We start from the raw sequence: 57,671 nt of genomic DNA, 5'->3' as shown, positions 1-57,671 counted from the left end.
CCAATAAACTGGTGACATTCTTCAAGTCGCTGTTTTTCAGTTCAGCACGCGCACTGTCAGCTAACAGATCCAATTGGCTAAATTCACTTGCCACCACAAATGGTGCTGGGATCTCAGATTCGAATTGAATTTGAGAAGGTAAAGTGAAGCCGCTGTCCATTGGTTCAATATTAGCGGTAAGGCTATGGTGAACGGTGAAAAACTCTTGTTCTGTCATGCGTTAGTTCCTTGAAGTGATCTATTGATTATCGCTATGTGGCCGCAGTAATCAAGGTCAGTTAATTGAAAGTCTCAAATAGTTGTTTGAAATTTGGCAATTTGACAAGGTTCTGTTTTTCAAGCCTAACTAATTGAGTTAATTCACTCTATATTTTCAATTAACCCCTACACAGTAACAGCAATACCCGTTACATTAACCCGCATCCCCTTTAGATGGTTCAAAGTATGTTTCATCCTATTTCGTTGTTTGTTGGCCTACGCTATTTGAAAGGCCGTTCAGGTGATCGCTTTAGCCGTTTTGTTTCTTATATGTCGACGGCAGGTATCACCATTGGTGTGCTGTCTTTGGTTACTGTTTTATCGGTAATGAATGGATTCGAAGCGCAGTTAAAAGACCGAATTCTTGGTGTTCTTCCTCAAGCGGTGGTTTATGAGCAAGGTGGCACTACCTCTCTTGCTGCCCAAGCGCCTAATTTTGCTGAGCAAATCTCGCTTAATGGTCACGTTGAACCGATTGTCCGCAGTGAGGCAGTGATTCAGAGTCCGGCTCAGTTATCTGCAGGGTTGTTAATCGGCATTGAACCTAATTCAGACGACCCTCTTCAGAACCACTTAATTGCGGGCAGATTGTCTTCACTTAAGGCGGGTCAATATCAGTTGTTCCTCGGTCATACTTTGGCGAGAAACTTGAAAGTGTCTATGGGTGACAAAGTTCGCCTGATGGTGACCAGCGCTAGCCAATACACCCCATTAGGTCGTATTCCAAGCCAACGAAATTTCACCGTTGCCGGTATTTTCAATACAGGTTCTGATATCGACGCTCAACTGATGGTGACAGACATCCAAGATGCAGGGCGTTTGATGCGTTATAAATCAGACACTATTTCAGGTTGGAGACTGTTTTTTGACGACCCGTTTGAAGTTGCAGAGTTATCGACTCAGCCATTACCGGAAGGTTGGTTGTGGAGCGACTGGCGAGACCAACGTGGTGAGCTATTCCAAGCCGTTCGTATGGAAAAAAACATGATGGGCTTAATGCTTGGGCTTATCATCGGTGTTGCTGCTTTCAATATTATCTCGGCGCTTATCATGGTAGTGATGGAGAAGCAATCTGAAGTCGCGATTCTTAAGACCCAAGGCATGACTGATGGTCAAGTCATGGGGATCTTCATGGTTCAAGGCGCAAGTAGTGGCGTGATTGGTGCGCTCTCTGGTGGTGTGTTAGGTGTTGCCCTAGCTATGAACCTTAATACTATTTTAGAGGCGATGGGCGTTGCTCTATTCTCATTTGGTGGCCAGCTACCAATTCTGATTAACCCGATTCAAATCGCTGTTGTTGTGGTTTTGGCTATTGCACTTAGCCTGATTGCCACTGTATTCCCTTCTTATCGAGCATCGTCTGTGAAACCTGCTGAGGCCCTTCGTTATGAGTAATTTTCTTCAATGTAATGACATCCGTAAAACGTACCGTGAAGGCTCGTTAGATACAGAGGTGCTCAAGGGAGTCAGCTTTGAAATCGAAAAGGGTGAGCTAGTAGCAATCATCGGTACCTCTGGGTCGGGCAAAAGTACCTTACTGCATATCTTAGGCGCATTAGACGATGCTTCTGCGGGCAGCGTAAGTTTTCTTGGTCAGGACTTAGCATCTTTGAGTTCGAATAAGCAGGCGAAGCTTCGCAACCAGCATCTTGGCTTTGTGTATCAGTTCCATCATCTTCTCTCGGACTTTTCAGCGTTAGAAAACGTAGCAATGCCGTTGCTGATTGGTGGTGAGAAGCCTGCGAAAGCAAAACAAGAAGCACAGTTGTTACTTGATAAAGTGGGGCTAAGTCATCGTGTTGATCATCGACCTTCAGAGCTTTCTGGTGGTGAAAGGCAACGTGTGGCGATTGCTCGAGCATTGGTGAATAAGCCTGCGCTAGTGTTGGCGGATGAACCAACCGGTAACCTTGACCATAACACCGCACTGTCTATTTATGACTTAATGCGTGAACTGAACCGTGAGTACGATACTGCCTTTTTGGTCGTGACTCACGATGGTGAACTTGCCGGTAAGATGGATCGCCAACTTCACATGCAAGATGGTTTACTGGTCAACGTAGAAAAAGAGGAGAGCTAAGTGTTTTCTTCTTTATCCCTATTGATAGGCGGCCGATTTAGCCGTGCGAAACAACGAGACAAGATGGTGTCGTTCATATCTTTGTCCTCGACGATTGGTATCGCTGTTGGTGTCGCGGTGATCATTATTGGCTTATCTGCGATGAATGGCTTTGAGCGAGAGCTTCAATCACGAGTACTTTCTGTCATTCCTCACGGTGAGTTTGAAGGCGTGAATGAGCCTGTGACTCGTTGGGAGCATGTGATTGAGGAGTCGGTTAAGCACGATAAAGTCGTTGCTGCTGCGCCTTATGTAAAAATTACTGCACTTGCTGAAAAGGGCAAAGAACTCAAAGCAATTGAAGTTCGCGGCGTTGACCCACAACTTGAGCAACAGGTATCAAGCCTGTCGAGTTTTATCGATACGCAAGCTTGGAGCGAGTTTAAAGCAGGGCAACAACAGATCATTTTGGGTTCTGGTGTAGCGAAAGTGCTGAGTGCGAAAGTCGGTGATTATCTGACTTTGATGATTCCAACGGTAAACGGTTCTGTGAAGGTTCAGGCGCCAAAGCGTGTTCGAGTGAAAGTGGTTGGCTTGTTGACGCTCAATGGTCAGATAGATCACAGCTTGGCTCTAATCCCGATTGGTGATGCTCAGGTCTACGCAAACTTAGGTGAGGCGGTGACTGGAGTCTCTTTAAAAGTGACCGATGTGCTGAACGCGAATTCTATTGTGCGTGAAGTGGGTAATCAGCTTGATGTGTATGTGTATCTGCGCAGCTGGCAGCAGAAGTTTGGCTTCTTGTATCGAGATATTCAACTCGTTCGTACCATCATGTATCTGGTGATGGTGCTGGTTATTGGTGTTGCTTGTTTCAACATCGTCTCGACCTTAATGATGGCGGTAAAAGACAGAGCATCAGAGATCGCGATTTTAAGAACCATGGGCGCATCAGACGGCCTTGTGAAGCGCATCTTTGTTTGGCAGGGCGTATTCTCAGGCGTGTTAGGCAGTTTGGTGGGCAGTGCAATAGGTGTGCTAGTCGCTCTTAATCTCACGACGCTAATCAAAGGACTTGAAAAGCTGGTCGATCACCAGTTCTTGTCCGGTGATATCTATTTTGTCGACTTCTTGCCGTCACAACTTGATATGACGGATGTTGTTGTGGTTTCCGGCACTGCGATTGTGCTGAGTTTACTGGCGACATGGTACCCAGCATCACGAGCAGCGAAGTTGAATCCAGCCTCAGTGCTGAGTTCTAAATAGCATTAGCTTAAATAACAAAGCAGTTCCGCGTCGATAAATACAAAAAAGGATCCCAATGGGATCCTTTTTTATTGAATTCAATTCGTGTTCTTTACGACTTTCGTTACATGCCAATCTTGCAGAGGCTAGTGGCTCATCTGATTTTAACTTGTGTGCGTTTTAAGTGAAGCACATACAAGGTTAGATTGAATAACAAGTGATGGCGTTCAGTGCCTTGCTTGTCGCTTTTTCCAACTTCTTACTACTGAGTAACGCCATAAACCGCGAATACCAAAGTAGCCAATCATTGCTGAAACCACACCACAAATCAGACAACCCAATAAGAACGGAGGCCCTATAGTGCTCATTTGCGCCAAGATGAAGTCCCAGGACAATTCGAAATGGAAGGCTTGAGGTGGCACATGCATAACAAACGCCCCGACTTTATAAGCAAAGTAGAAGAGAACAGGCATGGTAACCGGGTTACTGATCCAAACAAGTGCGACAGCTAAAGGCAGGTTAACGCCACATGCTACAGCAAGGCCTGCAGACATAATCATTTGACTTGGTAGAGGGACAAACGCCATGAATAACCCAACAGCAAACGCGCCGGCCGCAGAGCGACGATTAAGGCACCATAAGTTGGGGTTGTACAAAACATTGCCAAAAACTTTCAATGCTTTCTGACGCTTGATTAGATCATGGTCAGGCATAAATCGTTTGATAAACTTTCTTGGCATAGGAGGAAGCTACTCTCTTGTTTAACACTTGGTTCTTGATTTCATTTGCTGCGACAGTTGTGTCTGCCAGCTTCTGGCCTGTGATGCCACATTGGGTTTGGGCACCATTGATGCTGTTGTTACTGCTAGCACCAACAAAGTATAGCGTTTTCCGGAGTGCAAGAGGTCCAGTAACAGCATTGATACTGGTTATCTGCCTAGGGAATGCGATTGAAATACAAACGAGTCGCTTATTCCAATCAGGGCAGAATACTACCATAAATGCGTCGGTTGTTAGCCTTTTTAGTGAAAATAGCCACGGTTTTGAAAGCGTAATAGTAGCCAGATCAATTGGCGGCGAAAAATTAATCTTTCCTCAATTGATAAAATTGCGTTTGTTTACCCCTTTTAAATTAACACTTGGAGATGATGTCTATTTATCGGCCTCAATAAAGCCGATATGGGGCAAACTCAATGAAGCCAGCTTTGACCTAGAAAAGTACTTGTTTAGTGCTGGCGTGGTTGCCAATGCAACTTACAGAGCAGAGACCAAATATCGAATTCACTCTAGCAACAACTTACGCGCCCGATGGTTTGAAACCAGCCTTGAAAGGTTAAGTCTGCTGGCAAATCAAGATCTCATTATCGCTTTGAGTTTTGGATATCGAGACCTTATTCCCCCTCAGCGGTGGGATATGCTTAAAAGCAGTGGCTTGATTCACTTGATGGCTATCTCGGGGCTGCACATCGGGATTGCCTTTGGTATCGGCTATCAGATTGGCAAAATATTCAGGTTACTTTCCCCTTCATTTCTTTGGTTACCTACAATATTCGGGCTCGGCTTGGCGTATTTCTATAGTTGGTTTGCTGGGTTCACGCTGCCAACCTTGAGAGCTTTAGTAATGTGCTCCATCGCCAGTTATTTCTTGTGGCGTGGGCAAAATATCAGTTTGCTTCGGTATGTTGCTTTAAGTCTGTGCGTGGTTCTGCTGATTTGGCCGTTTTCAGCCTTGTCGAGCAGTTTTTGGTTGTCCTTTGGTGCATTAGGCGCTGTTCTCTATATCGCGTTAAATACACAGCGCTCAGCTTCAACCTTTACATTTATCGACCGCGCACTCCAACTGATTAAGATTCAACTGATGCTGACATTCCTGATCGCGCCTTTCTCGATGTTGTTTTTCAAAGGAGTCAGTTTAGTCTCTGTTTTCTACAACTTGTTCCTTTTGCCTTGGGTATCGATGGTGACGATCCCGCTGTTGTTTCTGGCAATGTTTCTAAGCTTAATATCGGAGTCAGTGTCTGGCGTGGTTGGTATAACAGCGCTAGACAATGGTTTGGTTAGTCAGCTGTGGAAGTTGGTCGACTTGTCGCTTGAGCCTCTCGTATTTAGTCTTCCTTTCTCTGAGCGATTTTGGATCCAAGTCGATAATCAGACGATTGCATTATCAGTATTCCTTATCTTGTTTTTGAGCTTTGTCAGTCGGTATTTCAAGCGAACATTATCGATATTAGTAACTGCAGTGTTTGTGCTGTGGTGGGAGTTCGGTAAACCTCAGCAAGACAAGCTAACCATAGACATCTTGGATGTTGGGCATGGGTTGTCTTTGGTCTTGGAAAAGAACAATCAGATTGTTGTTTATGATCTTGGCAATGCGTGGCCAGGAGGCTCGGTTGTTGAGTCTTTGTTGATTCCTACTTTGAATAAGCGGGGGATTTATGAATTAGAAGGCGTGATTGTGAGTCATTTCGATTCTGACCATGCTGGTGGTTATCCGGCATTACTTGAGAACTATACGCCAAAGTGGATAAGAACCAGTCAGAACATTATTCAAGAACGCCAATCTATCACTCAAGCCCCGTCTAATATTCAAACATGTACTATTGGAGAGGTTTGGAACTGGCAAGATGTTGTTTTTGAGGTGTTGTGGCCGCCTAAGCAAGTAAAGAGGGCGTATAACCCACATTCGTGTGTGGTCAAGATCTCAGATCATAGTGCTGATTTCTCAATGTTGCTCACTGGTGATATTGAACTGGTAAGTGAGTGGTTACTTGCTCGTGAAGGAGAACAGCTAAGGAGTGATGTTATGTTGGTTCCGCATCATGGCAGCGATTCGTCATCGATTAAGTCGTTTATTGAGGCTGTGTCTCCTCAGCTGGCGATAGCTTCTCTTGCCAAAGGCAACCAGTGGGGAATGCCGAGTGAGTCTGTTATTGAACGTTATCAGGAAGCGGGGAGTACTTGGCTAGATACAGGTGAAAGCGGACAAATAACCATCACTCTTAGCAAAGAAGGTTGGCAATATCATGCGATTAGAGAACAACAAGGCGGGCAGTGGTATAGGCAGATGCTCCGTAAGGGAGTAGAATAGATAGATTATTGTGAGAAAATTAAGCGATTCTATGTCAACACAAACAGATGAAACTACCTGGGTTACATTTAAAAGACTTTGGACTTATATTCGACTATATAAGGCCGGCCTAGGTGTTGCGGTAATTGCGCTTATTATAAATGCCGTTTCTGATACCTATATGATTTCCTTACTAAAGCCGTTACTTGATGAAGGCTTTGGTAATGCTGAATCTGACTTTTTACGCACGCTCCCTATTATTATCTTTGCCATGATGTTTATTCGTGGTGTCAGTGGCTTTGTTTCAACCTATTGTTTGAGCTGGGTCTCTGGCAATGTGGTGATGGAAATTCGTCGCAAAATATTCAGTCATTTCATGCATATGCCTGTTTCTTTCTTCGATAAAGAACAGACAGGCGCATTGCTATCTCGAATTACTTACGATTCAGAGCAAGTGTCTGCGGCAACCAGTAAAGCGTTAGTCAGTATTGTCCGTGAAGGTGCAAGTATTATTGGCTTGTTGACGCTGATGTTCTGGAATAGCTGGCAGTTGTCTTTAGTGTTATTTGCTGTCGCGCCTTTGGTTGCGTGGGCGATCAGTATCGTATCGAAGCGATTCAGAAAGATCTCTAAGAACATGCAAACCAGCATGGGTCACGTTGCTTCTTCAGCTGAACAAATGCTGAAAGGACATAAAGTTGTTCTAACTTACGGTGGTCAAGATCTAGAAAAACACCGCTTTGATAAAGTTAGTAACCAAATGCGCCAACAAAGCATGAAGCTAATCACTGCTCAAGCGGCCGCTAACCCGATTATTCAAATGATCGCATCAGTGGCGATTGTTGTTGTTCTATTCCTTGCTAGTGTCGATTCTATTAAAGCCGAACTTACTCCTGGTACGTTTACCGTTGTCTTCTCTGCAATGTTTGGTCTATTACGTCCGCTAAAGGCGTTAACTAACGTAACGTCTGAATTCCAACGTGGTATGGCTGCGAGTACGACTCTATTTGGCTTGATGGATCTAGATACCGAGCAAAACAAAGGAACGTTGAAACCTGAAACTGTAACGGGTGAAGTTGCAGTAAAAGATGTCACGTTTACTTATGACGGTGCAGAGAAACCAGCACTTGATAAGGTCAGCTTTAATATACCGAAAGGTAAAACGGTTGCGCTTGTTGGGCGATCGGGTTCGGGTAAGAGTACCATTGCCAACCTATTTACTCGTTTTTATGACGTAGACTCTGGTTCAATTGAGCTTGATGGCCACGACATTCGCGATTACGAATTGAGAAATCTGCGTGAGCACTTTGCTCTCGTTTCTCAAAATGTTCACTTGTTTAACGATACGGTGGCTAACAACATCGCTTACGCAGCAGAAGAACAGTATTCACGTGAACAGATCGAACACGCGGCTAAGCTTGCTCATGCAAGTGAGTTTATCGATGGCATGGAAAATGGCATTGATACGGTTGTGGGCGAGAATGGCGCGAGTCTTTCTGGTGGTCAAAGACAGCGTATTGCGATTGCACGAGCGCTATTGAGAGATGCACCGGTTTTGATTCTTGATGAGGCAACGTCTGCACTGGATACAGAGTCAGAGAGAGCGATTCAATCTGCATTAGAAGAACTGCAGAAAGACAAAACAGTATTAGTTATCGCACACCGACTCTCGACCATCGAGCAAGCTGATGAGATTCTAGTGGTTGATGATGGTCATATTGTAGAAAGGGGCGCACATGCTGAGCTAATCGCACATGATGGCGCCTATGCACAATTACACCGAATTCAGTTCAGCGGATAAGATTAGGTCTTGTTTTGATCGAAAAAATTTGGTTTAACAATCACCCGTTGAAATATCTTCTCTGGCCGCTATTGTGGCCACTGAGTCTGTTGTTCAACATGATCAGTAGTCAGCGTCGTGATGCTTACCTCTCGGGGAAGAAAGAGACCTACCGCCCGCCTTTACCTGTTATTGTTGTGGGCAATATTACTGCTGGTGGAAATGGTAAAACACCGGTTGTGATTTGGTTAGTTGAGATGCTTCAGGCTCACGGCTTTAAACCTGGGGTCGTGTCTCGTGGCTACGGTGCAAAAGCACCAAGCTATCCGTTGGTGTTGGATGAAAATACGCCAGCTGAGCATTCGGGTGATGAACCTCGCTTGATTCGTAAGCGAACTGGTGCGCCAGTCGCAGTCGACCCTGTGCGAGCTAACGCAGTGAAAGTATTGCTGAGCAAAGGCGTTGATGTGATTATCACTGACGATGGCCTTCAGCATTACGCGCTTGAACGCGATATTGAATTTGCGGTTATCGACGGCGCAAGACGCTTTGGTAGCGAGAGCTTGATTCCTTTAGGCCCATTACGAGAGCCGATTTCACGTTTAGAAGAGGTCGATTTTTTGGTGAACAATGGCGGTAAAGCGCACGGGCGAGAGTTCTCGATGTCTTTGCTTCCAAGCCAAGCGGTTAACCTTAAGACAGGCCAAAAAAGGTCTGTGGCAGAATTACAGAAGCTGGTGGCTTTTGCCGGTATTGGCCACCCACCGCGCTTTTTTAAAACATTGGAAGATCTTGATGGTGATGTGGTTTTCACACAGGGCTTCGCTGACCATCAAGATTTTGATAAAGATGAACTTCATGCCTTAGCTAAGAAAGGTATGAATCTGATTATGACAGAAAAAGACGCTGTAAAATGCGAAGAATATGCTCAAGATAACTGGTGGTATCTTCCAGTTTCTGCGCGGTTCGATGAAGATTCGCAACAGCAAATTTTAAAAAGAATAAAAGAGGTTATGGAATACTATGGATCACCGTCTACTTGAGATCGTTGCTTGCCCTGTATGTAAAGGTAAACTAACTTTTGACAAGGATAAGCAAGAGCTTGTTTGTAAAATTGATCGCCTTGCTTACCCAATTAAAGAGGGTATTCCTGTTCTTTTAGAACCTGAAGCTCGCACCGTTTCTATGGATGAGGGTAAGTAATGTCTTATACGGTTGTTATACCTGCAAGATACCAATCGAGCCGTTTACCAGGGAAGCCACTTGCTGACATTGGTGGAAAGCCGATGATTCAATGGGTATACGAACAGTCAATGAAAGCGGGTGCCGATAAAGTTATTATCGCTACCGATGACGCACGAGTTGAAAAAGCGGCTAAAGCATTTGGCGCGACCGTTTGTATGACATCACCTAATCATGAGTCAGGCACTGAACGCCTAGCTGAAGTGATTGAAGTTATGAAGATTCCTGATGATCATATTATCGTGAATGTTCAAGGTGATGAGCCACTTATCCCACCTTCGATCATTAATCAGGTTGCCAACAATCTTGCGAACAGTACAGCTCCGATGGCAACGTTAGGTGTGGAAATCACTCATGCAGATGAAGTGTTTAACCCTAACGCTGTTAAAGTTGTAACCGATAAAGATGGTTACGCTTTGTATTTTAGCCGAGCAACCATCCCTTGGGATCGCGATGCTTACGCGAACAACGGTACTGCAGCGGAATCTCCTTTGCTTCGTCATATTGGTATCTATGCTTACCGAGCGGGTTTTATCAATACCTACATTAATTGGGAACCAAGCACTCTTGAACGTATTGAGTGCCTAGAGCAATTACGAGTACTTTGGTACGGTGAAAAAATCCACGTAGACGTTGCGGCGGAAGCGCCGGCTGCCGGTGTTGATACGCCTGAAGACCTAGAAGCGGTTCGAGCTATTATTGGCTAAGCTTCTTTGAGCGAGTTCTTGTTTGCTCTACAAAATGAAAAATGATGAGCCTTGCCTATTGCGAGGCTTTTTTCTATTTACCGAAAAGCGCGCTATCGAAAAGCGCGTGTGTGTCTTATTGACCTAAGCAAACGGATATTGAGATAGTTGCATTGGTTTATGCATCATCAACACGGAATTATCTGAGATTTACCTCGCTCGAGTACCAATTTTTCTCTATAATATGCCGCCTATAAAGTAGTGGCGAATCGCTAGTACAGAATAAAACTTACGACAAAACGTGGAGTAAAAGATGCCTTCTCAAAGCCCAGTGATTACGGTTGATGGACCAAGTGGTGCAGGTAAAGGTACCCTGTGTATGTTGCTAGCAGATAAGCTAGGCTTTCATCTTCTAGACTCAGGCGCGATCTATCGCGTATTGGCTTTAGCGGCAATTCACCATGGTGTGGATACTGAATCAGAGGATGCTTTAGTACCGCTTGCTACACACTTAGACGTGCAGTTTATTGCTGAAGGCGACTTAGTTAAGGTTATCCTAGAAGGTGAAGATGTGTCTGGTGAACTTCGTAAAGAAGAGACTGGCATGGCGGCTTCAAAAGTTGCTGCTTTACCTCGCGTTCGCGAAGCACTGCTTCGTCGTCAACGTGCATTCAGCGCTGCGCCTGGTTTGGTTGCAGATGGTCGTGACATGGGAACGGTTGTGTTTCCTGAAGCTGAAGCGAAAATATTTTTAGATGCAAGTGCTGAAGAGCGTGCGAGTCGCCGCCTTAAACAGTTGCAACAGAAGGGGTTAGATGTTAAATTTGACGACCTTTTGAGCGAGATCCAAGAGCGAGACGATCGAGATCGTAATCGCCCAGTGGCGCCACTTCGCCCTGCAGAGGATGCTCTAGTGCTTGATTCCACCTCAATGAATATTGAGCAGGTAGTAGAAAAAGCACTACACTATATTGAATCGAAACTGGCTGGGTAATTTCGCCGAGCTAGTACGAACGTTGGTCGCAAGGATGATGACCGGCGAATTTATCAACCCCATGCGGTAGGATACCCATGGACGTTTAATTATTGAAGATTAAATAATGACTGAATCTTTTGCTCAACTCTTTGAAGAGTTTCTATCTGAAACTGAATTCCAACAAGGCAGCATCGTTAAAGGTACTGTAGTAGCTATCGAGAACGGTTTCGTTCTTGTAGACGCTGGTCTTAAGTCTGAATCTGCTATCCCTGCTGAACAATTCAAGAACGCTGCTGGCGAACTTGAAGTAGAAGTTGGTGCTGAAGTAGACGTAGCTCTAGACGCTGTTGAAGATGGTTTCGGTGAAACTCAACTTTCTCGTGAGAAAGCTAAGCGTCACGAAGCTTGGATCGTACTTGAGAAAGCTTGTGAAGAAGCTGAAACTGTTGTTGGTATCATCAACGGTAAAGTTAAAGGCGGTTTCACTGTTGAACTTAACGGTATCCGTGCTTTCCTTCCAGGTTCTCTAGTAGACGTACGTCCTATCCGTGACACTGCTCACCTAGAAAACAAAGAGCTAGAGTTCAAAGTAATCAAGCTAGACCAGAAGCGTAACAACGTTGTTGTTTCTCGTCGTGCTGTTATCGAATCTGAAAACAGTGTTGAGCGTGACGAACTTCTTGAAACTCTACAAGAAGGTACTGAAGTTAAAGGTATCGTTAAGAACCTTACTGACTACGGTGCATTCGTTGACCTTGGCGGTGTTGACGGTCTTCTACATATCACAGATATGGCTTGGAAGCGCGTTAAGCACCCATCAGAGATCGTTAACGTTGGTGACGAAATCCTAGTTAAAGTTCTTAAGTTCGATCGTGAGCGCACTCGTGTTTCACTAGGTCTTAAGCAACTAGGCGAAGATCCATGGGTAGCAATCGCTAAGCGTTACCCAGAAGGTCACAAGCTTTCTGGTCGTGTTACAAACCTAACTGACTACGGCTGCTTCGTTGAAATCGAAGAAGGCGTTGAAGGTCTAGTACACGTTTCTGAAATGGATTGGACTAACAAGAACATCCACCCTTCTAAAGTTGTTAATGTTGGCGACGAAGTTGAGGTTATGGTTCTTGATATCGACGAAGAACGTCGTCGTATCTCTCTAGGTCTGAAACAGTGTAAAGCTAACCCATGGCAGTCATTTGCAGAAATGCAAGCTAAGGGCGACAAAGTTACTGGTAAGATCAAGTCTATCACTGACTTTGGTATCTTCATCGGTCTAGAAGGCGGTATCGACGGTCTTGTACACCTATCTGACATTTCTTGGAACGCTGCCGGCGAAGAAGCTGTACGTGAATACAAGAAAGGCGACGAAATCTCTGCTGTTGTTCTAGCAGTAGATGCAGAGCGTGAGCGTATTTCTCTTGGCGTTAAGCAAATGGAAAACGACCCGTTCAACGCATACGTTGCTGACAACAAGAAAGGTGTTCTTGTAAACGGTACTGTTACTGCAGTTGACGCGAAAGGCGCTACTATCGAGCTAATCGAAGGCGTTGAAGGTTACATCCGCGCTTCTGAAGTTTCTCGCGACCGTATCGAAGATGCATCTCTAATCCTAAGCGTTGGCGACAGCGTTGAAGCGAAGTTCACTGGTGTAGACCGTAAGAACCGCGTAATCAACCTATCTATCAAAGCTAAAGATGAAGCTGATGAGCAAGAAGCAATGGCTTCACTGAACAAGTCTGAAGAAGGCGCGTTCGGTAACGCAATGGCAGACGCATTCAAAGCTGCTAAAGGCGAATAATAGCTTCTCATTAAGAGAATTATAGCTATCTAGCCAAGAAAGGAGCCGTAAGGCTCCTTTTTTTTTGCTTATTTTTCCGATAGGTCTATAATTTCTAAAAAGAAAACCAACGAGGGTAACTATGACTAAGTCTGAATTGATTGAAAGACTGTGCGCTGAGCAAACGCATCTTTCTGCAAAAGAAATTGAAGACGCTGTAAAAGACATTTTAGAGCATATGGCTTCAACACTAGAAAGTGGTGATCGAATCGAAATTCGCGGTTTTGGCAGCTTTTCTCTGCATTATCGTGAGCCTCGTGTTGGACGTAACCCAAAGACTGGTGACAAGGTAGAGTTAGAAGGTAAATACGTTCCTCACTTCAAACCAGGTAAAGAGCTGCGTGAACGAGTAAACTCAGGAATGTAGCCTACTTATCGGAATTAAGAAAAGCGGCATACTATAATGTATGCCGCTTTTTTATGACCATAATATGGTGGTCTGATTAGTAATTTTCCTGCATAATCGTACAGCTAACTAACCAATGAGTGATGAACTATGAAAATTATAAAAATAGTCGCCGTTATCGCACTTTTCCTAATTGCACTAGCTTTAGGCTCTCAAAACCAAACAACTGTGAATTTCAACTATCTGCTAGCGCAAGGTGACTTCCACCTCTCAAGTTTATTAGGTGTTGTATTCGTTTCAGGCTTCGCCCTTGCTTGGTTAGTCTTTGGTAATATGCACATGCGGTCTCAGCTAAAAATTCATCGCTTGAAGAAGCAACTCAATAAGCAATCAAAGCAGGTCGCTGCTGATACTAAAGCTTAAAGGCTATATTTGATGTTAGAGTTACTGTTCTTACTTTTGCCCATCGCAGCCGCTTATGGCTGGTATATGGGTAATCGTAATGCTCAGCAAGAAAAACAAAAGCAATCACACCAGATCTCCCGTCAATACGTGACGGGTTTGAACCTATTACTGTCAGATCAATCTGACAAAGCGGTTGATCACTTCATTGAGCTGCTTCAAGTAGACAATGAAACCATCGATACTCACTTGGCTTTGGGCAACTTGTTCCGCTCAAGAGGCGAAGTCGACCGCGCTATTCGCATTCACCAAAATCTCATCTCTCGTTCGGGGCTTACCCTCGATCAGAAGAACCTCGCACTGCAACAATTAGCCAAAGACTATATGGTCTCTGGTTTCCTTGATCGCGCTGAAAAAATCTTTGAACAACTTGTAGAAGAACCTGACCATAAAGAGGGCGCTTTACAGCAGTTGGTGGCTATTTATCAGCAGACCCGTGAGTGGAACAAGGCTATCCATTACGGAAATATCTTAGTTAAGCTCGGCAAGAAAAAAATGAAGATGCGTGCGACCGTTGCGCATTTCTGGTGTGAGCTTGCGATGCAAGAACAAGCCGATGGTAATCGTTCTAAAGCGCTTCAGCATTTTAAGAAGGCGCTTTCTGAAGACCCTAAATGTGTTCGCGCAAGTATCGCACTAGGGAAGTTCCACTTAGCGAACGAAGATTACCAAAAGACAATTGATTGTCTTGAATCGGTACTTGAACAAGATATCGATTTTATCAGTGAGGTGTTGCCAACCCTTGCTGAGTGTTACCACAAGCTTGGACAAGAAGCTCAATTGGTCGAGTTCCTCAAAGCGTGTATTCAGAAGAAAGCCGGTGTATCTGCCGAACTGATGCTGGCGCAATTGGTTGCTCACCATGAAGATGTAGGCTCTGCTCAAGAGTTACTGACAAAGCAGCTTGTTAAAAACCCAACCATGAAAGGTTTTTATCGATTAATCGATTACCACCTAGCGGAAGCAGAAGAAGGCCGAGCAAAAGACAGCTTAACCACACTTCAATCTATGGTTGGTGAACAGCTTAAGGTTAAGCCTCATTACCGTTGTCGTCAGTGTGGTTTCTCGACACACTCAATGTATTGGCACTGCCCTTCATGTAAAGGGTGGGGGACGATCAAGCCTATTCGTGGGCTTGATGGTGAATAGATTTGTGGTCATTTTAAGACCAAATTATTAATTGCAGCTTTCGGGCTGCATTTTTATGACTGTTATTTATCACCTGCTTAGGTGATTGAAAATTATTTAGAAAGTTAACTGCGTTAGGAGATGAAATGAACGACCAAAAAATCATTGTAGCCTTGGATTATGATAATCAAGCGGATGCGTTAGCCTTTGTCGATCGTATTGACCCAGCATCTTGCCGCCTAAAAGTGGGTAAAGAGATGTTTACCCTGTTTGGCCCTGAATTTGTTCGTGAATTACATAAGCGTGGTTTCTCAGTATTTTTAGACCTTAAATTCCACGACATCCCGAACACATGTTCAAAAGCAGTCCGTGCTGCCGCGGAACTGGGTGTTTGGATGGTGAACGTACACGCAAGTGGCGGTGAGCGCATGATGACAGCTTCTCGCGAAATCTTAGAGCCTTACGGCAAAGACCGTCCGCTGTTAATCGGTGTAACGGTACTAACAAGTATGGAGCAATCTGATTTAGCGGGTATCGGTCTGGATCTTGAACCACAACAACAAGTGATGCGCTTGGCTTCTCTGACGAAAAACTCAGGCTTAGACGGTGTTGTATGTTCTGCGCAAGAGGCATCTTTGCTTAAAGGTGCACTTGGTCAGGAGTTCAAGCTAGTTACTCCAGGTATTCGCCCTGTCGGCGCTGATGTTGGTGACCAGAAGCGTATCATGACGCCTTCTAAAGCGATTGAATCAGGCTCAGACTACCTTGTTATTGGCCGTCCGATTACGCAAGCGATAGACCCTGCTGCTGTGCTTGCGGAGATCAACGGTACGCTTGCTTAAATATACATTTAGATTGAGATACAAATAAAAAGAAGGCCAGCAAATTGCTGGCCTTAATTTTTTAGTCTGGATGGATTAGTCTAAACTGGACTGAATGCTCAGTGTGTAGCTTAAACCGGAGCACCACTATGGAATTTGAAGTCGCTGTCATCTGAAGTGATAAGATCAGCTTCTACTTGAGCAAAATGCGCAATACGCTCTGAAATATCTTTCCCTGCGATCTGCTCTGCTAGCTCAAGGTAATCTTGGTAGTGGCGAGCTTCCGAGCGAAGTAGAGACACGTAAAACTTCTCCATGTCTTCTTCCAAGAAAGGAGCCAATTTAGCGAATCGTTCACAAGAGCGAGCTTCAATAAATGCACCGATGATAAGCTTATCAACCAGAGCGTCAGGCTCGTAAGTCTTAACTTGTTTGATCAAGCCTTTAGCGTAACGACCCGCCTCAATTGGCTGGTAAGTCACGCCTTTCTTCTCCATCAACTCCATGACTTGGTAGAAGTGATGCAGCTCTTCTTTGATCAGCAGTACCATCTTATCGATCAGGTCAGCACCGTAATTACAGCCTTCTTTCGCGGTGATTTGCTTGGACACGTTGCTTTTACCACGTAGAGACTCTAAGTCTCCGATACGACGGTAAGCAAATTGCTCGTATGGCAAAATCCATTCATTCAGTTGCTTCGCGCTTTCTTTATCGACAGCGTACTTGCGAATAAGGAACAAAGCACTCTGTGCCGCCTTAAGTTCACACAGCATGTGATCGCGTAGAATGATGTGAAGATTTTCAGGCTTTTTGGCTTCATCTATCCATGAATCTGGCGTTTCGGCTTTAAGAAAAGAGTGGATTGGAGCGAGTAATTCTTGATACATGGTCAGGGAAAGTTTGTTGATAATACGGGGATTTTATCACAGCTCAAGAGATCTCCCTATACAGAGAAAGGAAATTCAACCGCTACAAAAAAGGCCGCCTATTTTAATGTAAATAAGGCGGCCTTTAAGTGTTGGATTAGACTGTTACCATTTCTTCTTCTGACCGAAGAGGGCATCCATATCATCTTCTCGCTCTTTAGATTCCATCTGCTGCAAATCTTGAGCGTTTTTGTCTTGGCGTTTCTGGTCAAGCTCGTTGAGCATCTGTTGAAGCTTTTCTTTGGCTTGATTAGAGTACGAGTCGTTCTTAGTCGCTAAAGCATCAATGCCTTTGCGTAATAGCTGAATCGCTGTTCCCGGTTGTCCGCGAGAAATCGAATCGTTTGCACGTTTAATAACATTTTCAATGTTAATACGGATTTGAATCGTTTCTAGGCGAGCATTTTCAACCACATAAGCTTGAGTCTCGAAACGGCCTTTATTGTGCTCGTTGCGCACCGTATCACGCAGGCGTTTAACTAACTTAAGCATCATGATTGCTTGCTTGTCACTACTTGGTACGCGGAAAGCGGTACTCTCGCCACCTTTGTAGTTCTCTTTAAGCTGAGTGATTTGTTGTTTTACGCTTTCAATGCGTTGGGCAAGCTGCTTATTTTTTGGATCGAGTTGATACATGTTTTCTAATGCATCAAGAATTCGATTGTTTAAGCATACAAGAAGATCTTGGCTAAACGGCATGTGATGAGCATTGCCAATCAGTTCTTCTGTACCGTCAATAATGGTTAGATAACGAGAAGCTTCCTGTTTCTTCGCTGTTTCTACCTTAACTTTATATTGAAGCATGATGTTGTAGCCTAAAACTAACACCAAAAGAACGGCTACTAAGGCGATTATTAAACCAATATTCATATATTTGAGTCTGCTTATTATTTTCTATAGCTAACTGGAGAGGATACACGATTCCATTGTGTATCGGCACTCGTAAATTGCAATTTCTGATTATCTCTTGTTGAGCGAAATCGGCAATCAAAACTTACCAACTAATGTATGAGAATGAGGGTTGGGTTGCAAAGCGTTAGTGATGTTTTTGTTTGTTAAGCTAGAAAAACTCATTTTTCCTGTCATTTTTGTGTTCGAAGCGTTATAACTATTAATTATATTACACGCGACTATAACGCTCTCTTTGCAAATAAGTTAGCACAGAAATGAGTAAAGGATTACGAGGTTAGATATGAAGTTACAGCAACTGAAGTACATTGTTGAGGTTGTAAACCATAACCTAAATGTTTCAGCTACAGCAGAGAGTTTGTACACATCTCAGCCTGGCATTAGTAAGCAAGTTAGATTACTTGAAGACGAACTAGGCATTCAGATTTTTGAGCGTAGCGGCAAGCATTTAACGCAGGTTACCCAAGCGGGTGAGGATATCATTCGTATCTCTCAAGAGATTTTGGCGCGCGTTGAAAGTATTAAAGCGGTAGCGGGTGAGCACACTCATCCAGAGATGGGTACATTGAATATTTCAACGACTCATACTCAAGCTCGTTATGCACTGCCTGATGTAATTAAAGGTTTCACAGCGCGCTATCCAAAAGTATCGCTTCACATGCACCAAGGCACGCCAAGCCAAATGTCAGAAGCCGTCGCTAAGGGTACAGCGAATTTTGCGATTGCAACGGAAGCGCTACACCTTTACCAAGACGCGATTATGCTGCCTTGTTACCACTGGAACCGTTCGATCGTCGTGACCAAAGATCATCCTCTGGCACAGAAACGTAATATCACGATCGAAGATCTTGCGGCTTATTCCCTAGTGACCTACGTGTTTGGTTTTACTGGTCGTTCTGAGCTTGATACGGCGTTCAACAAAGTAGGGTTAACACCGCGTGTTGTGTTTACCGCGACCGATGCGGACGTAATCAAAACCTATGTTCGTATGGGCATTGGTGTTGGTGTAATCGCAAGTATGGCGATTGACCACGAGCAAGATACTGATTTGGTTGCGATTGATGCGAGCCATTTATTTGGTGCGAGCACAACCAGTATTGGCTTTAGAAAAGGTACCTTCCTGCGTTCTTACATGTTTGACTTTATGGAGCGTTTTGCACCGCACTTGACTCGCCCTGTGGTTGAGCAAGCTATTTCTTTGAAATCGAATGAAGAGATCGAAGAGATGTTTAAAGATATCGAGCTGCCAGTTCGTTAATCTCGTCGTGTAAATCTAGATTCTTATTCGGCCTGTATTTGCAGGCCGTTTCTCTTTTGGGCTTTTAGCTTTCGTTTTCTTTATCGATCCTTTCCATTTCGACCTCTTACCCTTACAATCCACGCATCATAGGGGGAAGCATGCATTCACGATTTAAAATACTCGATTCATTTTTGCTAGAGCACCAGATTTACTGGCGTTCAGAGCCTTTCCACCTATGCCAAACTCAACAGCAGCCGTGGAAAGAGGTCAATCGTCCACTCGTTGATTGGTTACAAAGCTTAGATAATGAAAGCATTCAAACCTTAAAAGAGCAGCCTCAGCTTTTGATTGAGGAACTGACTCGTTTCCTACCTGAATTAGATACTGCTAGCCAAAACATCCAGTTCAATAACACAGCTTTGGTTGGTTTAGACCTCCCACGTGGTACTGCTGATGGTATTCCTGGCCGAAAGCTACATCAAATTGTCGCAATGGGTGAGGCTGTATTAGAGCATCACCATGGAAAAGAGTGGCTCGAGTGGTGTTCTGGTAAAGGCTTTCTTGGTCGAATCCTATCTCAGCAATCGGATCAAAAAGTCACGAGCTTTGAATGGCAGCAATCGTTATGCGAAAGCGGACAAAAGATTGCGGATGACCAGAAGTTAGCGATGAATTTTGTTCAAGGTGATGCTTTTTCTGAAAGCGCTGATGAAGTGTTTAACTCAAGCCAACATGCCGTAGCCCTTCATGCTTGTGGCGATCTTCATGTTGAGCTAGCTAAAAAGTCAGTGTCACATGGGCTACCAGCGGTGACTATATCCCCTTGTTGTTATCATCTTATTCGAGACGAAAACTACCAAGCGATGTCTTCTTTAGCGAAAAGATCAGCATTAACGTTAAGTAAGAGCGATTTAAGAATCCCGCTTCAAGAAACCGTCACTGGTGGTGAAAGAGTAAAAAGACATCGTCAACTAGAGATGAGCTATCGTCTAGGCTTTAGCCAGTTACTTAAGGCTGAACTTAACATTGACGAATACCTCCCTGTACCGAGCATCAAAAAATCAGAGTTAGCTGAGGGTTTTGAATCCTTCTGCCGTTGGGCATCTGAAGTGAAAGAGCTATCGCTGGGTTCAGAGATTGATTTTGACTCTTATTTAGTTCAAGGCGAAGCGCTTTTCTGGGAAATGGAAAAGCTGAGTTTGGTTCAACAAGTCTTTAGACGACCATTAGAGATATGGCTAGCTTTAGATCGCGCTATCTATTTGCAAGAGCAAGGGTATGAAGCTTCGATTGAAGAGTTCTGTGGACGTACTATTACGCCAAGAAATCTATTGATTCATGGGGTTAAAATCGAGCGCTAGTGGTAAGCAGTACTATTCGCGTTTTTTACGATCTCAACCCATTAATGCAAAATAAAGCTATAAATACAAATTAAGTCAGAAACGCAAAAAAGCCAGCGCGACATTATGTCGTACTGGCTTTTTGTTTAATGTGTATGAGTTAACTGAACGCTTCAACGAGAAGATTATTACGTTCAGTTAGTCATTACACCATTAGTTAAACATTGCGATTGCTTCTGCTGGGTCTACGTATTCAAGGTCAAAGCTTTCTGCAACTTCTTTACAAGTTACTTTACCGTGAATAACGTTTAGACCTTCTAGGAAGCCTTCATCAGATAGAAGTGCTTCGCGGTAGCCCTTGTTCGCTAGCTTAACAATGTAAGGAAGTGTTGCATTGTTTAGTGCGTAAGTTGAAGTGCGAGCAACAGCGCCAGGCATGTTTGCAACACAGTAGTGAACTACGTCATCAACAATGTAAGTTGGGTCTGCGTGAGTGGTTGCGTGAGAGGTCTCGAAACAACCGCCTTGGTCGATTGCAACGTCAACAACTGCTGAACCTGGTTTCATCTTAGCGATGTGCTCTTTTGTAACCAGTTTTGGAGCTGCTGCACCAGGGATTAGTACAGCACCAATCACTAGGTCTGCTTCTAGAACATGCTTCTCAATAGCGTCTTCAGTAGAATAAACCACTTTTGCGCGACCTTGGAATTCTTCATCAAGACGACGCAGCGTATCTACGTTACGGTCAAGAATTGTAACATCAGCGCGAAGGCCTACAGCCATACGTGCTGCGTTAGCACCTACAACACCGCCACCAACAACAACAACTTTTGCTGGTTCAACACCTGGAACGCCACCAAGAAGAAGACCACAACCACCGTTAGATTTCTCTAATGTTTGTGCACCTGCTTGAATAGACATGCGACCAGCTACTTCAGACATTGGTGCTAATAGTGGCAAGCGACCCATATTATCTGTTACAGTCTCATAGGCTACGCAGACAGCTTTGCTCTTGATAAGCTCTTCAGTTTGTGGAAAATCTGGTGCAAGGTGTAAATAGGTAAATAATATTTGCCCTTCGCGAAGCATAGCTCGCTCGACAGCTTGAGGTTCTTTAACCTTTACAATCATCTCTGCTTTCGCGAAAACGTCAGCAGCAGTAGGAAGAATGGATGCGCCTACAGCGATGTAATCATCGTCTGAAAAACCGATACCAGTACCGGCATTGGTTTCTACAAAAACTTGGTGGCCGTGTGAGATTAGTTCTCTCACGCTAGCTGGGGTCATACCAACGCGGTATTCGTGGTTCTTGATTTCCTTAGGTACGCCAATGATCATCCTGACTCCTCATTTTATTTTGGTTGTTTTATCTATGTGTAGGGTAATTCTGTCGAATTAATATCTAGTATAGATAGGTTCAGATAAAATTTGATACTGAATATTAAAAAGTTGTAGTATATTTTTTTGCAAGGAAGTAATAAGGTGGAATAAAAAATGGCAGACAATTATAAGAAGCCGTCCAAGGAACTAGATCGTATTGACCGCAACATTCTTAATGAGTTGCAAAAAGACGGTCGTATCTCAAACGTTGAACTCTCAAAACGAGTAGGACTTTCTCCAACTCCATGTCTTGAACGTGTTCGTCGTTTAGAACGTCAAGGTTACATTACTGGGTACACAGCGTTGCTGAACCCACAGTACCTTGATGCTTCACTTTTAGTGTTTGTTGAAATTACGTTGAACCGTGGTGCGCCAGATGTGTTCGAACAATTCAACACCGCTGTGCAGAAGCTGGATGACATCCAAGAGTGTCATTTAGTGTCGGGTGATTTTGACTATCTTCTAAAAACACGTGTATCTGATATGGGTGCTTACCGTAAGCTACTGGGTGATACGTTACTTCGTCTACCGGGCGTAAACGACACTCGAACTTACGTAGTAATGGAAGAAGTGAAACAAACCAATCAACTTGTGATTAAAACTCGTTAGTCACAATTGGTGAAATGAAAGAAAGCGGACATTTGTTCCGCTTTCTTGCTTTCTGGAATTGGGTTTTTCTGTTTGATATGGTTAAATCAACAGTAGTTTCATTGAAACGAGCGGCTTTGGCCGCTCGAGATGTTTTTATCCCGTTTAATTATTAAGTTGGTTTATGTTCAAGCAGAGCAGTAATAAAGTAGAAACAATCATTAAAACGAGTGAAGAGCCTCAGTCTCCTCGTTTGAGTGGTTCTCAACGTCTCAAAGAGTGCAGTCTGATTCTCGGTGTTCTCTTCTCTATTCTACTTGCCGTTGCGTTATTAACTTTTAGTCCTGCAGACCCATCATGGTCGCAAACGGCGTGGGGTGGTGACATTCAAAATGCAGGTGGCTACCTAGGTGCTTGGTTGGCGGATACGCTTTTCTTCGTATTTGGTTCTTTGGCTTACCCTTTGCCTATCTTAGTGACGGTTGCAGCGTGGGTATTATTCCGCAAACGTAATGAAGACGAGCAGATCGACTTCATGCTGTGGGGCACTCGCTTACTTGGCCTGACTATCCTAATTCTGACTAGTTGTGGTCTAGCGGATATCAACTTTGACGACATCTGGTACTTCTCATCAGGTGGTGTGGTAGGTGACGTTTTAACAAGTCTTGCTCTTCCAACGTTGAATGTTCTTGGTAGTACGCTGGTTCTTCTTTTCTTATGGGGTGCTGGCTTTACTCTATTGACCGGTATTTCTTGGTTAAGTATTGTGGAATGGTTGGGTGAATGTGCCATCAAATTCTTCACGTCTGCTGTTAATAAGGCTCGTGGCCAAGATCAAGAGTTGCTTGAGCCTCAATTAAGAGAATCAGTAGACCGCGATTTAATCGAAGAACGTCATCAGCAGCATCAAGAGCCAACTTACCGCGATGTTCCTGCTATAGAAGACAACAAAGAATCAACAGAGCATGATCCACTAGATCCTGCGATGAGTTTTTCTGCGACCAATGATTCTTCGGACGTGGCGACAAATGCGCGAGACAATGCTGTATCGCCGAAGCGTCATTACAACATTCACATGCCAGTCGATGCTCCTGCGAAACAAGATGCTCCTGTTCATGAAGAACCTCAGGTTCAGCCCCAAGCGGTAATTGAACCAGAGCAACCGATCCCTGCAGCGCCTGTTTACCAAGCACCAGAAGAACCGTTAGAAGAAGGTATTGAGCGCTCTAAACAGTTGAATGCAACAATAGAGCAGCTAGAAAATGCGGCCATGTATGAAGATGACCTAGCGGAACAAGATAAGGTCGACGCGCATGATTCTCAGGTTGCCTACCAACAATACATGCAGAATGAACAGCCAGAAGTTAGCCCTGCTCATGCTGACCTTGAAAGTGCTGAACCAGAATTAGATAGCTCACCACAAGTAAATGGCGAATTTGGTGCTGAAGATGTTCAACCTGAATCTTTATACGCTTCACCTATGGGCGAGCCAGAAGCAACGGTGGAAGACGATTTCTCTGCACAACCTTCACCGTTTGATGTGACGGAAGAGCAAAGCTACCAACAGGGTTCAGATTTTGAGTCTGAACAGACTGACGCTGAATTAGCTGGCGCAGCATTAACCGAAGAACAGTTTGAACCTTTCTCTTATCAAGAAGAACATTCAGAGCCTGAACAGCCAACAGCACAAAGCCAAGAGCCAGCTGTTGATCTTCCTTGGGAAGAAGTAACGGAAGAAGAATCTGCGCATCAAGATCAAGATGTCGCCGCATTCCAAAGCATTGTTTCTGAAGCCCAAGCGAATATGGCAGCGGCTCAGAACCCGTTCTTGGTTCAACAAGATGTTAATTTACCGAAGCCTGCTGAGCCATTACCAACGCTTGAATTGTTATTCCACCCTGAAAAGCGTGAAACCTTTATTGACCGTGACGCATTAGAGGCAATTGCTCGCCTTGTGGAATCTAAGCTAGCGGATTACAAGATCAAAGCCGATGTGGTTGATATTTTCCCTGGACCAGTAATCACTCGATTCGAACTTGATCTGGCTCCGGGTGTGAAAGTAAGCCGTATTTCTGGTCTTTCTATGGACTTAGCGCGTTCACTCTCTGCATTGGCAGTACGTGTCGTAGAAGTGATTCCGGGTAAACCTTATGTTGGCTTAGAACTGCCGAACATGAGCCGCCAAACGGTATTCTTCTCAGATGTGGTTGCTAGCCCTCAGTTCCAAGAAGCAAAATCGCCAACAACAGTGGTCCTAGGACAAGACATCGCAGGTGAAGCCGTTATTGCTGACCTATCGAAAATGCCTCACGTTCTGGTTGCAGGTACAACCGGTTCTGGTAAGTCGGTAGGTGTGAACGTAATGATTCTGAGCATGCTTTACAAAGCATCACCGGAAGATGTTCGCTTCATCATGATCGACCCGAAAATGCTTGAGCTATCGGTTTATGAAGGCATCCCTCATCTATTGTCTGAAGTGGTAACCGACATGAAAGATGCGTCGAACGCCCTTCGTTGGTGTGTTGGCGAGATGGAACGACGTTATAAGCTGATGTCTGCATTAGGCGTTCGTAACATTAAAGGTTACAACGATAAGCTTAAGATGGCAGCGGAAGCGGGTCACCCAATTCACGATCCACTGTGGAAGCCGGGCGACAGCATGGACCCTGAAGCGCCATTGCTTGAGAAGCTGCCTTACATTGTGGTTATCGTTGATGAATTTGCCGACCTAATCATGGTGGTCGGTAAGAAAGTTGAAGAACTGATTGCGCGTTTGGCACAAAAAGCACGTGCGGCGGGTGTTCACTTGATCCTAGCGACTCAACGTCCATCTGTGGATGTTATTACCGGTCTTATTAAAGCGAACATTCCAACCCGTGTGGCCTTTACGGTATCAACCAAAACGGATTCACGAACTATCCTTGATCAAGGTGGTGCGGAATCACTATTGGGTATGGGTGATATGCTTTACTTGCCGCCGGGTTCTAGTCACACCACTCGTGTTCACGGTGCCTTTGCATCTGATGACGATGTACACGCAGTCGTGAATAACTGGAAAGCGCGTGGTAAGCCAAACTATATTGATGAGATCACCAACGGCGAGCAAACCCCTGAAACCTTGCTTCCGGGCGAGAAGATGGAAGGTGATGAAGAGGTCGATCCTCTGTTTGATCAAGTGGTAGAACACGTTGTTCATTCACGTCGTGGTTCAGTTTCAGGCGTACAACGTCGATTCAAGATTGGCTACAACCGTGCTGCACGTATTGTCGAGCAACTTGAAGCTCAAGGTATTGTGAGTGCTCCGGGCCATAACGGTAACCGAGAAGTCTTAGCACCAGCGCCACCAAAAGATTAGTTCCACTAGGAACTCATACCCATTAAGTCGGTCAAATCGAAAATATGACCGACTTATGTTCTAACAGGATTATTGATGAAAAAAGTATTCGCACTTTTATTTATGAGCTTCTCAGTGTTTGCTTCTCCGAAAGAAGAGTTGAGTAGCCGTTTGGCATTAAACGCAGGCTTCAGCGCTGACTTTAAACAAGTCGTGACCAGCCCTGATGGTGATGTTGTTATGGAAGGAGAGGGCACGGTAGAGATTGCACGCCCAAGCTTGTTCCGCTGGGAAACCACGTTCCCTGATGAAAACTTGTTGGTATCTGATGGCCAGAGCTTGTGGTACTACAGCCCGTTCATTGAGCAAGTGAGCATTTACTGGCAAGAGCAAGCGACATCACAAACACCTTTCGTCCTGCTTACTCGTAACCAAGAAAGCGATTGGGATAACTATAATGTGGCGCAAACGGGTAACCAATTTACGCTAACGCCAACCGCTGTCGATTCTAATCAGGGTGACTTCCAGATTAATATCACAGAAAAGGGCATTGTTCAGGGCTTTAATGTGATTGAACAAGATGGTCAAAAAGGTGAGTTTACCTTTATCAATGTTGACTTGGGTAAACCTGCAGCAGACCGCTTTACTTTTGTGGCACCGGAAGGTGTCGAGGTCGACGACCAAAGAAACTGATCTAAAAAGCAGATCGTTTGGTAGTACGTCGATAGGCATCAATGCCATCAACGAATCAAGAGATTGCAATTGAGTAATTACAGCTTAGATTTTGCGGGGGACGAAGATTTTCGTCCCCTTGCTGCTCGTATGAGACCGGAAACTGTCGAACAGTACATCGGCCAGCAGCATATATTAGGCCCAGGTAAACCACTTCGCAGAGCATTGGAAGCGGGCCATATCCACTCGATGATTTTGTGGGGGCCTCCGGGCACCGGTAAAACGACGTTAGCGGAAGTGGCAGCAAACTATGCCAATGCTGAAGTAGAACGTGTATCGGCGGTAACTTCGGGCGTAAAAGACATCCGTATTGCGATTGATAAAGCGCGTGACAACAAGCAAGCAGGGCGCAGAACTATCCTGTTTGTGGACGAAGTCCATCGCTTTAACAAAAGTCAGCAAGATGCTTTTCTGCCTCATATCGAAGATGGCACCGTGACCTTTATTGGTGCGACGACAGAAAACCCCTCTTTTGAATTGAACAACGCTTTGTTGTCACGTGCGCGTGTCTATAAACTGACGTCCCTGAATACAGATGATATTTCTCTCGTTATTCGCCAAGCGATTGAAGACAAGCAACGCGGGTTAGGTGATGTGCCTGCTGATTTTGCTGATAATGTTTTAGATCGCCTTGCAGAATTGGTTAACGGTGACGCACGTATGTCGCTTAACTACCTTGAACTGCTGTATGACATGGCAGAAGATAACGATAGAGGCGAGAAAGCGATAACCTTGCAGTTGTTGGCTGAAGTGGCTGGTGAGAAAGTCGCTCGTTTCGATAACAAGGGTGATATTTGGTACGACCTAATCTCCGCGGTTCATAAGTCAATTCGTGGATCAAACCCTGATGCGGCCTTGTACTGGTCTGCGCGAATGATTGCGGCGGGTTGTGATCCTTTGTATATCGTTAGACGCTTGCTGGCGATTGCTTCTGAAGATATCGGTAACGCTGATCCTCGTGCCATGCAGGTAGCGATGTCGGCTTGGGATTGCTTCACGCGCATTGGCCCTGCTGAAGGCGAGCGTGCGATTGCGCAGGCGGTTGTTTATCTCGCATGTGCACCAAAGAGTAACGCCGTTTACACCGCGTGGAAGCAAGCGTTAACAGATGCTCACAATCTTCCTGAATATGAAGTGCCGCATCATTTGCGAAATGCACCGACAACTTTGATGAAGGACATGGGCTACGGGCAAGAATACCGTTATGCTCATGACGAACCAGGAGCCTACGCGGCGGGTGAAAAATATCTGCCTCCTGAAATGGGAGAGAAACAATACTATTTCCCAACAAAACGAGGCTTAGAGAGCAAAATTGGCGAGAAGCTAGATTATCTGGCGGATTTGGACGCAAAAAGCCCACAAAAACGCTATGAAAAGTAGTCTTTTTTGGATATCGTTACCTAGTCATAAAATTTCAATTAAATCGTTATAAATTGGTCGAAATAGCACCAGTTTTAGGGGTTTAGCAGTGATTCAGTAGCAAACTACTGAATATTCAAATAACTAAAGCATAGGATTAGCAATGCTGGATTCTAAATTACTTCGAGCTGAGCTGGATGAAACAGCGGCAAAATTAGCACGTCGAGGCTTCACCCTTGATGTAGAGACAATTCGTGAACTTGAAGAAAAACGTAAGTCCCTTCAGATGAAAACTGAAGAGCTACAAGCGTTACGTAACTCTCGATCGAAGTCCATTGGTCAAGCGAAAGCAAAAGGCGACCATGAAGAAGCTGAGCGTATCCTTGCAGAAGTAGGCAACTTAGGCGCAGAACTAGACCAAGCTAAAGTAGCATTGGCTGATCTTCAATCTGAGCTAGAAACGATCACAATGTCTATTCCTAACCTACCTGATGCAGAAGTGCCAGATGGTAAAGATGAAGATGATAACGTAGAAGTTTCTCGTTGGGGTCAACCTAAGACTTACGACTTTGAAGTGAAAGATCACGTAGATCTTGGCGAAATGTCTGGCGGTCTTGATTTTGCTAGCGCAGTTAAAATCTCGGGTTCTCGTTTCATCGTGATGAAAGGCAAATTTGCACGTCTACACCGTGCTATTGCTCAGTTCATGCTGGACCTTCACACTGATGAGCACGGCTACACAGAAATGTACGTACCGTACCTAGTGAACCACGATAGCCTTTACGGTACTGGTCAACTTCCTAAGTTCGGCGAAGACTTGTTCCACACAAGCCCGCTAACTGAGCAAGTAAGTGACGTGCCTCTTAAGACTCTATCGCTTATCCCTACTGCGGAAGTACCGGTAACGAACATGGTTCGTGACACGATTACTGATGAAGCTGAACTGCCACTTAAGATGACAGCTCACACGCCATGTTTCCGTTCTGAAGCGGGTTCTTACGGTCGTGACACTCGTGGTCTTATCCGTATGCACCAATTCGACAAAGTTGAATTAGTACAAATCACTAAGCCAGAAGACTCAATGGCAGCGCTTGAAGAGCTAACTGGCCACGCTGAGAAAGTACTTCAACTTCTAGAGCTTCCTTACCGTAAAGTGATTCTATGTACAGGTGACATGGGCTTCGGTTCTGCGAAAACTTACGACTTAGAAGTATGGGTTCCAGCACAAGAGACTTACCGTGAGATTTCTTCTTGTTCAAACATGTGGGATTTCCAAGCGCGTCGTATGCAAGCTCGTTTCCGTCGTAAAGGCGAGAAGAAACCTGAACTTGTACACACACTAAACGGTTCTGGTCTTGCTGTTGGTCGTACTATGGTTGCTATTCTTGAGAACAACCAAGAAGCAGATGGCCGTATTGCTATCCCAACAGTACTTCAGCCATACATGGGCGGCGTAACGCACATCGGTTAATGTCAATTTAGGTTAATCAAATTTAGATTAACCTGACTTGCCAGAATATTTAAAAGGCTTTGCTGTAATGGCAAAGCCTTTTTCGTATCTGGAACTACCCAAGTAGAAGCTGTATAAAGAGAAGCTACATAAAAGAGAAGCTCGCTTTGGTTGCTTCGTCTGCTTGCTTACAAGCTAGCAACGCCTTTCGATAGTAATTTTGATAATTGTTTTTGGTCAGTTCATCAAGCGTATAAAGTTGAGTGACCACGCCATCACACTTCTGAATAATCGTTAAAACCTGTTTTGCGCCCATTGCGTCAGGCCAAATAACAGAGAGCAGTTTGACGATGTTCATGCATACGTTTTTGATCATCGGGCATCGCTTGTGAATCTCTAAATAAGCGACCAGTACCTGTTTATAATCCGATGAAGCCTGCTTAATGCTGACGTTGCTCTGTTTGAGCCATTCCATCTTTTCTGCGTTACGGCGTTTCATCTCACTACACATGGTCATTTGGCTAGAAACAACGGTTTCGTTCGCCGTTTGGATGATCAACATACCACAGCGGCTTTCTGCGACTTTAAACTCATTCTCACAACTCATTCTGTCCAGCAACCAGGTGTGATGATAGATGACCGGGAATGCATTAAAGCTATTTCTGTCGTGCAGTGCGGTCAAAATAGTGACCGCTTTTTGGTACTGCTCTGATTCCATTGCAATGTGTGCTGCGATAAGCGCCAAATCAGTTTGAAGACCTGCTCTTGCCTCTGTAGGGATCTTCGAAATCAGATGGTTTACTTGATCGAGTGTTGCTTTATTGTTGCTCTCACCAGATGCGCAATAGAGCAAAAATCGAATATGGTTGAGCTTCATATAGAGGTTATCTCGAAAGGTATCTCTATTGATCTGCACATAGTTCTGATAGTGAGCCAACGCCGCCTTGGTATCATTCACGGAGAGACACAGGTTTGCGATTGCCAGTTCCCTTTCTGAGTTACCCGGTGTGAGTTCACTTGCCAATTTAAAATGGGCAATCGCAACAGGAACTTTATTACTGATAAGGTTCACTTGAGCTGCTTGATCTCGATACAAGGTGCTGGTGGGTGCTGAATCAATCAAGCTTTCGATCATTTGTTGTGCTTCAGTGATCTGACCTAAATTCGCAAGGCTGTTTGCTAGGCCCGCTTGAGCCCAATCAAAACTGCCTTCATCAAGCGCCTTCTCATATACGTTCTTTGCTTCTTCGTAAAGCTTGAGCTTTGACAAAAAGCTTCCGCGAAATTGCTGAATTGTGGCGAAGTATTCTGGGTTAAAGGCGAGTAGCTCTTCGCAGAACTCAAGACCGGCTTTATAGTCATTTTCTCGTTCGGCCTTATAGATTTTTTGTAGCACTAGCTTCTTTTTTAATGAGCTTGTAATTCGTTGCTTTAAGGTTTCACGATTGAATGGTTTTAATAAATAATTATCTGGTCGAAGCTCTAAAATAGGGCGGATCGATAAAGCGGAATTCTCACCTGTAACTAGAATAAATATTCCATCGTCTTTCAATCTATTCGATTGTTTAAGCTCTTCAAACAGCTGCTTGCCGTTGATGGTGTTACCAAAGTTATAGTCACAGATAATCACATCAAACGTCGTCTCGCTTGTTATCGTCATAGCGATGCGAGGGGACTTAGCAATTGAAATCATTCGCTCTGAAAAGCCGACATGGATCAACATATTGCGGATGGTTGATAGCACGATCGATGAGTCATCAACGATAAGTGCATTGAGTTGGTTTAATTTCATGTTTACTTTAAATTATTTACTGACGTGAATTCCGTAGCGATTACGGGTTGCGTTGCTGTCTTGCACGATCGACAAACAGAGAACTCTGTTTCTACCAAGTTGATACAAGCTTTCGTTACTATTTATTATCTAAGTACAGTCGAATTGAATTAGCTGATTGGATTCTAGAATGAAATCGAATGAGGAAGCTCATCATAATATCCGACAAAAAATGGATTGTATTTTAAGCGGCTATTGACCCGATAGGTAACACTCTTTTGCTAATTGTTTTTATGGAGAGGATTAAATTTATTTGTGAGATTCTTCAGGGTGGAACCATAGATAAAATATCAGATTGAGATGTTTTTATTTACTGTCTGATTATTTGCCTTGTGAGTAGCCACCTTTAGCACTCTAAAGGCGGCGTTTCGGCTTATATACTTATAAATTTTCGGAATTTCTATTTGGCTTTATTTATATCAATTTGACTTGAAGCAAGCTGATTGTTGTAGAGCTTTATCAATGGCTGAAACAAGTTTCTCGATATGCGCAGGTTCGCTGATAAATGGAGGCATCATATAAATCAATTTACCAAACGGACGGATCCAAACACCTTGCTCTACAAAGTGAGCTTGGATGGTTTCCATATCGACAGGTGTGTGGGTTTCAACGACGCCAATCGCGCCCAACCAACGCACGTCTTTGACAAGATCATGCTCTCGCAACGGTGGTAGCAACTCAGAGAAAAGCTGTTCAATCTGTTGAGTCTGATTTTTCCAATGGCCTTGCTCGATGATGGATAAACTTGCCGCGCCGACTGCGCAAGCCAACGGGTTGCCCATAAAGGTTGGTCCGTGCATAAAGCAGCCCGCTTCACCGCCACATACGGTGTCAGCAACTTCTTTACTCGCAAGCGTCGCTGACAATGTCATATAGCCACCAGTTAAAGCCTTGCCTAGGCATAAGATGTCCGGTTGAACATCGGCATGCTCACAAGCGAAGAGTTTCCCTGTGCGGCCAAATCCGGTCGCAATCTCATCCAAGATCAGCAATACGTTGAATTCATCACACAATAAGCGAACTTGTTTTAGGAACTCAGGGTGGTAGATGCGCATGCCGCCAGCCCCTTGCACTATGGGCTCTAAGATCACGGCTGCAACTTCTTGATGGTGTGTTGCCAGCTTTTCTCGAAAGCTGTTGATGTCGTTCGCGTCCCATTTATCCCAAAAACCTGTCTTCGGTGAGTCTGCAAAAATGTGTTCTGGCAAAAAGCCTTTGTAGAGGCTGTGCATCGAGTTGTCTGGGTCGGTCACTGACATCGCCGCAAAGGTATCCCCGTGGTAACCATCTCTTAGTGTGAGGAACTTTGAACGAGGTTGTCCTTTAGCATGCCAATATTGTAGTGCCATTTTTAGGCTAACTTCTACGGCTACTGAACCTGAATCGGCCAAAAAAACATGCTCAAGATTACTTGGCGCGAGATTCAAAAGCTTTTTACATAAATCGATAGCGGGTTGGTGGGTGATGCCACCAAACATAACGTGTGAAACCTTATCGATTTGGTTGTGAGCTGCAGCATTTAGCTCAGGGTGATTGTAGCCGTGGATGGTTGACCACCAAGATGACATACCATCAATAATTCGTTTTCCGCCTTCTAATTCTAGGTAAACACCGTCTGCGTTGGTGACTGGATAGCAGGTCAGAGGTGTTAACGTTGATGTGTAGGGATGCCAGATATGCTGGCGATCAAAGGCGAGATCCATAGTAACTTCCATTCTTGGGGTGATTAAAAAACAACCAGATGTAAACTTTTGATATTATCAATGTGTTGACAGTCTAAAGCTTGTCGGTAGACTAGCCAAGCATAAATGCAATCTCTATTGATAGAGATGAAACATCAAATAATAAAAAAGGATCGACACGTGGAAGTTCGTCATGACTGGACAGTTGCTGAAGTAACAGCGCTGCTTGAAAAACCGTTTATGGATTTAATGTTTGAAGCTCAAGTGGTTCATAGACAGTACCAAGAGCACAACCACGTGCAGGTGAGTACGCTTCTGTCGATTAAGACCGGTGCTTGTCCTGAAGATTGTAAGTACTGTCCTCAAAGTGCTCACTACCGAACGGATGTCGACAAAGAGCGCCTAATGGAAGTAGAGCGTGTTTTAGATGCAGCGCAAAAAGCCAAGAACGCAGGCTCGACTCGTTTCTGTATGGGCGCGGCATGGAAAAACCCGAAAGAACGCGATATGCCTCACCTGACTGATATGATCAAAGGTGTGAAAGGCATGGGTCTAGAAACGTGTATGACGCTAGGTATGTTAACGCCAGATCAAGCCGGCGAGCTAGCGGATGCAGGTTTGGATTACTACAACCATAACCTTGATACGTCTCCTGAGTTTTACGGCAGCATCATCACCACTCGTACTTACCAAGATCGTTTAGATACGTTATCTCACGTGCGCGATGCCGGTATGAAGATCTGTTCTGGTGGCATTATTGGTATGGGCGAAAGTACCAATGACCGTGCAGGTTTGCTGGTAGAGCTAGCGAACCTTCCTGTACACCCTGAGAGTGTGCCGATCAATATGCTCGTAAAAGTGAAAGGCACACCGATGGAAAACGTCGATGATGTTGAATCTTTTGACTTCATTAAGTTAATTGCGATTGCTCGTATCATGATGCCAATGTCTGCGGTTCGTCTATCTGCAGGTCGCGAGAATATGAATGAACAGATGCAGGCGATGTGCTTCATGGCTGGCGCGAACTCAATCTTCTACGGTTGTAAGCTACTGACTACACCAAACCCAGATGAAGACACGGATATGCAGCTGTTTAAGAAGTTAGGTATCAACAGCCAGCAAGTGGCTCAGAAACCTGATGAAATTCAAGAAAACGAACTGTTAGATCAAGTGGTGGAGCGCGTTGCTGCTCGTCCAACGAAAGATGACATGTTCTACGATGCCACTGTTTAAATCTCGTATTAAAGATGCCCTTGTTCAACGCCGTGAACAGGGGCTAACTCGTCAACTTAAGGTGCTCGAAAACAGTAATGGTCCTTTGCTTAATTGCGAAGGCTCTCGCTTCATCAATTTTTCGAGTAATGATTACCTAGGCTTGGCGAACGACCCTGAATTGGTGGAGGCGTGGCAAGCGGGGCTTTCTCAGTATGGTGCTGGCAGTGCGGCATCACCATTGGTCACGGGTTTTAGTCCTGTTCATCGAAATTTAGAAGCTCAACTCTGTGAATGGTTGGGCTTTGAACGTGCCATTCTCTTTAGTTCTGGTTTCAGCGCCAACCAAGCCTTGTTGTTTTCTCTGCTCGAAAAAGACGACTCTCTGCTGCAAGACAAGCTTAATCACGCCTCTTTGATGGAAGCGGGGATGCTTTGTCCTGCAACCATGAAACGCTTTAAGCACAACGATACGCAACATTTAGAGTCGCTATTGAGCCGCTCTCCGCAATCGTTAGTCGTGACTGAAGGTGTGTTTAGCATGGATGGCGACCAAGCTCCTCTCGAGCGTATCTCTAGCCTGACAAATCAATACGACAGTTGGTTGGCGGTTGATGATGCCCACGGTATTGGCGTGTTAGGTGATAAAGGGGCAGGGAGTTGCAGTGCGGCACAAATCTCACCCGATATTCTAGTCGTCACTTTTGGTAAAGCATTTGGCCTGTCTGGCGCTGCAGTTTTGTGTTCGTCAGAAGTCGGTGACTATCTAACTCAGTTTGCTCGTCATCATGTTTATTCTACGGCAATGCCACCCTCACAAGCGGTAGCTTTGTCTCATGCCTGTAAGATGATTCAAACTCAAGAGTGGCGCCGAGAAAAGCTGGCGGAGTTAGGGGCTCTTTATACAGAGCAGGTGAGCGGCTTGAAAGGCTTTGTGGATACTCAGACTCCGATTAAGCCATTTGTGATAGGTGAAGCTCAGGCGGCATTATCTATAGCTGAAGAGTTAAAGCAAAACCAAGTTTGGGTGACCGCAATAAGGCCGCCAACCATACCTGCTGGAACTGCTCGATTACGAATCACGTTAACAGCTAACCATAGCCAAAAACAGGTTCTCCAATTAACCAGGTCGTTGCATCAAGCCATTGAACGAAGCATCGACTCAGGCATTAAATCTGGTATCCATCCAAGCTTTGAATCAAATAAAGAGGCTCAGTAAATGTCACAAGAAGCAGTAGTGCATAATTACGTTGGCCAAGATAAGAGTGCGATTGCCGAAGCCTTTGGTAAAGCAGCAACAACCTATGACAAACACGCTGAATTTCAGCGCGATGTTGGCCACCGCTTACTGGATAAACTACCCAGAGATCTGTCAGGTTTTAAGGTGCTGGATCTAGGTTGTGGTACTGGTTATTTCTCAGAGCAACTTGTAAAACGAGGCGCCGAAGTGGTTTGCGCTGATCTTTCTGTTGGAATGCTAGCAACAGCAGAGAAGCGGTGTGGTGCATCTGTCTCTTTATATCAACAAGCCGATGCCGAACAATTGCCGTTTGAAGATGGTTGTTTTGACATCGTTTTCTCTAGCCTTGCGTTGCAATGGTGTGACGATTTGTCGTCGCCTTTGAGAGAGATGAAGCGTGTTACAGCAGTTGGTGGGCGTGTTATTTTCTCAACTTTGCTTGATGGGTCACTGTTTGAGTTGAAAAAGTCATGGTCCAAAATTGACGCACATCAACACGTTAACCATTTTATTACAATCAATCAGGTAAAAATTGCGTTAGCGCAATCTAGCTGTACGGTTCATCAACTAGACTTGCCCACCATCACCGTTTGGTACGACACTGCGTTTGAACTGATGCGCGACCTTAAAGGCATCGGCGCTAATCACGTAAGTGGTCGCTCACAGGGTTTAACAAGTCGCAGCATGTTGCAGCTTGTTGAACGGGAATATCGAGAGTTTAAAAACCATCAAGGTTTCTTGCCAGCAACATATCAAGTTTGTTTAGGGGTTATTCAATTATGATTGATGCATTATTTATTGCAGGTACGGATACCGAAGTGGGAAAAACTGTGGTTTCAAAAGCGATTCTTCAAGCTTTGGCCGCACAAGATTTATCGACAATTGGTTATAAGCCAGTTGCTGCAGGGTGTGAGAAATACCCTGAAGGTTTACGTAATAGTGATGCTCTGCATCTTCAAGAAGCGGCGACGCAAGATATTGCTTACGAAGACGTAAACCCGTATGCACTATTGTTACCGTCATCGCCTCACATCGCTGCAAAGCATGACGGTGTGGTGATTGATGAAGCCGTATTATCTGCAAAGCTGAAAGAGCATAAGCAAAACTCTGACATCGTGTTAGTTGAAGGTGCTGGTGGTTGGCGTGTACCGGTTTCAGATGATGAATATCTGTCTAGCTGGGTTAAAAAAGAGCAGCTGCCAGTAGTACTTACTGTGGGTATTAAACTTGGTTGTTTGAGCCACGCTCTATTAACGGCAGAAGCGATTCGTACTGACGGCCTAAACCTAGTTGGTTGGGTCGCAAACCGTATCAATCCAGGTACTGAGCACTACGCAGATATTATTGCGATGCTTGAAGATAAGCTAGGTGCGCCAAAATTAGGTGAAATCCCTTACGTACCAAAAGCGAAGTCTAAGAACATTGGTAAGTACATTGATGTGCAGCCTTTGCTTGCGCTTTAATTATCTCGTTAAGTACTAAATAAGAAAAGGGCTGCGATTGCAGCCCTTTTGCTATTTTAAGCCTTTAGACCTTGAGTTGATAAACAACCGGTCTTTTAATAAACAAGCTTAGAGGTTAATGTTCTTTCGTCAGTCCCATTAAAGCTTGCTGAGTTTCTGTGATTTTTGTCTGTGCCGTTTGCGGTGTTAGGATTCCAATCTGCTTTTTCGCTTCTTCTTCAGTAATCCCTAGGTGACAGCACAGTAAATCGATAGCCATTTGAGTGTTAGTACCTTCAACCATGATCCTTCCCTTTTTGTACATGGACTAGCCAATAAATCATTTGAAGTCACTGTAAACGGATTGTTATATCGACACCATACGACTTAGGTCTAATAGAGTGGATTTAATTCGGATATGGTCTCGTAATCAAATGTTGCAATTTAATGCTTAACCTTGTTTTCTTAATCTAAGACTATATGTATAAGTAAGTATAAGTCTCAAGGTTGGAATCTATTGCTGTCTGCCTTGTCTATAACAATAAGTTTTATAAAAACAGCTTTCATGCGGAGATAAGTAATGAAGCGAGTAATGTTGTTCCTTGCAACCAACCTAGCGGTTGTATTGGTACTAAGTGTTGTTCTTAATATTGTATACGCAGTTACAGGTATGCAACCCGGTAGCCTCTCAGGCTTATTGGTGATGGCTGCGGTATTTGGTTTTGGCGGCTCATTCATTTCATTAATGATGTCGAAGAAAATGGCGCTACGCTCTGTAGGCGGCATGGTCATTGAAAGCCCACGTAACGAAACAGAACATTGGTTGATGGAGACGGTAAGCCGTCAATCTCAACAAGTTGGTATTGGTATGCCAACAGTGGCGATCTACGATTCGCCAGACATCAACGCATTTGCAACGGGCGCTAAGCGTGATGATTCATTGGTCGCAGTATCAACGGGTCTTCTGCACAGTATGACGCGTGACGAAGCTGAAGCGGTATTAGCTCACGAAGTTAGCCACATCGCGAATGGTGACATGGTGACTATGACCCTAATGCAAGGTGTTGTGAACACGTTCGTTATCTTCCTATCTCGTTTCATCGCCAACATTGTTGCGTCGAATGACAACGAAGAAGAGGGTGGCAGCAACATGATGGTCTACTTCGGTGTGTCTATGGTGCTGGAACTGGTATTTGGTTTCCTAGCGAGCTTCATTACCATGTGGTACAGCCGTCATCGTGAGTTCCATGCTGATGCAGGTGCAGCGCACTTGGTAGGTAAAGAGAAGATGATTGCAGCGCTAGAGCGTCTAAAGGTGAGTCACGAGCCACAACTAGAAGGTTCTATGATGGCGTTTGGTATCAACGGTAAGAAGTCTCTAACAGAGCTTCTAATGAGCCACCCGCCGCTAGATAAGCGTATTGCTTCTCTACGTAACATGTAATTTCTAATACAAGCTGCTGTCGTTAAGCGGTAATATGCATTCTAAAGGCTTCCTTCGGGTAGCCTTTTTTGTACTTGCTGCTTAAGAAAAGAAACGGGTGTTTGTCTAATGCGGTTTGCAGTATTTAAATGCGGTAGGCTAATTGGAGAAGTCAGGCTTGATTGACGACTGTTGTTTTATTTAGGGACTACTGTTCGATACATTTGTTTTACGCAACAAAAAGGCTTCCACGTGGGAAGCCTTTGTTTATTCGTTTGTTCGAATCTTACAGCTTGTCAGTCAGCTCGATTGCTTGACCGATGTAGTTCGCTGGTGTCATCTCTTTCAGGCGAACTTTCTCGTCTGCAGGGATTTCAAGACCGTCGATGAATGCACGCATGCCTTCGCCATCTACACGCTTACCACGAGTTAGCTCTTTTAGCTTCTCGTATGGCTTCTCGATACCGTAACGACGCATTACTGTTTGTACTGGTTCCGCCAGTACTTCCCAGTTCTTGTCCAGTTCAGCAAGTAGCGCTTCACGGTTAACTTCTAGCTTGCTAATACCTTTCAGAGTTGAAGTGTATGCAATGATAGCGTAGCCAACACCAACACCTAGGTTACGAAGAACCGTAGAGTCAGTTAGGTCACGTTGCCAGCGAGAAACTGGAAGTTTTTGTGCAAGGTGGCTAAATACTGCGTTAGCTAGACCAAGGTTGCCTTCAGAGTTTTCGAAGTCAATTGGGTTAACTTTATGCGGCATTGTAGAAGAACCGATTTCGCCAGCAATAGTCTTCTGCTTGAAGTGACCAAGAGCGATATAGCCCCAAACGTCACGGTCGAAGTCTAGAAGGATCGTGTTGAAACGAGCAACAGCGTCGAATAGCTCAGCGATGTAATCGTGAGGTTCGATTTGAGTTGTGTACGGGTTCCAAGTTACGCCAAGAGATTCAGTAATGAACTCTTCGCTGAATTGGTGCCATTCAACTTCAGGGTATGCAGAAAGGTGAGCGTTGTAGTTACCTACAGCACCGTTGATTTTCGCTAGGATCTCAACGCTTTCGATTTGCTTGAATTGACGCTCCATACGGTACGCAACGTTAGCCATCTCTTTACCCATAGTAGAAGGAGAAGCTGGCTGACCGTGTGTACGAGAAAGAAGAGGAATATCACGGTACTCGTTCGCAAGAGCTTTGATAGCATCAATTACGTTACGAATTTCTGGAAGAATCACTGTATCACGAGCTTCTTTAAGCATAAGCGCGTGAGATGTGTTGTTGATGTCTTCAGAAGTACATGCAAAGTGAATGAATTCGTTAACTGCGTGAAGCTCAGGAACGCCAGCAACTTTCTCTTTCAAGAAGTATTCAACTGCTTTAACGTCGTGGTTTGTCGTGCGCTCAATCTCTTTGATACGCAGAGCGTCTTCTTCGCTGAAGTTAGCGGCTAGTTCATCAAGAAACTGGTTAGCTTCTGCACTGAACGCTGGTACTTCTTTGATTGCATCAGTTGCTGCAAGCTTTTGTAACCAACGAATTTCAACGATAGAGCGGTACTTTAGTAGTCCAAACTCACTAAAGATGCTGCGTAATGCAATAGTCTTACTTCCGTAACGGCCGTCTACTGGTGAAACAGCAGTCAATGCTGACAGTTCCATGGTGTTCTCCTGAATTGAGTTTTCTAAATTTTGAGAGGTTTATACCAGTAACAATCTCAATTGTCACGCACATTGCGCAATCGTTTGCGTGAGAGTTGTGTTGATACAAAAAACAAGCTCGCGACGAGGCGCGAGCTAATAAATTACATTCGAGCTAGTAGGATTTGAGCCTGCTCGATCATCTTCTTGCGACCGAAGATAAGATGGCGGCGTTTACCACCAACCTGACGCCAAAGAACAGCGCTTCGAATCCCTGATAAAAGCAGTGCACGAACTTTATGTTGGCTCGATGTCTGTTGAAGTACAGATGGTGTACCAGAAACCTGAATACGAGGGCCAATAGGGCTCACAACATCAAGGTAGATGCTTGCTAGGTTGCTGATCATTTGCTCGTCAAACAGATCAAAGTGTTCAGTTTGGCGTTCTGCAGTTTGAATGCGATCGCCAAGCTGAGACATAGAGTCGTTACGAGAAGATAGCTTACGCTCAAGCGCCATCAAGCTGATGATGTAGCGAGTAATATCACTACCAGCTGGAGTACTATCGATACCTTTTACTAAGCACTCAAGGCCAAGTTTTAGGTTCGCTTCACGTCCAAATACGCCCACGGTGTTCGCCGGGTTGGTATTTAAAATAGCATTGAGTGAGGCTTCGAAGGCATCTTTATCACAATGTCCGTCTTTCGCTACTTGTTGAACCAAAGCCACAGCTTGGCAAATTCCGGCGAAAGCAATAGTACGGTCATAAAGTGTATTAGCCACGTAGTAACTCCTAGTTGTCTTCTATCGTTTGTTGTTCGTCGATTTGATTAGATGCGCTTTTCGATGATACCACCACCAAGACAAACGTCGTCTAGGTAGAACACTGCCGATTGACCAGGGGTCACAGCAATCTGTGGCTCATCAAAAATAACCTTAATGTTCTCATCATCAATTGGGATGATTGTACAAGGAATATCGGTTTGACGGTAACGTGTTTTTACCGTGCATGTCATAACTTCAGTAATTGGTGTGCGATTTACCCAGTGAAGCTGAGAAGCGATCAAACCTTCTGATTTTAGAAGAGGGTGATCTTTACCTTGTACTGCGATCAGAACATTACGCTTCAGATCTTTTTCACCAACGAACCATGGTTCTTCGTTACCGCCACCACCTTTAGTGCCGCCAATATGAAGGCCTTTACGCTGACCTAGCGTGTGGTACATCAAACCTTGGTGTTGACCAATCACTTGGCCTTCAGGTGTTTCAATATTACCCGGTTGTGCTGGTAGGTATTTGCCTAGGAACTCAGTGAACTTGCGCTCACCGATAAAGCAGATGCCTGTTGAATCTTTCTTCTTCGCTGTGATCAAGTCTTGCTCTTCAGCAATACGTCGCACTTCTGGCTTCTCTAATTCACCGACAGGGAATAGGCTGCGTGCCACTTGATCTGAGCTTAGCGTGTATAGGAAATAGCTTTGGTCTTTGTTGCTGTCTAGACCGCGTAGCATTTCTGGTTTTACGCCAGCATCAAGCTCTTCTTGAGTTGGGAAAGTACGACGAACGTAGTGACCCATCGCAATGTAGTCTGCGTCTAGCACTTCATCCGCAAACTCTAAGAATGCTTTAAATTTGATTTCTTTGTTGCAAAGGATATCTGGGTTAGGTGTACGACCTGCCTTGTACTCTTCAAGGAAGTATTCGAATACGTTGTCCCAGTATTCTGCAGCAAAGTTGATAGTGTGAAGGTGGATACCTAGTTTGTCACATACCGCTTGAGCATCAGCAAGATCTTCAGCTGCCGTGCAGTATTCTTCGTTATCGTCTTCTTCCCAGTTTTTCATGAAAAGGCCTTCTACCTGATAGCCTTGTTGCTGAAGAAGATACGCCGATACTGACGAATCTACACCGCCGGACATACCGACAATTACTTTCTTTTCGCTGTTTCCAGAGCTGATATCTGACATGTCTAAACACCGTTACTATTACTTGGTCGCAGATTCTAACAGAAAGAGAAACGCCGTGACAGATCCGAGACCGGAATCACAGTTTCATTTGCACAAATAGTGCGCTGACTTTGTTAGAGAATCGCATGAGAGCGAGGTGAGTCGCTAGGATGTCAGAAGTATATGTGGCATAGTCGCTCGAAATCCAAGACCTGAGATAAAAAAAATGTCTGAACAAAACGAATTTATGCAAGAAGAAGAGCTGATTGAGATTATCGAGAACCAGCTTGAAGATGGCGAACCAGTGAAAGTGAAAGAGACGTTGATGCGTTTAATGATGACTGGCACTCCACGTGAAGAAGCAATTGCGGCTATGGCATGTGCACTGGCAATTGAAGTATTTGATGTTATGAAAAACGGCGCGGAGTTTAATCAAAAGCGTTACGCAGAGCATTTGGGCATGCTGCCTGATTTAAGCTTTATGGAAGGCGAATAAAAAAAACCTTCAGCAAACGTTTGCTATAGTTTGAAAGATTGCCGCGTTAAATATAGCGCGGTAGAATCCGCCACCTATTTCCCCTTGACTTAGACTAGCCCTATGAAATTCCCTGGACAACGTAAATCAAAGCACTACTTTCCGGTTCACGCTCGTGATCCTCTAGTGAGCCAAGCTCAAAGCAGTAAAAGAATGTCACGCACTCATATTATCGGTATTGACCAAACATTGGTGGATATTGAAGCAAAGGTGAGTTCTGAACTTATTGAGAAGTATGGTTTGAGCAAGGGACATTCACTGGTTATTGGCGACGCAGCCGCTGAATCTTTATATCAAGAATTAAAAGAGCAGTGCCTGATTACCAATGAATACGCTGGTGGCACAATTGGTAACACATTACACAACTATTCAGTGCTAGCGGATGACCGTTCTACACTGTTAGGTGTAATGAGCCAAGATATTAAGATTGGTAGCTACGGTTACCGCTATTTATGTAATACATCAAGCAGAATGGATCTGAACCATTTACAAGGGGTAGATGGCGCAATTGGTCGCTGCTTTGCATTAATTACAGAAGACGGTGAACGTACTTTCGCAATTAGCGAAGGACAAATGAACCAATTAAAACCAGAAAGCATTCCTGAAAAAATCTTCAAAAGTGCTTCTGCTTTAGTTTTAACCGCTTATTTAGTTCGTTGTAAGCCAGGCGACCCGATGCCTGAAGCAACAATGAAAGCGATCGAATACGCGAAGAAATACGATGTGCCAGTCGTTCTTACACTGGGTACTAAGTTCGTTATTCAAGATGATCCAGAATTCTGGAAAGACTTCCTTGAGCAACACGTAACGGTTGTTGCAATGAATGAAGACGAAGCTGAAGCATTAACGGGTGAAAGCGATCCACTGGCTGCATCAGATAAAGCGCTAGAGTGGGTAGACCTTGTTCTATGTACTGCGGGACCTGTTGGCCTATTTATGGCTGGTTATACAGAAGATGCAGCTAAGCGTGAAACGTCACTGCCTTTACTTCCAGGTTCAATTGCTGAATTCAACCGTTTTGAATTTAGCCGTCCTGCGCATAAAGATTTATGTGAAAACCCAACTAAAGTGTATTCGCACATTGCACCATACATGGGTGGTCCAGAAAAGATCAAAAACACTAACGGTGCAGGTGATGCTGCGTTATCAGCTTTATTACATGATATGGCTGCTAATAAGTACCACAAAGAAAACGTGCCAAACTCAAGTAAGCACCAACATTCATTCTTGACGTACTCTTCGTTTTCACAAGTTTGTAAATATTCTAACCGTGCTAGCTATGAAGTGTTGGTTCAACACTCTCCACGTTTATCTCGTGGCCTTCCTGAAAGAGAAGATAGCCTAGAAGAAGCGTACTGGGAAAGATAAGTTACTTTCTTTAATCAGTAGTACTATCAGTATCAGTTGGTTTCTAATACTGATAGTACAAATATAAAAAAGGCTCCGAAAGGAGCCTTTTTTGTTTCTGAATATATTGAAGTCGTAAATAATACTTTGGTCGACTTAAATATTAATTCTATTGCTTAGCGTGTAATTGATTACTCACTAAGTAAACTAAATGTTTAGATAGCAAATTCTTCTAGAGATTTACCAGCATCTAGCTGTTCTTGGATAGCTGAAGGCGTACGGCCTTGACCTGTCCAAGTCTTCTCGTCGCCGTTTGCGTCTACGTATTTGTATTTCGCTGGGCGAGGAGCGCGTTTAGCTTTTGTTGTTTTAGATTTTGCTTCACCAGAAAGTGCAGCAATAAGATCGGCAACATCAATTCCGTCTTTTGCAATTTGTTCAGCAATAGCAGAAAGCTTAGCTTCTTGCTCTGCTTTAGCAGCACGTTCTTCAGCTTCAGACTCTTGACGCTCTTGTACAACAATAGTCAGCTTGTCTAGCGCTTCTTCAAGTTGCTCAAGAGTTAATTCACGTGAGAACGCACGAAGGCTGCGGATATTTAATAGAGTTTTTGTTAATTCAGACATGATATTTTCCATCAAGGTAAACTAAATAATCTTCCTAATAATAAACAGAGCCTAGGAATAAAACAAATAGTATTTCTTCTATTACATATTTAAATATAAAAGTGAGATGAATAGTTGAAAATTCAGAGCCGTATTTCTATCGAATTTATAATAATTATTAAGATTATCTTAAAAACTGATATGTGACTGGTGGAGTAGTTAACTTATGTAGACTATTCTCTTATTGATTAGTTCATTAGCAAAAAGCTATTTTTCTCGGAATGATATGTTGCATTGTTGCTCTTGATGAGTACAATTGCGGCTACCTGATGCGAGGTGTTGGTTAATTTGTTGTTAAACTCTGGTTTACACGGTTAATAATGTTATCGCACGTAGAGGTGCAATTATAAAAAGTAACTTCCGTTGGGGTGATGCCAATGAACGGGAATGAAAGGTGTAATTGCCGAAGTAAATTGTATATCTAAGCAATTTGCTGGGGTTGTGCTCAATAGGTACAACACTGCCATAGTCTTAATTTTAAACTATGGAGCGCTACTGTAGGGTTGGGTGAAGTGTTCACTTCCCTTTCGCTTAGTTCAACATGAGCTTGGTCAGCCGTATCAAGTTTGTCTGCAGTAGATCTCTAGCCAAATAAAAAACTGGTTTTTGAAGATCATGAATTTAATAGATTTTGCAACATCACCTTTATCTTTGCTTCCGCCCCTTGTGGCTTTGAGCCTTGCTATTGTTACCCGCCGTGTATTGGTTTCTTTGGGTGTCGGTATCATCATGGGTGCGATTCTACTTGCTGACTACTCAGTAGGTAACGCAGCTAGTTACGTGTTTACCAAAGCATCTGGTGTTTTCATCGAAGATGGCGGCATCAACACTTGGAACATGAGCATCATTGCATTCCTAATTATTCTTGGAATGACAACGGCATTATTAACACTGTCTGGCGGTACTCGCGCATTCGCGGAGTGGGCACAGTCTCGCGTTAAGAGCAAACGTGGTTCAAAACTACTTGCTGCTTTTTTAGGTGTATTCATCTTTGTTGATGACTACTTTAACAGCCTAGCGGTTGGTGCTATCTCTCGTCCTGTAACAGACCGCTTCTATGTATCTCGCGCTAAGCTAGCTTATATCCTAGATTCAACGGCTGCTCCTATGTGTGTGATCATGCCTGCTTCTAGCTGGGGTGCTTACATCATCACTATCATTGGTGGCATCTTAGTGACACACGGTGTGACAGAGTATTCTGCACTGGGTGCATACGTTCGTCTTATCCCAATGAACTTCTACGCTGTATTCGCACTATTAATGGTGTTTGCAGTGGCATGGTTCGGTCTAGACGTTGGTAAGATGCGTGAGCATGAGATCGAAGCATCTCAAGGCCGTGGCTTTGAAGGCGATAACGACCAGAAGCAAGCGCACGATCTAAACGAAGAGCTAGACATCGAAGAGAGCGAAAACGGTTCAGTGTCTGATCTGGTTATGCCAATCGTATCGCTAATCGTAGCAACGGTTGCCGCGATGCTTTACACCGGTGGCCAAGCGCTTACTGCTGATGGTCAAGCATTTAATCTTCTAGGTGCGTTTGAAAACACGGATGTAGGCAAGTCACTTGTTTACGGTGGCGTTATCGGCTTAATCGTAGCTCTAGCAACTGTATTCAAACAGAAGCTGTCTATGGCAGACATCGCAAGAACGATGTGGATCGGTGCAAGCTCTATGTTTGGCGCTATCCTAATTCTTGTGTTCGCTTGGACTATCGGTTCTGTAATCGGCGACATGAAAACAGGTTCTTACCTATCGTCTCTAGTAACGGGCAGCATTGATTACCACTGGCTACCAGTTATCTTGTTCCTTCTAGCTGGCATTATGGCTTTCTCGACAGGTACATCTTGGGGTACGTTCGGTATCATGCTACCTATCGCGGGCGACATGGCTGCGGCATCTGACATCGCGCTAATTCTGCCGATGCTAAGTGCGGTTCTAGCGGGGGCTGTATTTGGTGACCACTGTTCTCCAATCTCAGACACAACGATTTTGTCTTCTACAGGTGCTCGTTGTAACCACATTGACCACGTATCGACTCAGCTTCCATACGCGCTGTCTGTGGCGTTCGTATCGTGCATTGGTTTCATTACCTTAGGTATGACATCTTCAATTGGCATCGCATTTGGCGCAGCGTCTCTAACGTTTGTTGCTGTATGTTTTGCATTGGCTTACTTCTCTCGCTGCAAAATGGCGACGTGCAAAAGCTAAAACTGAAAGCTAATCAGTAAACTATCAGGGAGGCATTAGCCTCCCTTTTTTGTGCTTGTTAATTTAATTTTAAGTTTCGTGAAAAAAGTTCGAATAAATGGTTGAAAAAGGATCTCAGCTTAGTTAGTGTGGAGATAAGAAAGCAAACAACTGAAGAGCTTATAAGTATGCGTAAATTAGTAATGAACATTCATCACCATCATCACCCTATCTAGTCTTTCGGGGAGATTTACGTATACCCGGGAGCAAGAATTCTCCCGGAGGTTAAGTCAAAGAATTTAGATTTAAACCCTCGGGATGACAAAGTCTTCCGAGGGTTTTTTAGTTTTAGCGCTTTTAAATAATCAATAAATTCAAATATTTGCACAGGGATACAGCAATGCAGACACAACGCCTAAGAATCGCAATTCAAAAGAAAGGTCGCTTAAGTAAAGAGTGCCAAGACCTACTTAAAAAATGTGGTGTTAAATTTAACATCATGGGTGAGCGCCTAGTTGTTCATTCACTAAATATGCCAATCGACTTGTTATTAGTTCGTGATGATGACATCCCAGGTCTTATCATGGATGGTGTGGTTGACCTTGGTTTCATCGGTGAAAATGAACTGGAAGAAGTTCGCCTAGACCGTGTTGCTCTAAAAGAGCCATCAGAGTTTCGCACATTACGTCGTTTAGACTTTGGTGGTTGCCGTCTTTCTATCGCAATCAACAAAGATGAAGTGTACAACGGCCCACAAGATCTTGCGGGCAAACGTATTGCGACAACTTACCCACAACTACTGAAAGCCTACATGGATGAGCAGGGTGTTGAATTCAGCACTTGTATGCTAACAGGCTCGGTTGAAGTTGCTCCTCGCGCAGGACTAGCAGACGCTATCGCAGATTTAGTTTCTACAGGCGCAACGCTAGAAGCAAACGGCCTAAAAGAAGCAGAAGCTATCTTCCAATCGAAAGCAACACTGATTCAACGTGTTGGTGAGTTCGACGCAGACAAAACTGCATTGATTGAAAAACTACTGACACGTATGCAGGGTGTTCAACAAGCGAAAGAGTCAAAGTACATCATGCTTCACGCGCCAACATCTCAGCTAGAGCAGATCAAAGCATTACTTCCTGGTGCTGAAGATCCAACGGTTCTTCCACTATCAACAGACAAAGACAAAGTTGCCGTTCACCTAGTAAGTACAGAGAACTTGTTCTGGGAAACAATGGAACAGCTTAAAGAGTTGGGTGCGAGCTCGATTCTAGTATTACCAATCGAAAAAATGATGGGGTAGTGACGATGAGAACCGTTGTTTGGCAATCTTTAAGTGAATCACAGCAAGACTCGGTATTAGAGCGTCCAGCTATTACTGAAGGTGCAAACATCACAGCGACTGTTTCTGATGTTATTGCAAAAGTACGAAATGAAGGCGATGCCGCGCTTAGAGAGCTGACTGCAAAGTTTGATGGTGTGACTCCAGAATCTATCCGAGTCAGTTCAGGTGAGATCGAAGAGGCGTGTGCTCGTCTAACACCAGAGATGAAGCAAGCGTTAGAGCAAGCTTATAGCAATATTGCTAAGTTTCACGAAGCTCAAAAGCCACAGCCAATTAAGGTTGAGACACAGCCTGGTGTTGTGTGTGAGCAAGTGACGCGCGCTATTAATACTGTTGGCCTTTATATTCCAGGTGGCAGTGCGCCACTTCCGTCAACGGTTCTTATGTTAGGTGTTCCTGCTCAAATCGCAGGTTGTCGTAAGGTTGTGCTTTGTTCACCTCCGCCAATCGCTGATGAAATTTTGTATGTCGCTAAGCTTTGTAAGATCGACGAAGTTTACAACGTTGGTGGTGGTCAAGCGGTGGCTGCAATGGCTTACGGTACCGAGAGTGTGGCTAAAGTCGATAAGATCTTTGGCCCAGGTAACGCGTACGTAACGGAAGCTAAGCGTCAAGTGAGCAATGACTTCCGCGGTGCGGCGATTGATATGCCTGCTGGCCCATCTGAAGTGTTAGTGATTGCCGATGAAACTGCAGATGCAGATTTCATTGCGGCGGATTTGTTGAGCCAAGCGGAGCACGGTCCAGATTCTCAGGTTGTCTTGGTAACACCATCTCCAGTGGTTGCAGACCAAGTAACAGAAGCGGTTCAGAAGCAACTGAAAGAACTGTCTCGTGCAAACATCGCTCAGCAAGCATTGGCTTCAAGCTTAATCATCATTGCTGAATCGCTCACTCAAGCGATTGCGATTTCGAACTTCTACGGTCCTGAGCACTTAATTGTTCAAACCAAGAACCCACGTGAATTGCTGCCATTGTTAGACAATGCAGGTTCAATTTTCCTGGGTGACTGGTCTCCAGAATCTGCAGGTGACTACGCATCAGGCACAAACCACGTTCTTCCGACTTACGGCTATACCAAGACGTATTCAAGCCTAGGTTTGGCTGATTTCTCTAAGCGAATGACGGTTCAAGAGCTAACGGCTGATGGTTTGAAAGGCCTAGCGCCAACAGTAGTAACAATGGCGGAAGCCGAAGGCTTGGATGCGCACAAACGCGCTGTGACCATCCGAGTTGAAAAGTTAAATAAAGCGAAATAAGGGTAGGGCATGGAAAAGTTAGCAAGAAAACAAGTTCAGGCTCTGACACCTTACTTGTCTGCAAGACGCATTGGTGGCAGCGGAGATGTATGGTTGAACGCCAACGAATCTCCGTTTGATAACGAGTACAACCTGAACTTGTCTCGTCTTAACCGCTACAGCGAATGTCAGCCAAAAGAGCTGATTGACGCTTACGCTCAATACGCAGGCGTGAAATCAGAGCAAACTCTGACAACACGTGGTGCTGACGAAGGCATTGAATTACTGATTCGTGCTTTCTGTGAGCCGAACGAAGACGCTATTCTTTACTGCCCACCTACTTACGGTATGTACGCAATCAGTGCAGAGACGATTGGTGTTGAGCGTAAAGTTGTGCCTCTGACGTCTGAATGGCAATTGGATCTTCCAGCTATTGAAGCTCAACTCGACAACGTAAAAGTGGTGTTTGTTTGTAGCCCAAATAACCCAACCGGTAATTTGGTTGATCGCAAAGACATCATCAAGCTGCTTGAAATGACACAAGACAAAGCGATTGTGGTGATGGATGAAGCGTATATCGATTTTTGTCCAGAAGCGTCAACCGTTGATTTGCTTGAGCAATATCCAAACCTAGCGATTCTGCGCACCTTATCGAAGGCCTTTGCTTTGGCGGGCTTACGTTGTGGCTTTACGCTAGCGAATAAAGAGCTTATCGATGTTCTGTTGAAAGTGATTGCGCCTTATCCTGTGCCAATCCCTGTTGCTGACATTGCCGTTCAAGCACTTTCAGAGCAAGGACTTGCGCGAGCTAAGTTCCAAGTTCTGGATTTAAGTGCTAACCGAGCTTATTTGCAAGCGGGTCTATTAGGTATGCCTCAAGTGACGGTATTTGATGGTTGGGGTAACTACCTACTGGTGAAATTCCCGAACGGTGATGAGTTATTTAAAGCGGCTTGGGATACGGGCATCATCTTACGTAATTCACCAATTGAAGACTGTGTTCGTATTAGTATTGGTAACCGCGAAGAGTGCGAAAAGACACTTGGATTCATTCGTAACTTTTACCAGTAACGAAAGGCTTACCAGTAATAACATTTGCCAGTTTGAGTTGATTAATCGCAGGCTAGCAAGTGGAACCAATATTTTGGGTTAGCGTTTGATTTTAGCTAGGCCACCAGATTTAAAATTAAAAGGAAGTTCAAGTGAGTAAACAACAGAAAATACTTTTTATAGACCGCGACGGCACCTTAATTGTTGAGCCGCCAGTTGATTTTCAAGTAGACCGTTTAGACAAGCTAAAATTCGAACCGCTAGTGATTCCTAGCCTGCTTGCTTTGCAAGACGCTGGCTACCGCTTAGTGATGGTCACTAACCAAGATGGCCTAGGTACCGATAGCTACCCACAAGAAGATTTCGATGCGCCACACAATATGATGATGGAGTTCTTCGAATCTCAAGGGGTTAAGTTTGACGACGTGCTTATTTGCCCTCACTTTGACGAAGATAACTGCTCTTGCCGCAAGCCTAAACTGGGTATGGTTAAAGAGTACCTACAAGGCGGTAAAGTCGATTTCCAACACTCTGTTGTGATTGGCGACCGAATGACGGATCTTCAACTGGCAGAGAACATGGCTATCCGCGGTATTCAATATGGCCCGGATGCGGCAACTGAAGGCACGCTTAACTGGCCACAAATCGTTAAAGATCTGACGGTTAATGCGCGTATTGCTGAAGTAGTTCGTACCACTAAAGAAACCGATATCAAGGTGGCAGTAAACCTTGATGAAACTGGTGGAAATAAGATCGATACCGGCATGGGTTTCTTCGACCACATGCTTGATCAAATCGCGACACATGGTGGTTTCCAAATGAACCTGACTGTGAAGGGCGACCTGCACATCGATGATCACCACACAGTAGAAGATACCGCTCTGGCTTTAGGTCAAGCATTGAAAGATGCACTAGGCGACAAACGAGGTATTGGCCGTTTTGGTTTCAGCCTACCAATGGATGAGTGTTTGGCTCAGTGTGCGCTAGACCTTTCTGGCCGTCCATACCTGAAGTTCGATGCTAAATTCAGCCGTGAGCAAGTGGGTGATCTTTCAACAGAGATGGTGGTTCACTTCTTCCGTTCTCTAACTGATACATTGGCTTGTACACTACACCTTTCTTCTGATGGCAATAATGATCACCACATCATTGAGAGCCTGTTCAAAGCGTTTGGCCGTACTCTTCGCCAAGCAATCAAAGTTGAAGGTAACGAGTTACCAAGCAGCAAAGGCGTTCTGTAAGGGATCGGTATGAAAGAGCAAAAAGTCGTTATTATTGATACTGGTTGTGCCAACGTTTCATCGGTGAAGTTTGCGATTGAACGCCTGGGCTACGCAGTTGAAATTTCAAAAGCACCAGAAGTGGTTCTTGCTGCCGACAAGCTATTCCTACCCGGTGTAGGTACAGCAAGTGAGGCAATGAAGAACCTGCAAGAGCGTGACCTTGTGACCCTTGTGAAGCAAGTAGAGAAGCCTCTGCTAGGTATCTGCTTGGGTATGCAGCTGTTAGGCAAACTGTCTCAAGAGAAAGGCCAGAAGGCTGACGAGTTAGTTGAATGCCTAGGTTTGTGTGATGGTGAAGTTCGTTTACTTCAAACAGGCGACTTACCATTACCACACATGGGTTGGAACACAGTAACAGCAACGCCTAATCACCCGCTATTTAAAGACATTGAAGAAGGCGAATACTTCTACTTTGTTCATAGCTTCGCAATGCCAGTGGGCGACTACACGATCGCACAATGTGATTACGGTAATCCGTTCACTGCGGCAGTTCAAAGTGGCAATTATTATGGTGTTCAATTCCACCCAGAGCGATCTTCGAAAGCAGGCTCTAAGCTGATTCAGAACTTCTTGGAATTGTAATAAGGATTAGGCAGCGGCTAACGTTGCCATATAAGGAATGTAAATGATTATTCCCGCGTTAGATTTAATTGAAGGCCAAGTAGTTCGCTTATTCCAAGGAGACTACGGGCAAGTAACAGAATACAAAGTAGACCCAGCAGAGCAGTTTAATCTGTATCACCAAGCTGGCGCTGGCTGGCTGCACCTTGTTGACTTAACGGGCGCAAAAGACACAACGGCTCGTCAGTTAGACTTGATTGCTAAGCTCCTTGCTAGCACGCCTGCGAACATCCAGATTGGTGGTGGCGTGCGTAACGAACAAGATGTCGTTGATCTGCTAGAAGCTGGCGCACAGCGCGTTGTGGTTGGTTCTACAGCCGTTAAGCAACCTGAGTTGGTGAAAGGTTGGATGGAGAAGTACGGCGCGGAAAAAATCGTGCTGGCTCTAGACATCAACATCGACGAAAGCGGCACACGTAAAGTGGCGATTTCAGGTTGGCAGGAAGATTCAGGAGTGACTATTGAAGCGCTAATTGAAGACTACCTCACGGTTGGCCTTAAACACGTTCTGTGTACCGATATTTCACGTGATGGCACGCTAGAAGGATCAAACGTAGAGCTTTACGTTGATCTTTGTAAGCAGTACCCACAAGTTCAGTTCCAATCATCGGGCGGCATTGGCAGCCTAGCTGATATCGAAGCGCTTAAAGGCAGCGGTGTTGCTGGAGTGATTGTGGGGCGCGCGCTACTTGATGGTAAGTTTACCGCAGAGGAGGCATTTGCATGTTGGCAAAGCGAATAATCCCTTGTTTGGATGTCCGTGATGGACAAGTGGTTAAGGGCGTTCAGTTCCGTAACCACGAAATTATTGGCGACATCGTTCCGCTAGCCCAACGCTATGCAGAAGAGGGCGCTGATGAACTGGTATTTTACGATATCACCGCATCAAGCGATGGCCGTGTTGTCGACAAGAGCTGGGTAAAACGCGTAGCTGAAGTGATCGATATTCCTTTCTGTGTGGCTGGTGGTATTAAATCAGCAGAAGATGCAGCGCGCATTCTTGAGTTTGGTGCAGATAAAGTATCGATCAACTCACCTGCACTGGCTAACCCTGAACTGATCACTGACCTTGCTGATAAGTTTGGCGTGCAGTGTATCGTTGTCGGCATCGATTCATACTTCGATAAAGAAACCGGTAAATATCAGGTTTACCAATTCACTGGCGATGAAGCGCGTACTAAAGCAACCAAATGGGAAACCAAAGATTGGGTGCAGGAAGTACAGAAGCGTGGCGCAGGTGAGATTGTGTTAAACATGATGAACCAAGATGGCGTTCGTAACGGCTACGACATCGATCAGTTAAACATGGTGCGTGAAGTGTGTAATGTGCCATTGATTGCCTCTGGTGGCGCTGGCGCGATGGAGCACTTTGCTGAAGCCTATAAGAAGACCAACGTGGATGGAGCGCTAGCGGCTTCGGTATTCCACAAGCAAGTCATCAATATTGGTGAACTTAAACAATATTTAAAACAACAAGATGTAGAGGTGCGACTATGAGTTTTGAAACCGCAAGCTTATCAAAAACAGAAGTAGGCGCATTGTCAGAGCGTATTAACTGGGAAAAAGTCGATGGCTTAGTGCCAGCTATTGTTCAAGATTACCAATCGAGCCAAGTGTTAATGATGGGATACATGAACCCAGCAGCACTTGAGAAAACCGGTGAAACAGGCAATGTGACGTTTTTCTCTCGCACCAAAGAGCGTCTTTGGACGAAAGGTGAAACGTCGGGCAACGTATTGCAACTGCAAAACATCGCCTTGGACTGTGACAGCGACACCTTACTGGTTAAAGTTAATCCCATTGGCCCAACGTGCCACACAGGTACAACAACATGTTGGGATGGAGACAAGCAAGAAGAGTCTCAGATGGTGTGGCTTCATCAGCTTGAGCAGCTACTGGCTGCCCGCAAGGACGCAGACCCTGAATCTTCTTATACTGCCAGTCTATATGCCCGTGGCACCAAGCGTATTTCGCAAAAAGTGGGCGAAGAAGGCGTTGAAGTCGCGCTTGCGGCGACGTCGGGCGATAAGGCGGAATTAGTGTGTGAGTCAGCAGACTTGATTTATCACTTGATGGTTCTTTTACAAGACCAAGGCTTATCGATGAACGATGTGGTGAACAAATTAAAAGAGCGCCATAAGTAAGCTCTGTTTAGATTAATCGAACTACGTAACAGATAGATAAAAGCCCCGTAAACAAATATGTTTACGGGGCTTTTTAGCTTTTGAATTTTCAAGATTTCAAGATTTCAAGATTTCAAGATTTCTAAGCCCTACGTCACTTTTCTAAACTCTGACTTTACGTCATTCCGAGGAGCCTAAGCGACATCAGGAATCTCTTCTATTAATCTGACTTCTTAGCCGTGCGAGTTACCCGCAGCACTTTTTATATTTCTTCCCACTTCCACAAATGCATGGGTCGTTGCGGCCAATCTTGAAGCTTTCAACCGTTTGGTTTAAGCGAGGATCGATTTCTGGTTCTGGTTGGCTTTGCTCTGGGAACTCACCGTCGATATAGAACCATAGGCCGTTTTCACGAACGAAACGAGAGCGCTCTTGCATGCAGTATTGTGCGCCGTCTTCATTGAAGTAAGCTTTAAATTCAACAAAGCCTTCGTCTTGGTGCGAGCCTGCCGCAGTATCGATGACCTCTAACCCTGCCCAATCACTGTCGATAGATTCGGCGATGCCTTCTCTTTGTGCTTCGGCATTGCAGCTAGGGTGGTAGGTCGCAACAACATAGTCAACCAAACCCAACACGTGCGCCGAATAACGCGAGCGCATCAACTGCTCAGGTGTTTCAACGGCACTGTGGTTAAGGTGCGCTGATTCACAGCACTGTTGGTAAGTATTATTGCTACCGCATGGGCATAAAGGCATAGTCAGATCCTGTAAAAATGGCCTCTATTAAGAGGCCATAAATGAATGCGTGGGAGTTTACCAAGAAAAGATCGCTCACCAAAGTTTAGTTTCTATTGAAATTATCAAAGTGTTAGCGCGAAGTTTACTATTTCAAAGCTGGAGACAATAACTCTTGAGCCCAAGTCGTCGCTTCGTCATAAGCTTGACCAAGTTGAGCTTCACTCAGTTTGAGAAGCTGGCGAATACGAGTCGCTTCATCCCATCGAGCTTGTTCATACGCAACCACCATCGCCAATACTGCACCCAACACGCCTTTACGTTGAATCAAGGCTTGTTTGATCTCTAGGTCAATCGGCACTGAATCGAGTACTTGTTTCAATGGTTGGTCAAAGAGTGAATCCAATAGAGAAAACATACCGGTCAAAAAGGCTTGTCCAGGCTCTACCTTAACATTCATCTTTTCAACCAAGAGTTCACACTGACGTGCGCGTATTACCGCTAAGCCATAGAGTGAGTCCGGCTTATCTTCTTTCGCAGAGGCGATAGCCACCAGTGAGACGAATTTACGCAGCTTCTGTTCACCAAGGTAAATAAGCGCTTGGCGGAATGAACGAATCGTTGTTGGTGAACCACCCGCGGAGTTTACGTAGGTAAGTAGCTTGTAAGACATGGTCACATCGAGCGTAATCAAACGCTCGACTTCGCCAAAGTCGATAGGATCGTGTGCAATCTCTTTTAATAGCTGAACGGTCGTCAGGAATGCCGGGTTGAGCGCACGCGTTTGGATCATCTCAGGCTTGCTAAAGAAGTAACCTTGAAAGTAGGTGAAGCCGGCTTTCTTTGCTTCTTGGTATTCTTCGTACGTTTCCACTTTCTCAGCAAGGAACTTGATATCTAGTCCTTTGAGAGAGTTCATAAACATCGCTGCTTTGGCAATTGGCGTCAAACGGATATCGAACTTGATAATCGAAACGTAAGGTAAGAAGCGCTTCCAAGCTTTACTTGGCACAAAGTCGTCTAGCGCAATGGTATAACCCGCGTCAAAGATGGTTTTGATTGCTTCAAGTAATTCGTCTGTCGGTTCACAGTCTTCAAGAACTTCAACAACGAGGCTTTCTTTGGGGAACAGAGTAGGGACTAAGTTGATTAGGCTTGCGTATGGGAAGTTCACGAACCCAAGCTTATCACCCAACGTATTATAGTGGGTCGATAAGAAGTGATCGGAAAGCAAACGGCTAGTAGCGAGCTCCGGCTCTACTTCAGGGAAAGTGTTCTTAGGACCATCCCTGAATAGCAACTCGTAACCTATGGTTTTCTTGCCTGTGTCGAGTATTGGTTGACGCGCTACGTATGAATATTTCAACTTGGTACTGTGTTCGGTTTATTTCTGGTAGAGAGATAATAGCTAATTCACTAGAAATTACCATACACTTTCTAAGAAAGTCTGACCGACAATAATAATCAAAGTGAAAGTTTAAGCGTGATGTTAAAAGCTATTGCTAAACGCTCGATTCTGTAGTTCAAAACTTTGCGGCGTGAACACCAGCACTGAGCCTTGTGTATACCAATCGCCAAGTACGATACGGGTTTTAGTGCAATTGTTAGCATTAAATGTATGGATATCTGGGCGGTGAGTATGGCCGTGGATCATCAGATCGACATTGTTTCGTTCCATCACATCTTCGACTTCTTGCTGTGTCACATCCATGATGTCGAGAGACTTGGTCTGCTTGTCATCTTTGATATCTGATTGAACCTTAGAAACAATTTTCTTCTTGATGAAAAATGGGATTCGGTTGAAGACCCATTGTAACCATGGCTGATGCACTTTTTCGCGAAAGGCGAGGTACTTTACATCTTCAGTACATAGGGTATCACCATGCAACACTACCGCTTTTTTCCCGTAGATATCGATCGTAGAAACTTCGTTGAGAAGTTTCACGCCCGTTTGCTTAGCAAATTTTTTGCCGACTAAGAAGTCACGGTTCCCTTGAGTAAAGTAACAAGGCACGCCTGTTTTCACTAAGTCGATAAACGCTTGGCGGATAGAAGTTGCGAACTCACTCTTATCGTCGTCACCAACCCAGAATTCGAAAAGGTCGCCTAACACGTAAAGTGCATCCGCTTCTATGGCTTCCTTTTTCATAAAGGTTAAGAAGCAGTCTGTGATGTCTTGTCGTGACGGAGAAAGGTGCAGATCTGATATAAAATATGTTTTCATAGGTCTAAAAAAAGGGAGCGATTCGCTCCCTGTATCCTGATTTTATCGGCTCATCAATTATTAATACTAACCGAAAGCAAGTAATTAAGCTTCGATTGTAGTACCAGTGATGATCACTTCTTCTAGAGGTACATCTTGGTGCATACCCATAGAACCAGTGCTAACACCTTTAATCTTGTTTACGATGTCCATGCCTTCAACAACTTCTGCGAATACACAGTAGCCCCAACCGTCTAGGCTTTCGCTACGGAAGTTTAGGAAAGAGTTGTCGTTAACGTTGATGAAGAACTGAGAGCTCGCTGAATGCGGTTCCATAGTACGAGCCATTGCTAGTGTACCAACTTTGTTCGCTAGACCGTTGTTTGCTTCGTTCTTGATCGTTGCACGAGTCGCTTTTTCTTTAAGGCCAGAAGTCATGCCGCCGCCTTGAATCATGAAACCATCGATAACACGGTGGAATAGTGTGTTGTCGTAGAAACCGTCACGGCAATACTGTAGAAAGTTTGCGCTTGTTTCTGGTGCTTTTTCTTCGTTAAGTTGAACTTTGATGTCACCAAAATTTGTGTGAAGGATGATCATGATTGTTACCTTACTGTCTTTTTAATATGAAGTTCGAATTCTAGCGCATGTTGGCAGACTTTCAAATCACCAAATCATTAGGTTAACTCGGATGTTTGAGGTAATTCCTGCTTTTGGGGATTACCTATTAAGGTATGACTTGTTATACTGCGAGCTTATTTTTGATTAATCC

General features: G+C 44.5%; 53 protein-coding genes, 1 riboswitch and 1 other annotated feature (1 of these 55 only partly in view). Of the genes, 37 read left to right on the top strand and 16 right to left on the bottom strand.

The genetic code is table 11. From position 1 onward, the window contains the following. Positions 1 to 217: the 5' portion of a PilZ domain-containing protein gene (locus MSG38_RS10400; protein WP_081228816.1), read on the bottom strand. It extends 353 nt beyond the left edge of the window; only the first 217 of its 570 coding nucleotides appear in the window; the start codon lies at positions 215 to 217; the stop codon falls past the left edge of the window. A 227-nt stretch (positions 218 to 444) separates the two neighbouring features. On the opposite strand from MSG38_RS10400, the gene lolC reads away from it, so the two are divergent. From lolC to lolE, 3 genes are read left to right on the top strand one after another with little or no spacing between them, the layout of a single operon-like run. Next, positions 445 to 1,653, top strand: a complete 1,209-nt coding sequence (lolC, locus tag MSG38_RS10395) for a lipoprotein-releasing ABC transporter permease subunit LolC (RefSeq protein WP_081228815.1) — start codon at positions 445 to 447, stop codon at positions 1,651 to 1,653. After that, positions 1,646 to 2,338: a lipoprotein-releasing ABC transporter ATP-binding protein LolD gene (gene lolD, locus MSG38_RS10390; RefSeq protein WP_048609370.1), complete on the top strand. Its 693-nt coding sequence runs from the start codon at positions 1,646 to 1,648 to the stop codon at positions 2,336 to 2,338. The genes lolC and lolD overlap by 8 nt, the downstream gene beginning before the upstream one ends. Next, complete coding sequence (gene lolE / locus MSG38_RS10385) at positions 2,339 to 3,583, top strand: lipoprotein-releasing ABC transporter permease subunit LolE (protein ID WP_248401770.1); 1,245 nt, start codon at positions 2,339 to 2,341, stop codon at positions 3,581 to 3,583. 206 nt (positions 3,584 to 3,789) lie between these two features. Here the strand turns inward: lolE and MSG38_RS10380 are convergent, their stop codons facing one another. Next, positions 3,790 to 4,302, bottom strand: coding sequence for a DUF2062 domain-containing protein (locus tag MSG38_RS10380; RefSeq protein WP_017060232.1), 513 nt, complete (start codon positions 4,300 to 4,302; stop codon positions 3,790 to 3,792). A gap of 17 nt (positions 4,303 to 4,319) precedes the next feature. On the opposite strand from MSG38_RS10380, the gene MSG38_RS10375 reads away from it, so the two are divergent. From MSG38_RS10375 to pyrF, 11 genes are all read left to right on the top strand, one after another. Continuing rightward, a complete protein-coding gene (locus MSG38_RS10375) occupies positions 4,320 to 6,650 on the top strand; it encodes a DNA internalization-related competence protein ComEC/Rec2 (RefSeq protein ID WP_248401768.1) in 2,331 nt (776 codons plus the stop codon). Between the two features lie 31 nt (positions 6,651 to 6,681). After that, positions 6,682 to 8,430: a lipid A ABC transporter ATP-binding protein/permease MsbA gene (gene msbA, locus MSG38_RS10370; protein WP_029405461.1), complete on the top strand. Its 1,749-nt coding sequence runs from the start codon at positions 6,682 to 6,684 to the stop codon at positions 8,428 to 8,430. A gap of 14 nt (positions 8,431 to 8,444) precedes the next feature. After that, positions 8,445 to 9,452 (top strand): tetraacyldisaccharide 4'-kinase, encoded by a 1,008-nt coding sequence (lpxK, locus tag MSG38_RS10365; RefSeq protein ID WP_248401766.1) that lies wholly within the window; start codon positions 8,445 to 8,447, stop codon positions 9,450 to 9,452. Then, the gene (locus tag MSG38_RS10360; protein WP_004736429.1) at positions 9,433 to 9,612 is read left to right on the top strand and encodes a Trm112 family protein; all 180 of its coding nucleotides are present in this window, start codon (positions 9,433 to 9,435) and stop codon (positions 9,610 to 9,612) included. The genes lpxK and MSG38_RS10360 overlap by 20 nt, the downstream gene beginning before the upstream one ends. Beyond that, complete coding sequence (gene kdsB, locus MSG38_RS10355) at positions 9,612 to 10,358, top strand: 3-deoxy-manno-octulosonate cytidylyltransferase (protein WP_086970374.1); 747 nt, start codon at positions 9,612 to 9,614, stop codon at positions 10,356 to 10,358. Before MSG38_RS10360 ends, kdsB begins: the two co-directional genes overlap by 1 nt. Before the next feature lie 292 nt (positions 10,359 to 10,650). After that, positions 10,651 to 11,331 carry a (d)CMP kinase gene (gene cmk, locus MSG38_RS10350; protein ID WP_017060237.1) on the top strand — a complete coding sequence of 227 codons (681 nt, stop codon included), beginning with the start codon at positions 10,651 to 10,653 and terminating at the stop codon, positions 11,329 to 11,331. A gap of 106 nt (positions 11,332 to 11,437) precedes the next feature. Beyond that, positions 11,438 to 13,108 carry a 30S ribosomal protein S1 gene (rpsA, locus tag MSG38_RS10345; RefSeq protein ID WP_010439921.1) on the top strand — a complete coding sequence of 557 codons (1,671 nt, stop codon included), beginning with the start codon at positions 11,438 to 11,440 and terminating at the stop codon, positions 13,106 to 13,108. Between the two features lie 121 nt (positions 13,109 to 13,229). Beyond that, positions 13,230 to 13,514: an integration host factor subunit beta gene (ihfB, locus tag MSG38_RS10340; RefSeq protein WP_017060238.1), complete on the top strand. Its 285-nt coding sequence runs from the start codon at positions 13,230 to 13,232 to the stop codon at positions 13,512 to 13,514. A 129-nt stretch (positions 13,515 to 13,643) separates the two neighbouring features. Continuing rightward, complete coding sequence (locus MSG38_RS10335; RefSeq protein ID WP_017066774.1) at positions 13,644 to 13,916, top strand: lipopolysaccharide assembly protein LapA domain-containing protein; 273 nt, start codon at positions 13,644 to 13,646, stop codon at positions 13,914 to 13,916. Between the two features lie 12 nt (positions 13,917 to 13,928). After that, complete coding sequence (gene lapB / locus MSG38_RS10330) at positions 13,929 to 15,104, top strand: lipopolysaccharide assembly protein LapB (RefSeq protein ID WP_016769333.1); 1,176 nt, start codon at positions 13,929 to 13,931, stop codon at positions 15,102 to 15,104. A gap of 125 nt (positions 15,105 to 15,229) precedes the next feature. Next, complete coding sequence (gene pyrF / locus MSG38_RS10325) at positions 15,230 to 15,925, top strand: orotidine-5'-phosphate decarboxylase (RefSeq protein WP_017078954.1); 696 nt, start codon at positions 15,230 to 15,232, stop codon at positions 15,923 to 15,925. A 110-nt stretch (positions 15,926 to 16,035) separates the two neighbouring features. On the opposite strand, the gene miaE is transcribed toward pyrF, so the two are convergent. Both miaE and MSG38_RS10315 read right to left on the bottom strand, forming a co-directional pair. Continuing rightward, the gene (gene miaE, locus MSG38_RS10320) at positions 16,036 to 16,791 is read right to left on the bottom strand and encodes a tRNA isopentenyl-2-thiomethyl-A-37 hydroxylase MiaE (protein ID WP_008224293.1); all 756 of its coding nucleotides are present in this window, start codon (positions 16,789 to 16,791) and stop codon (positions 16,036 to 16,038) included. Positions 16,792 to 16,935: 144 nt separating this feature from the next. Next, the gene (locus tag MSG38_RS10315) at positions 16,936 to 17,700 is read right to left on the bottom strand and encodes a hypothetical protein (RefSeq protein ID WP_048614538.1); all 765 of its coding nucleotides are present in this window, start codon (positions 17,698 to 17,700) and stop codon (positions 16,936 to 16,938) included. Positions 17,701 to 18,022: 322 nt separating this feature from the next. Here MSG38_RS10315 and cysB point away from each other — a divergent pair, with 322 nt between their 5' ends. Continuing rightward, positions 18,023 to 18,997: an HTH-type transcriptional regulator CysB gene (gene cysB, locus MSG38_RS10310; protein ID WP_017060244.1), complete on the top strand. Its 975-nt coding sequence runs from the start codon at positions 18,023 to 18,025 to the stop codon at positions 18,995 to 18,997. Positions 18,998 to 19,137: 140 nt separating this feature from the next. Further along, positions 19,138 to 20,340: a methyltransferase gene (locus MSG38_RS10305; protein WP_248401764.1), complete on the top strand. Its 1,203-nt coding sequence runs from the start codon at positions 19,138 to 19,140 to the stop codon at positions 20,338 to 20,340. Positions 20,341 to 20,532: 192 nt separating this feature from the next. On the opposite strand, the gene ald is transcribed toward MSG38_RS10305, so the two are convergent. After that, entirely contained in the window at positions 20,533 to 21,657 is a 1,125-nt protein-coding gene (ald, locus tag MSG38_RS10300) for an alanine dehydrogenase (protein ID WP_017060246.1), read from the bottom strand. A 156-nt stretch (positions 21,658 to 21,813) separates the two neighbouring features. Here ald and lrp point away from each other — a divergent pair, with 156 nt between their 5' ends. From lrp to serS, 5 genes are all read left to right on the top strand, one after another. After that, positions 21,814 to 22,308, top strand: coding sequence for a leucine-responsive transcriptional regulator Lrp (lrp, locus tag MSG38_RS10295; RefSeq protein ID WP_004734558.1), 495 nt, complete (start codon positions 21,814 to 21,816; stop codon positions 22,306 to 22,308). A 163-nt stretch (positions 22,309 to 22,471) separates the two neighbouring features. Beyond that, positions 22,472 to 25,642 (top strand): DNA translocase FtsK 4TM domain-containing protein, encoded by a 3,171-nt coding sequence (locus MSG38_RS10290; RefSeq protein WP_248401763.1) that lies wholly within the window; start codon positions 22,472 to 22,474, stop codon positions 25,640 to 25,642. A gap of 75 nt (positions 25,643 to 25,717) precedes the next feature. Beyond that, the gene (gene lolA / locus MSG38_RS10285) at positions 25,718 to 26,314 is read left to right on the top strand and encodes an outer membrane lipoprotein chaperone LolA (protein WP_248401761.1); all 597 of its coding nucleotides are present in this window, start codon (positions 25,718 to 25,720) and stop codon (positions 26,312 to 26,314) included. Between the two features lie 63 nt (positions 26,315 to 26,377). Next, on the top strand, positions 26,378 to 27,733 hold the full coding sequence (locus tag MSG38_RS10280; RefSeq protein WP_248401760.1) for a replication-associated recombination protein A: 1,356 nt from the start codon (positions 26,378 to 26,380) through the stop codon (positions 27,731 to 27,733). A gap of 142 nt (positions 27,734 to 27,875) precedes the next feature. Then, entirely contained in the window at positions 27,876 to 29,183 is a 1,308-nt protein-coding gene (gene serS, locus MSG38_RS10275) for a serine--tRNA ligase (RefSeq protein WP_017107656.1), read from the top strand. Between the two features lie 124 nt (positions 29,184 to 29,307). On the opposite strand, the gene MSG38_RS10270 is transcribed toward serS, so the two are convergent. Continuing rightward, positions 29,308 to 30,954 carry a response regulator gene (locus MSG38_RS10270; protein ID WP_248401759.1) on the bottom strand — a complete coding sequence of 549 codons (1,647 nt, stop codon included), beginning with the start codon at positions 30,952 to 30,954 and terminating at the stop codon, positions 29,308 to 29,310. A 458-nt stretch (positions 30,955 to 31,412) separates the two neighbouring features. Continuing rightward, positions 31,413 to 32,696, bottom strand: coding sequence for an adenosylmethionine--8-amino-7-oxononanoate transaminase (gene bioA, locus MSG38_RS10265; RefSeq protein WP_248401758.1), 1,284 nt, complete (start codon positions 32,694 to 32,696; stop codon positions 31,413 to 31,415). A gap of 159 nt (positions 32,697 to 32,855) precedes the next feature. Here bioA and bioB point away from each other — a divergent pair, with 159 nt between their 5' ends. From bioB to bioD, 4 genes are read left to right on the top strand one after another with little or no spacing between them, the layout of a single operon-like run. Beyond that, on the top strand, positions 32,856 to 33,908 hold the full coding sequence (gene bioB, locus MSG38_RS10260; RefSeq protein WP_016792500.1) for a biotin synthase BioB: 1,053 nt from the start codon (positions 32,856 to 32,858) through the stop codon (positions 33,906 to 33,908). Beyond that, positions 33,895 to 35,106: an 8-amino-7-oxononanoate synthase gene (bioF, locus tag MSG38_RS10255; protein WP_248401757.1), complete on the top strand. Its 1,212-nt coding sequence runs from the start codon at positions 33,895 to 33,897 to the stop codon at positions 35,104 to 35,106. The genes bioB and bioF overlap by 14 nt, the downstream gene beginning before the upstream one ends. After that, entirely contained in the window at positions 35,107 to 35,910 is an 804-nt protein-coding gene (gene bioC, locus MSG38_RS10250; protein ID WP_172380165.1) for a malonyl-ACP O-methyltransferase BioC, read from the top strand. After that, positions 35,907 to 36,590: a dethiobiotin synthase gene (bioD, locus tag MSG38_RS10245; RefSeq protein ID WP_248401756.1), complete on the top strand. Its 684-nt coding sequence runs from the start codon at positions 35,907 to 35,909 to the stop codon at positions 36,588 to 36,590. Before bioC ends, bioD begins: the two co-directional genes overlap by 4 nt. 115 nt (positions 36,591 to 36,705) lie before the next feature. On the opposite strand, the gene MSG38_RS10240 is transcribed toward bioD, so the two are convergent. After that, positions 36,706 to 36,873: a hypothetical protein gene (locus tag MSG38_RS10240; protein WP_017078977.1), complete on the bottom strand. Its 168-nt coding sequence runs from the start codon at positions 36,871 to 36,873 to the stop codon at positions 36,706 to 36,708. Between the two features lie 276 nt (positions 36,874 to 37,149). Here MSG38_RS10240 and htpX point away from each other — a divergent pair, with 276 nt between their 5' ends. Next, entirely contained in the window at positions 37,150 to 38,013 is an 864-nt protein-coding gene (gene htpX / locus MSG38_RS10235; protein WP_048617716.1) for a protease HtpX, read from the top strand. Positions 38,014 to 38,278: 265 nt separating this feature from the next. On the opposite strand, the gene purB is transcribed toward htpX, so the two are convergent. The 3 genes from purB to mnmA form a co-directional block, all read right to left on the bottom strand. Then, positions 38,279 to 39,649 carry an adenylosuccinate lyase gene (gene purB / locus MSG38_RS10230; protein WP_019822492.1) on the bottom strand — a complete coding sequence of 457 codons (1,371 nt, stop codon included), beginning with the start codon at positions 39,647 to 39,649 and terminating at the stop codon, positions 38,279 to 38,281. Positions 39,650 to 39,792: 143 nt separating this feature from the next. Continuing rightward, positions 39,793 to 40,410, bottom strand: a complete 618-nt coding sequence (gene hflD, locus MSG38_RS10225; RefSeq protein ID WP_136974657.1) for a high frequency lysogenization protein HflD — start codon at positions 40,408 to 40,410, stop codon at positions 39,793 to 39,795. A gap of 47 nt (positions 40,411 to 40,457) precedes the next feature. Then, the gene (gene mnmA / locus MSG38_RS10220) at positions 40,458 to 41,594 is read right to left on the bottom strand and encodes a tRNA 2-thiouridine(34) synthase MnmA (RefSeq protein ID WP_048609389.1); all 1,137 of its coding nucleotides are present in this window, start codon (positions 41,592 to 41,594) and stop codon (positions 40,458 to 40,460) included. A 205-nt stretch (positions 41,595 to 41,799) separates the two neighbouring features. Here mnmA and MSG38_RS10215 point away from each other — a divergent pair, with 205 nt between their 5' ends. Further along, positions 41,800 to 42,069 carry a hypothetical protein gene (locus MSG38_RS10215; RefSeq protein WP_010439986.1) on the top strand — a complete coding sequence of 90 codons (270 nt, stop codon included), beginning with the start codon at positions 41,800 to 41,802 and terminating at the stop codon, positions 42,067 to 42,069. Positions 42,070 to 42,171: 102 nt separating this feature from the next. After that, positions 42,172 to 43,476: an inosine/guanosine kinase gene (locus MSG38_RS10210; RefSeq protein WP_017065317.1), complete on the top strand. Its 1,305-nt coding sequence runs from the start codon at positions 42,172 to 42,174 to the stop codon at positions 43,474 to 43,476. Positions 43,477 to 43,670: 194 nt separating this feature from the next. On the opposite strand, the gene MSG38_RS10205 is transcribed toward MSG38_RS10210, so the two are convergent. Then, entirely contained in the window at positions 43,671 to 44,081 is a 411-nt protein-coding gene (locus tag MSG38_RS10205) for an H-NS family nucleoid-associated regulatory protein (protein ID WP_017060262.1), read from the bottom strand. A 364-nt stretch (positions 44,082 to 44,445) separates the two neighbouring features. Next, a riboswitch (Lysine riboswitch) is annotated at positions 44,446 to 44,623 on the top strand. Between the two features lie 112 nt (positions 44,624 to 44,735). Between MSG38_RS10205 and MSG38_RS10200 the strand changes: the two genes are divergently transcribed. From MSG38_RS10200 to hisIE, 9 genes are all read left to right on the top strand, one after another. Further along, the gene (locus MSG38_RS10200; protein ID WP_048609390.1) at positions 44,736 to 46,328 is read left to right on the top strand and encodes a Na+/H+ antiporter NhaC family protein; all 1,593 of its coding nucleotides are present in this window, start codon (positions 44,736 to 44,738) and stop codon (positions 46,326 to 46,328) included. Between the two features lie 190 nt (positions 46,329 to 46,518). Next, positions 46,519 to 46,654: a sequence feature (His leader region), on the top strand. A 53-nt stretch (positions 46,655 to 46,707) separates the two neighbouring features. Further along, a complete protein-coding gene (gene hisG, locus MSG38_RS10195; RefSeq protein WP_048617711.1) occupies positions 46,708 to 47,604 on the top strand; it encodes an ATP phosphoribosyltransferase in 897 nt (298 codons plus the stop codon). Continuing rightward, a complete protein-coding gene (gene hisD / locus MSG38_RS10190) occupies positions 47,604 to 48,905 on the top strand; it encodes a histidinol dehydrogenase (protein ID WP_048617710.1) in 1,302 nt (433 codons plus the stop codon). The genes hisG and hisD overlap by 1 nt, the downstream gene beginning before the upstream one ends. A 9-nt stretch (positions 48,906 to 48,914) precedes the next feature. Next, the gene (gene hisC / locus MSG38_RS10185; RefSeq protein WP_048609393.1) at positions 48,915 to 49,955 is read left to right on the top strand and encodes a histidinol-phosphate transaminase; all 1,041 of its coding nucleotides are present in this window, start codon (positions 48,915 to 48,917) and stop codon (positions 49,953 to 49,955) included. 131 nt (positions 49,956 to 50,086) lie between these two features. Further along, positions 50,087 to 51,175 (top strand): bifunctional histidinol-phosphatase/imidazoleglycerol-phosphate dehydratase HisB, encoded by a 1,089-nt coding sequence (hisB, locus tag MSG38_RS10180; protein ID WP_248401755.1) that lies wholly within the window; start codon positions 50,087 to 50,089, stop codon positions 51,173 to 51,175. Positions 51,176 to 51,184: 9 nt separating this feature from the next. Next, complete coding sequence (gene hisH / locus MSG38_RS10175; RefSeq protein WP_132762641.1) at positions 51,185 to 51,799, top strand: imidazole glycerol phosphate synthase subunit HisH; 615 nt, start codon at positions 51,185 to 51,187, stop codon at positions 51,797 to 51,799. A gap of 43 nt (positions 51,800 to 51,842) precedes the next feature. Further along, entirely contained in the window at positions 51,843 to 52,580 is a 738-nt protein-coding gene (gene hisA / locus MSG38_RS10170) for a 1-(5-phosphoribosyl)-5-[(5-phosphoribosylamino)methylideneamino]imidazole-4-carboxamide isomerase (protein WP_012604374.1), read from the top strand. Then, the gene (gene hisF, locus MSG38_RS10165) at positions 52,562 to 53,335 is read left to right on the top strand and encodes an imidazole glycerol phosphate synthase subunit HisF (protein WP_048609396.1); all 774 of its coding nucleotides are present in this window, start codon (positions 52,562 to 52,564) and stop codon (positions 53,333 to 53,335) included. The genes hisA and hisF overlap by 19 nt, the downstream gene beginning before the upstream one ends. Beyond that, complete coding sequence (gene hisIE / locus MSG38_RS10160; RefSeq protein WP_009848800.1) at positions 53,332 to 53,982, top strand: bifunctional phosphoribosyl-AMP cyclohydrolase/phosphoribosyl-ATP diphosphatase HisIE; 651 nt, start codon at positions 53,332 to 53,334, stop codon at positions 53,980 to 53,982. Before hisF ends, hisIE begins: the two co-directional genes overlap by 4 nt. 225 nt (positions 53,983 to 54,207) lie before the next feature. On the opposite strand, the gene MSG38_RS10155 is transcribed toward hisIE, so the two are convergent. The 4 genes from MSG38_RS10155 to MSG38_RS10140 all read right to left on the bottom strand — a co-directional run bounded on the left by MSG38_RS10155 (position 54,208) and on the right by MSG38_RS10140 (position 57,499). After that, complete coding sequence (locus tag MSG38_RS10155; RefSeq protein ID WP_248401754.1) at positions 54,208 to 54,717, bottom strand: YchJ family protein; 510 nt, start codon at positions 54,715 to 54,717, stop codon at positions 54,208 to 54,210. A 127-nt stretch (positions 54,718 to 54,844) separates the two neighbouring features. Continuing rightward, positions 54,845 to 56,062: an EAL domain-containing protein gene (locus MSG38_RS10150; RefSeq protein ID WP_048614506.1), complete on the bottom strand. Its 1,218-nt coding sequence runs from the start codon at positions 56,060 to 56,062 to the stop codon at positions 54,845 to 54,847. Positions 56,063 to 56,185: 123 nt separating this feature from the next. Beyond that, on the bottom strand, positions 56,186 to 56,920 hold the full coding sequence (gene lpxH, locus MSG38_RS10145; protein WP_248401753.1) for a UDP-2,3-diacylglucosamine diphosphatase: 735 nt from the start codon (positions 56,918 to 56,920) through the stop codon (positions 56,186 to 56,188). 84 nt (positions 56,921 to 57,004) lie between these two features. Further along, positions 57,005 to 57,499, bottom strand: coding sequence for a peptidylprolyl isomerase (locus MSG38_RS10140; protein ID WP_017060275.1), 495 nt, complete (start codon positions 57,497 to 57,499; stop codon positions 57,005 to 57,007). Positions 57,500 to 57,671: the final 172 nt, after the last annotated feature.

The sequence above is a fragment of the Vibrio sp. 1CM24A genome (genome assembly GCF_023161725.1).
Lineage (GTDB): Bacteria > Pseudomonadota > Gammaproteobacteria > Enterobacterales > Vibrionaceae > Vibrio > Vibrio coralliirubri.
The sequence above is the reverse complement of the archived record's forward strand: the minus strand, read 5'-3'. Positions and strand labels throughout refer to the sequence as shown.

Bases quoted from the DNA above. Each gene is read 5' to 3' on its own strand.
- hisA (WP_012604374.1), top strand. From the start codon at position 51,843: ATGATTATTCCCGCGTTAGATTTAATTGAAGGCCAAGTAGTTCGCTTA.
- ald (WP_017060246.1), bottom strand. From the start codon at position 21,657: ATGATCATTGGCGTACCTAAGGAAATCAAGAACCACGAATACCGCGTT.
- hisG (WP_048617711.1), top strand. From the start codon at position 46,708: ATGCAGACACAACGCCTAAGAATCGCAATTCAAAAGAAAGGTCGCTTA.
- lolD (WP_048609370.1), top strand. From the start codon at position 1,646: ATGAGTAATTTTCTTCAATGTAATGACATCCGTAAAACGTACCGTGAA.
- MSG38_RS10305 (WP_248401764.1), top strand. From the start codon at position 19,138: ATGCATTCACGATTTAAAATACTCGATTCATTTTTGCTAGAGCACCAG.
- MSG38_RS10140 (WP_017060275.1), bottom strand. From the start codon at position 57,499: ATGATCATCCTTCACACAAATTTTGGTGACATCAAAGTTCAACTTAAC.
- cmk (WP_017060237.1), top strand. From the start codon at position 10,651: ATGCCTTCTCAAAGCCCAGTGATTACGGTTGATGGACCAAGTGGTGCA.
- cysB (WP_017060244.1), top strand. From the start codon at position 18,023: ATGAAGTTACAGCAACTGAAGTACATTGTTGAGGTTGTAAACCATAAC.
- kdsB (WP_086970374.1), top strand. From the start codon at position 9,612: ATGTCTTATACGGTTGTTATACCTGCAAGATACCAATCGAGCCGTTTA.
- lolA (WP_248401761.1), top strand. From the start codon at position 25,718: ATGAAAAAAGTATTCGCACTTTTATTTATGAGCTTCTCAGTGTTTGCT.
- MSG38_RS10380 (WP_017060232.1), bottom strand. From the start codon at position 4,302: ATGCCAAGAAAGTTTATCAAACGATTTATGCCTGACCATGATCTAATC.
- MSG38_RS10215 (WP_010439986.1), top strand. From the start codon at position 41,800: ATGTCTGAACAAAACGAATTTATGCAAGAAGAAGAGCTGATTGAGATT.
- pyrF (WP_017078954.1), top strand. From the start codon at position 15,230: ATGAACGACCAAAAAATCATTGTAGCCTTGGATTATGATAATCAAGCG.
- bioD (WP_248401756.1), top strand. From the start codon at position 35,907: ATGATTGATGCATTATTTATTGCAGGTACGGATACCGAAGTGGGAAAA.
- lrp (WP_004734558.1), top strand. From the start codon at position 21,814: ATGGCAGACAATTATAAGAAGCCGTCCAAGGAACTAGATCGTATTGAC.
- bioC (WP_172380165.1), top strand. From the start codon at position 35,107: ATGTCACAAGAAGCAGTAGTGCATAATTACGTTGGCCAAGATAAGAGT.
- hisC (WP_048609393.1), top strand. From the start codon at position 48,915: ATGGAAAAGTTAGCAAGAAAACAAGTTCAGGCTCTGACACCTTACTTG.
- hisH (WP_132762641.1), top strand. From the start codon at position 51,185: ATGAAAGAGCAAAAAGTCGTTATTATTGATACTGGTTGTGCCAACGTT.
- MSG38_RS10155 (WP_248401754.1), bottom strand. From the start codon at position 54,717: ATGCCTTTATGCCCATGCGGTAGCAATAATACTTACCAACAGTGCTGT.
- bioA (WP_248401758.1), bottom strand. From the start codon at position 32,696: ATGGATCTCGCCTTTGATCGCCAGCATATCTGGCATCCCTACACATCA.
- hisIE (WP_009848800.1), top strand. From the start codon at position 53,332: ATGAGTTTTGAAACCGCAAGCTTATCAAAAACAGAAGTAGGCGCATTG.
- MSG38_RS10205 (WP_017060262.1), bottom strand. From the start codon at position 44,081: ATGTCTGAATTAACAAAAACTCTATTAAATATCCGCAGCCTTCGTGCG.
- miaE (WP_008224293.1), bottom strand. From the start codon at position 16,791: ATGTATCAAGAATTACTCGCTCCAATCCACTCTTTTCTTAAAGCCGAA.
- MSG38_RS10210 (WP_017065317.1), top strand. From the start codon at position 42,172: ATGAAATTCCCTGGACAACGTAAATCAAAGCACTACTTTCCGGTTCAC.
- MSG38_RS10270 (WP_248401759.1), bottom strand. From the start codon at position 30,954: ATGAAATTAAACCAACTCAATGCACTTATCGTTGATGACTCATCGATC.
- htpX (WP_048617716.1), top strand. From the start codon at position 37,150: ATGAAGCGAGTAATGTTGTTCCTTGCAACCAACCTAGCGGTTGTATTG.
- hisF (WP_048609396.1), top strand. From the start codon at position 52,562: ATGTTGGCAAAGCGAATAATCCCTTGTTTGGATGTCCGTGATGGACAA.
- MSG38_RS10290 (WP_248401763.1), top strand. From the start codon at position 22,472: ATGTTCAAGCAGAGCAGTAATAAAGTAGAAACAATCATTAAAACGAGT.
- msbA (WP_029405461.1), top strand. From the start codon at position 6,682: ATGTCAACACAAACAGATGAAACTACCTGGGTTACATTTAAAAGACTT.
- bioF (WP_248401757.1), top strand. From the start codon at position 33,895: ATGCCACTGTTTAAATCTCGTATTAAAGATGCCCTTGTTCAACGCCGT.
- lpxH (WP_248401753.1), bottom strand. From the start codon at position 56,920: ATGAAAACATATTTTATATCAGATCTGCACCTTTCTCCGTCACGACAA.
- ihfB (WP_017060238.1), top strand. From the start codon at position 13,230: ATGACTAAGTCTGAATTGATTGAAAGACTGTGCGCTGAGCAAACGCAT.
- rpsA (WP_010439921.1), top strand. From the start codon at position 11,438: ATGACTGAATCTTTTGCTCAACTCTTTGAAGAGTTTCTATCTGAAACT.
- mnmA (WP_048609389.1), bottom strand. From the start codon at position 41,594: ATGTCAGATATCAGCTCTGGAAACAGCGAAAAGAAAGTAATTGTCGGT.
- MSG38_RS10315 (WP_048614538.1), bottom strand. From the start codon at position 17,700: ATGAATATTGGTTTAATAATCGCCTTAGTAGCCGTTCTTTTGGTGTTA.
- purB (WP_019822492.1), bottom strand. From the start codon at position 39,649: ATGGAACTGTCAGCATTGACTGCTGTTTCACCAGTAGACGGCCGTTAC.
- serS (WP_017107656.1), top strand. From the start codon at position 27,876: ATGCTGGATTCTAAATTACTTCGAGCTGAGCTGGATGAAACAGCGGCA.
- MSG38_RS10200 (WP_048609390.1), top strand. From the start codon at position 44,736: ATGAATTTAATAGATTTTGCAACATCACCTTTATCTTTGCTTCCGCCC.
- MSG38_RS10335 (WP_017066774.1), top strand. From the start codon at position 13,644: ATGAAAATTATAAAAATAGTCGCCGTTATCGCACTTTTCCTAATTGCA.
- MSG38_RS10240 (WP_017078977.1), bottom strand. From the start codon at position 36,873: ATGGTTGAAGGTACTAACACTCAAATGGCTATCGATTTACTGTGCTGT.
- lapB (WP_016769333.1), top strand. From the start codon at position 13,929: ATGTTAGAGTTACTGTTCTTACTTTTGCCCATCGCAGCCGCTTATGGC.
- lolC (WP_081228815.1), top strand. From the start codon at position 445: ATGTTTCATCCTATTTCGTTGTTTGTTGGCCTACGCTATTTGAAAGGC.
- MSG38_RS10360 (WP_004736429.1), top strand. From the start codon at position 9,433: ATGGATCACCGTCTACTTGAGATCGTTGCTTGCCCTGTATGTAAAGGT.